Source organism: Neobacillus camarae (assembly GCF_054950115.1).
Window position 1 is genome coordinate 518,319 of sequence record NZ_JBUCKX010000003.1, and the last position, 57,671, is coordinate 575,989.

Here is a 57,671-nt window from a genome sequence, read left to right on the forward strand (position 1 = left end):
GGAATAGAATTATTAAAACCGCTGGGATTTAATAATACCTATGCCTTAGCCATCCGACAGGACACAGCTGACCAATATGGTCTGAATACGATATCTGATTTATCCAAAATAAGTAATGGAGTAATAATCGGTCCAACGATTGAATTCCCAAACCGCGAAGATGGATTAAAAGGTCTTACTAAGGCTTATCAAATGGAGTTTAAAGATGTAAAAGCGGTTGACGGTGGTCTGCGTTATACGGCACTAAATAATCATAAAAGCGATGTGATTGACGCCTTTTCCACAGACGGTTTAATCGAGGCGTTTAAGTTAAAAGTTTTGAAGGATGATAAGAACTTCTTCCCTCCGTATTATGCCGTGCCAATGATAAAGGAGGAAACCCTGAAGGAGCATCCAGAACTCAAAAAAGTAATCAACAGTCTTGCCGGCAAATTGTCAGATGAAAAAATGAGGAAATTGAACTATAAAGTGGACAGCCTAAAACAGGCACCTGCTAAAGTGGCAGACGAATTCCTGAAACAAGAAGGGTTAATCCAGTAGAACGAAAAAGAAACTGGCAGCCGAAATGCCAGTTTCTTTTTCATTACCTATTCTTGAAGAAAGTGAACCACTCTGTCATAAGTTTTTTCATCACCAATGACCAAAAATATATCCCCCTCGAGGATTAATACATAAGGACCCGGCGAAATGATCAATTCCCCGTTTCTTTTAATGCCAATGACTGTCCCCCCGGTATTTTGCCAGAATTTCACCTCAGAAACGGTTTTCCCAATATGGGCACAGCCGTGATGGATTTCCACCTCGATTGGTGCCAATGGATTGGTATGGCGCAGCTTTCCTGAATAATCCATGATTTTTCTGAGCGCGTCATATAGCTGATCATCCAGTCTATTTCTTTCATTCATGATGCCATGTATTTGTTTTTCAAGGTCTTTGATACTTGCTAAATTGGAGAAACGGGAAATATATTTAAATGCATTTTCCTTTGAGGCAATGATAATTCCGCTGCCTTTGGAGGACTGAACAATTTCTACATCTTCCAGGATTTTCACGGCCCGTCTGATTGTTTCAGGAGAAACTTTATACTCACTGGCCAATGTCGACCGTCCGTGAATTTTAGCTCCGACTCTAAATTCCCCATCATTAATCCGATTGGCAATATCAATTGCAATTCGTTCATATGTCGGTATTTGTGCCCTTTCCATATAGACCCCCGCCAAAAACATTTATATTCATATTAGCTGATTTTCATTTATGATTCCACTATACCTGTTAATGGCCATGTTTGCGAGTTCCCAGCTCTAGAATCATTAGTTTTTGATGTAAAAGGACATACTAATAAAATGAAGATGAAGGAAAAAGCCTTCTGTTTGGATGGACTGTTGAATGGGGTGAGATCGTGAGACGCAAGATCATCATTTTCTTTAGTGTTGCTTTTATCCTTTTTATGGCTGGATTATTTATTGTTTATTTGATGAGACATGACTCCTCGAGATGGCAGGTTGCCCTTGGGGGCATCTTTGCCAGTGCTTTGCCGCTGTTTTTATTAAAGGTGAAGAATAATCCCTTTAATATCCCAATCCTGATTAGCTACTATGTGTTTTTATGTTGCTCGTTGTATCTCGGCTCCATCTCAAGCTTTTATCTTCACTACAAATGGTGGGATTCCACATTGCACTTTTTTAAAGCATTCTACGTCGGCGTGATTGGGATTACCCTGTTTAAACTGCTTATTCCAGCCACGGCCCGTTCTGGCGTGGGTAAATCGGCTATATTTCTTTTTGTCCTGTCACTGGGCGTCCTGTCTAGTGCACTATGGGAAATCTACGAGTTTTTAGGAGATTTGACTTTTACCCATACCATGCAAAGAGGGGGGAATAAGGACACGATGTACGACCTCCTGTGCGGCTTGGGAGGAAGCCTTGTGATTGCTTTCTATACTTTGTATCGTAAACAACTAGTTTAAGGAAAGGTGACATACATGAAAAATAAGCTCGTGATCTTGTTAAGTGGAATATATGTCATTTTCATGGTCTTTTTGGCTTATTATTATTACAACCAACAACAAACCTTTAAAGCCTCTGTCGCCATTGGCGGAATCGTTTGCGGGGCAATTCCGTTACTTTTGGCTTTATTAACGAAACTCCAGTTTAATATGCCGATTGTGATTTCTTATTTAGTCTTCTTGGTAGGTTCACAGTATTTAGGATCAATCCGTGGATGGTATGGCCTGGGCTGGTGGGATACCTTCATGCACGCTATTAGTGGCATGATTTTGGCTTTTGCGGGAATTGCCTTATATGAGAGATTCATCCACCGAGATGCGGCAGAGGAAATATCCCCTTGGTTTGTCTTTTTATTCACCTTAGGATTCGCAGTTCTTGGAGGAGTACTTTGGGAGGTTTATGAGTTCAGCAGCGATCAATTATTTGGCATGACTTTGCAAGGCGGCGGCAATAAAGATACGATGATTGATTTGATTTCCGACACCTGCGGCGGTCTGGTGGTTGCATTATGGTCCGGGTTACGAACAAAAGTAAAACTCAATAAAAAAATGGTAATGGCTGACCCGACATAATAGCGATTACGGGTCAGCCATATTTAACTCTTCCTATACTGTCACCGGTGCAAAGAATTCATCATATAAAGCTTGCACCGCCCGTTTTTCATCCACTTCTTTGACACCGAACATCATACTTACTTCGGATGACCCCTGATTAATCATTTCAATATTCACATGAGCATTCGCTAATGCTTTTGATGCTCGGGACATGGTGCCGACATTACGGCGCATCCCTTCACCCACAACCATGATGAGCGCAAGGCTGTGTTCAAATTTTACTTCATCCGCATGAAGTTCAGCCATAATCCGATTCTTGATCTGCTCTTCAATCGTTTCATCTAGCTGACTTTCCCTTAAAATCACTGAAATATCATCAATTCCGGAAGGAGTATGCTCGTAGCTGAGTCCAAAGTCTTCCAATATGGCCAACAGCTTGCGTCCAAAGCCTACCTCCCGGTTCATTAAGTACTTGCTGACGTAAATGCTGCAAAAACCCTCATCGCTGGCAATTCCAATCACAGGGCCATTGGTATTGTCTCTATCCGAGACAATTCTTGTCCCAGGCGCGCTTGGGTTATTGGTATTTTTCACATGTACTGGTATTCCTGCACGGAAAGCCGGGACAAGTGCCTCATCATGAAGCACACTAAAGCCCGCATAAGAAAGCTCCCGCATTTCCCGGTAGGTCAGCTCCTTAATTTCCTTTGGCCTTTCAACAATAAATGGGTTAACGGAATATACGGCATCAACATCCGTAAAATTTTCGTACAAGTCCGCTTTTAATGCATTGGCTAAGATGGAACCAGTAATGTCAGAACCGCTCCTAGAAAAGGTGTAAATATCCCCTTCCTTACTATATCCAAAGAATCCCGGAAAGATGGAAATGCCAGGATAACTGCTAAGTTCCTGCAAACGTTCATAAGCTTCAGGCAACGCTTGGGCATTCCCGGGCTCATCACTAACGAGGAGACCTGCTTCCTTAGGATCAACGTAATGGGCCTCCACACCCTGCTTGCAAAAATAGGCCGCAACCAACTTGGCGTTATTATCTTCCCCACTTGCTTTTATTTTGTCTATGAATCGGTCCGGTTTACTTTTGTCACCTTCGAGCCGAGCCAATAAATCTTCGCGGATTTCCTTGATTATTTCTTCGGAAAGTGCCAACTCGTCAGCAAGACTAGAATATCGTTGGAGCACTTTATCCACCAGTGATTGATAGTCTCGGTTCATCAAACTTGCTTGACCGCATTCAATCAATAGATCCGTTACTTTTGTATCTTCAGGAAATCTTTTCCCTGGGGCGGATACAACAACCACTTTACGCTCCGGATCTGAAGTAACGATTTCAAAGACTTTATTTACCTGTCCGCCAGACGCTAAAGACGAACCACCAAACTTTACGACCTTCATCCCTACAACTCCCCATTAATTCAAAATATAACCCTAATTTTAGTACATTTCTAAAAATATTCAAGTGTTTTTTCCTGCCTGCATGCACAAATGTCCTTATCACAAGAACAATGAACATCTTAACAAAAATATAGAGTTGGTTGATATCTTACCGTCAAATTTCAATGAATTAACTCAATAAAATGGGCCAGTATTCTGGCTGTCAGGCCCCAAATGACCTTATCTTCATAACGGTAAAAATATTCCTCTATCCCTCTTGTTCTCCAATTGTAATTTTCACCCCCGATAATCAAATCAAAAGGAAAGTTTTTCTCCGGTTCCACTTTAAATTCTATATGATAAATTTCCGGTTCATGATGGATAAAAAAGGACAATGGGACTGTAAAGATTTCCCCTACCTCAGTGGGGTTCGGCTGGATGTTGCCCGGATTCGTAATGATACCTGCAAATGGATACACCATCATCCCAAATGGTGACACCATATAGTCCAAGGGGAATACTTCAGGTATATCATCGTTGCAGATATTCAGTTCTTCGGTTGTTTCACGGATTGCGGCTGATTTTTCATCACTATCAATAGAATCCATCCTGCCGCCTGGGAAACAAATTTCACCGGGCTGTCTCCTAAGATTAAGGGAACGTTTTTCAAATAATACGTGTATCTCATCGTTTTTTTGAATAAGTGGAATTAAGACCGCATATTTGGAATATTTGTTACTCCCTAATATCGAAGGTGTATGACTTTTTAACTTTGCCAAAATCATGTCAAGTTCCATTTCGCCACCCCGCATTAATTTTATTCATAGTAATAGAATAACACTATATCTACTATAGTCACATAAAATAAAAACAATCCAACCAGAGTTTAGTTGGATTGTCATTTAAAGATATCTTTACATTAAGCGAGAATTGCCCTGTCACTTGCCATTTGGACTCCGCGAATTCGCTTAAACTCCGCAAGAAGCCCTTCAATGGTAAGTTGTTTCTTTTGCTCCTCATTCACTTCTAAAATGATTTGGCCTTTATCCATCATAATCAGCCGGTTGCCCAAGTCTATCGCCTGCTGCATATTATGGGTTACCATCAGGGTGGTCAGATCATATTTTTGTACAATTTCCTTTGTTAAATTGGTTATCAATTCGGCTCTCGAAGGGTCAAGCGCTGCTGTATGCTCATCCAGCAACAAAATAGACGGTTCTGTAAAGGTTGCCATCAGAAGTGACAAAGCCTGTCGTTCTCCCCCTGATAAAAGGCCCACTTTTGCGCTAAGCCGATTCTCGAGTCCAAGATGAAGGGTTTCCAATACCTCACGAAAAAATTCACGCCGCTTCTTTGTAACACCCCTCCGGAGCGTTCGGGTTTTATTCCGTGAATAGGCCATGGCCAGATTCTCTTCAATGGTCATACTTGGAGCGGTTCCTGCCATGGGGTCCTGAAATACACGGCCAATCATTTTGGAACGATTGAATTCGGACATATTCGTCACATTTTTACCGGCAATCTGAACTTCCCCAACATCAGGCGTTAATACTCCCGATATGATATTCATTAAAGTTGATTTCCCGGCACCGTTACTTCCAATAACGGTAACAAAGTCCCCAGATTTAAGTGAGAGATTAACATGATTAATCGCGACTTTTTCATCAGCCGTTCCCTCATTAAAAATCTTATGAATCTGATTTAAGTGCAGCATGGTTTCCCTCCCCCGATTGGGCCGAAGCCTTGGTCATGTTGAGCCTTTTTTGGGCTTTGCGCTTTTTTTCTTTTGAACTATCAATAATCTTTGGTGTCGTGAGTGCAATAATAACGATAACCGCTGTGATTAATTTCATATCCCCTGGGTCCAAAAATTCAACCCGCAACGCTAAGGTGACAACAATCCGGTAAATTATCGATCCCCCAATTACCGCCAGTGTTGTCCGCGCAATCGTCTTGGTACCAAACAGGGCTTCCCCGATTATGACAGAAGCCAACCCGATGACAATCATGCCAATACCCATTCCGACATCAGCAAAACCGCCTTGCTGAGCAATTAAGGCACCAGAAAAGGCAACGAGTGCATTGGATAATCCAAGTCCGAGAACAACCAAGATATTCGTATTTGCCGACAAACTCCGGATCATTCGTTTATTATCCCCAGTCGCTCTAATGGCCAAACCAATTTCCGTCTTCATGAACCAGTCAGTAACAAATTTAATCAAGAGGGTAACTACAATCATGACAATTAAAATTCCCCATGTTTCAGGAAGGCTGTCCGAAAGGCCCACCATGGACAGGAGACTGTTAAGGGACGAATCAATTCCTGTCTGTTCAAATACACCTTTGATTTTTGTAAAGGCTGTATCCGTATTTAATAAAGGGATATTCGATCTTCCCATAATTCGTAAATTAATCGAATAAAGTGCGATCATCATCAGGATCCCTGACAGTAAATTATTTATTTTTCCAAATGTATGGAGAAGTCCTGTCAGGCATCCAGCAGCAAACCCGGCAAACAAAGCCATTATTGTGGCAAAGAAAGGATTAGCCCCGCCAGTGATTAATACAGCCGAAACCGCCGCTCCTGTTACAAAACTTCCATCCACCGTTAAATCTGGAAAATCCAGAATACGAAAGGAAAGATAAACGCCAAGTGCCATAATCGCATAAATGATACCTGCTTCAAATGAACCAAATATGGCTGTAAACATTGAGACCATCCTCTCTGTAAGGACTCCCTTCCAAAAGAAGTCCCGCATCACGTAAAAGAGTCAAGGAGTCAGCCTATTTGGATGGCTTCCTCCTTGGTAAGTTTTATTTATTCTTTTCCATCGTAAAATTCGCCAAGGCTTTTCCATTCGTCCTTCACTTTGAGACCTTGGGCTTCCGCAGCCTTTTTATTAATGACAAGTTTCAGGCTGTTTGGCAGTTCGACCGGAATTTCGGATGGTTTTTTATTGCCGCTTAAAATATCTGCCGCCATTAATCCAGACTGATAGCCCAAGTCATAGTAGCTAAATCCGCTTGCGGCGACCGCGCCTTTTTTCATGGAATCCAGCTCACCAACGAATAGCGGTATTTTCTTCGAGTTGGCAACGTCAATAACCGTATCAAGTGCAGTTACAACAGTATTGTCGGTCGGAACATAAATGGCATCCACTCTTCCCACTAAAGATTCTGCGGCCTGCTTCACTTCCGCGGTAGTAGATACGGATACTTCAACGATTTTTGCTCCATTTCCTTCCGCTATCTTTTTGACTTCCTTTACTTGTACCTCCGAGTTTTGTTCTCCAGAGTTATAAATCACACCAATGTTTTTGGCTTTTACTTCATCCGTAATAAAGCTGATTGTCTTTTTAGTGGCCTCCGGATGGTTATCGGTGGTACCCGTTATATTTTTGCCAGGTTTATCAAACGATTCGACTAATTCAGCACCTACCGGGTCGGTTACTGATGTAAAAATAATCGGAATATCCTTTGTGGCATTTAAAGCAGCTGTTGCACTAGGCGTAGCATTGGCAAAAATTAAATCCACCTTATCCCCGACAAAGTTTTTTGCAATAGTAGCCGTGTTGTTCATATCGGCTTGGGCATTTTGTTCGTCGTATTTCACCTTAATGCCTTTATCTGCTAACGCTTTTTTAAATCCTTCGGTTGCAGCATCCAAAGATGGGTGCGGGGCGAATTGGGATATTCCCACCGTAAATTCTTGTTTATCTGATCCCTTCTCTTCTGAGCCGCTTGTAGTCTCACTTTTTCCACACGCTGACAAAAGCAGCAATCCCGTTAATGCCAGCGAAAGTGCCGTTCTCCCCTTTTTCATTGTTTAAAGTCCCCCTTGTTTCTAAGTTTGATTTTTTAAAATATTTATTATATTAAAAATTATTCTAGTATTTTTCTAGGTTAAAAGCAATAGAAATACATAAATTTAATTTTTTGCTTTAAAGCGGCATAATCCCTCTGGTTTTCTTAAACCATAAAAAAAAGCCCTCCAGTTTGTAGAGGGCCGTACCAAGATATATTTTCACATTTGGAGGAACTAACTTCAAAACTTACCAGTCTTTTGTCGATTCTAATAATTTATCAATTTCAACCTGTTTAATTTTATAATTGCTTTTCTCAGACGGCAGATTTGATGTAGCCTCGAGTAATTTGTCGATATCAATGAAAACTGTTCCCATATATCTAACCTCCCGAGTAATAATTTGTTTTGTACCAAAATATTCGTTAGGTCGTTATGATTATATGGGGGTAGTTATTCCTAATTTTTAAAAATAAAGAAAAGCTAATCATCTTATCTGAAAAGGGTAGTTAAAGATGATATTTCAAAATAAAATTTGTGCTTATTCTTTAGGATAAGAAAAAGAGAAGAAATTAATCTTCTCTCCGTTAATTACTTTCTGTTGTTTTAGCTGTTGTTTTGTTTCCTTTAGGCCCTAAATATTCATAATCATCAGGATTAATCGGTGTAAACCCGGTTGGCTGATAGAACCGCAACAGGTCTTTATATACAATTTCATCTGACATTTGAAGTTCTGTAGTTACTTTGTCTTGTATATCTTTGCAGGCATCTGTGTTATCAACTAATTCCCCGGTTGCATTGGAATAGCATTTACCCTTAACTTGAATCACATCAGGTGACATAAAATCACCATTTCTAAATAGGGCCCAGTTACGATGCTGTGGAGATAACAAGTCAGAACCGAACTCCAAGTAATCCTTTGTATCTATTCCTAATAAATGGAGCACAGTCGGCCTAACATCGACTTCACCGCCGTATTCTTGTTGAATGCCTCCAGTTACTCCTGGAACATGGATAAATAACGGAACACGTTGCAGATTGGCGTTGGTAACTGGTGTAATTTCATCCACACCCAAAACTTTCGACATGGCATCATTATGGTTCTCTGAAATTCCGTAATGGTCACCATACATGACAACCATGGTATTGTCATATAAACCTGCGGCTTTTAGATCGTTAAAGAATTGCTCCAGCGCTTGGTCCATATAGTGGGCAGATTGGAAGTACTGGTTAACCACTTGGTCATCTGTATTACCGGCAGGAAAATCAGTATCCTCTGGATCCATCTCGAATGGGAAATGGTTGGATAATGTAATAAACTTCGTATAGAATGGCTGCTTTAAGCTAGTCAAAAGCGGCATAGACTCAGTAAAGAACGGTTTATCCTTCAGACCATAATTTTTTGTATCTTCTTCTGTCATGTTGTAATATTCTGCGTCAAAGAACTGGTCATAGCCAAATGCTTTATAAATGACATTCCGGTTCCAGAATGTTTTGTAGTTCCCGTGAAATACCGCTGAACTGTATCCTTGCCCTTTTAAAATGGCAGGCATGGCCTGATACGTATTTTGTGCTTTATTGACAAACACGGCACCCTGACTCATCGGATAGAGCGAATTCTCCATTAAAAACTCGGCATCCGATGTTTTCCCTTGCCCGGTTTGGTGGAAAAAATTAGGGAAATAAAAAGTGTTTTGGTCACGGGTTAACGAATTAAGAAAAGGAGTTGCTTCCTGGCCGTCAGGCATTTTATAATCAATCATAAACGACTGGAACGATTCCAAAGAAATATAAATTACGTTCATGCCTTTTGCTTTACCGAAGTAATCCGGATTTGGGGCAGAGTAATTCGCTTTGCGATAGTTCTCAACCTCTGTCACATCACTGGAATCAGCCAAGGCACGCTGACTTGATGAACGGATATTTTGGATGGCATCGTAAATCGTAAAATTATAAGCGCCTAAGTATTTGACCAAATAGTTGCGGTCAAAAGAACGTGTCAACAGTTGCGGGCGATCCTTTTCGGCAAGCCCTAAGTTAAATAAAAATGAGGTAATTGAAAACAATAGAACAATTTTATATGACTTTCTATTTGTTTCCATAGTATGTTTAAACACAGTTACAGCAAGAACAATCAAGATGATAAAGTCCGAAAAATACAATACGTCTAACGGCGACATCAATGATAGTGCGCTGTCCCCAAGCTGCCCGGCATTTGTTTTAGTTTGCATGATAACCGGAATCGTTATAAAATCACTAAAAAACCGATAATAGGCAATGTTGGCATATAATAAAAATGACAAAATAAAGTTTGTTACAATGATAACAAGTTTAGTCCGCTTTTTAAACAACAAGGCAATACCGAAGAAAAACAACGCGGAACTTAACGGATTAATCGCCAGTAAGAATTCCTGCAGATTGTTATCTATTCCCAAATTAAATTCAATTTGATAAGCAGCATAAGTTTTAATCCAGAATAACACTACTGCGATAGCAAAAAATGCAAGATTATTTTTAGTTATTTTTTTAGAAAGCTTTTATGTTCCATAATTTAATTCTCCTCTCACTTACCAGATTTGCATCGGTAAACGAACCTCAACTACTATAGCACATTTTAATAAAAAAGGAAAACCCAAAATGGTAATAGTTTAGCCATTATTCCCCAACGATAACGCAATCCATTGCCTAGTTTACCAAAACAGCTTGGACCTTTTTTCGGTGTTTTTCATCCGTTTATGTTTATGCAACTGTTTAGCCGGACATGACTACCAGCAATCTCAATAATATAAGACGATGATTTTGCTAATTAGTTTCAACTATTTTTTCTTTAAATATTTTCCTCTTAGAGACCGGTTTATTTTTACATTTCTTTATACGTTGGATTATTCTACATATCATATACGTGAACGGCGATTTGTGCAATACGATTTTAGTCTCAAATTTGCATTAATTACGACGGGGCGGTAAATCCTATTTCTGTATGAAGATTAGTGAAAAGAGGAGATGCAATTGCCAAGGGTCAGGCCAGAATTTACTAAAAGCCCCTATTTTGTAGATGAACCGGGAAATTGGCATTTACAACCTGGTGCTCCTAAAGAACTGCAGGAAGAGCTTCGAAGCTATCTGCAGGATTTACAAACAATTGATGAACCCGGAACCATAAATGGAATCCGAATTGACCCTTTGTAACGTTCACTTGTGCAATAAAACAAAAAACAAGGAGTGGGTATTGTGGATCAGAGACGTGTAAAGCAAATTTTATCATCTTCTGCGGATATTGAGGTAAAATACAACGGTACTTCGGTATGGATTGACCAATTAAACGAGGATGGCAGAACTGCCACCGTCCATTTGCGCGGGCCCCTTGAAGAACGGACTGTCGTGGAAATTAATGAACTTGTTGAAGATTAAAAATAAGGCAGGAACCGGGTTCCTGCCTTATTTCAAGTCTTTATTTCTTTCGTTATTTCCCCTGGCTGCGGCTCGGCATTACTCACTATTCCCGCTATTCTTTCCCGACGGAATTGACTCTTATCTCTCCCGGCTCCGGGTAGGGTATTAGCCATTGGAAGCTGTTCAAGTTCTTTCCCTCTTGGCATATCCTTCACTCCTTTTTCAGATAAGGTATCCATCGGGGCAGACTTTTACTCATGCTTGTCCATACTATTTTAAATAGTTTTTGATGCTGTGATTGGCCAGCAGTTGAATCGTCATATCATCCATCGGCGGATTGTGAAGCCCCGCTCTTACATCACGATAGTAGCGCTGCAACGGATTTTTCATGGAAAGGCTTTTGGCGCCTACCAATCTCATGGCTAAGTCAACAACAGACACAGCCAAATTAGTGACTGTTAATTTTGCGGCACCAAGGGCAGGTCCCATATTCTCTTTTTCTTGCTGATTTGCAATATCCCATTGTTTGGCCGCACCGTATAAAAAATACTCAGCTTGCATAATTTTTAACTCGATTTCGCCAATTTTTTGACGGACACCCGGCAAGTTAATAATCGTTCCCTGAATGCTGTTAGGTGCGTACTCATTGGCAAACGTGAGCGCGTACTTTCTGGCTGCTTTAGCAATCCCCAGATAACAGGCAGGAATATGAAGAAGCCATCCTTGTGCGGATTTTTTTCCTGGATTAATCTTTTCCACAAGATTTTCGCCGGGAATTCTCACATTCTCCAAGACCAGGTCATGACTCCCTGTACCCCTTAGGGCTATACTATCCCATGTTTCCTCAATTGTTACACCCGCAGACTCTCTTGGGATAAGGAAATTTGCTGTCTCACCCGTTTCCTCCATGCTAGCACTGACTATAAAGTAGTCCAAAACCGGGGACATGGTGGTGAAGGTCTTTCTTCCATTAATAATCCATTCCCCATTAGAATTTTGCGCAGTAGTTTCTGGCCTCCCTCCCCGAGTCGGGCTTCCTGTTCTTGGTTCTGTTGCGGCACTGTTAATCAATGCCCCCAATTTGACCCTTTCACACAAATTTTTAAAAATTGGCTCCTTCCAGCTTAGTTTTTCATGCTGGTTCATGATAATCCCCATATGCCAGCCAATCGCAAGCGAAGTTGACCCGTCGCCCATTGCAATCAGTTCCTGAAGGCGGACTAATTCATATAATGATATTTGTTTCCCGCCATATTCCCTGGATACGGTTAAAGAGGTGTAACCAGTATCCTTCAGTTCCTGGATATTTTCATAGGGGAATCGACCTTCCATATCCACTTTATGCGCTCTTGCTAGGAACCGATTGGATAGTTCCTCCATCATGACAAAACGTTCTTCCATTGAATTTGTTGATTGAAAATTCACTGTAAATCTCTCCCTTATGCTTTCATTTTTATTTCGAAATTCATCTGTGAAATTCACCACCATATTTTTCTGTTTTTGGTATAATTTTAACGTTATCAAATAAATTTCACAATTTATAAGTCCCCATAAAGAAAATATCATACATTGAACTTGGCTGTTGCTGATATGCCCAAATTTGGGAGGTTACATGGAAGTGGCTGATTTTATTAAGATTTGATCCTTCACTTTTTTATTATGATGTTCATCCCTCTCTCTTACATCTTACTGTCTAGACAAAAAAGGAAAGGAACTTTCTGTTTATCTTTGGGATTGTTATTTTCATTTCTTTATATTTGACCATGTTTTACTCCGTTTATATAGGAAACGGTACCGAATTTGATTTGAAATTCATCCCAGTATTTATTTCATTTCTTTCTATATGGCGGACCAATGGTAGGGCCATTCGCAATCCTCACTTTACTTATAATAGAAGAATTCATATCGGGCACTCATGGATTTCTAATGCTGATTAATTATACAGTCATTTGGACTCTGTTATGGATCTTAGGAAAATGGTACGCCCACACATCCATGTCGAAAAAATTGGCAGTTGCCTTTCTTTGTTATTTAGCCATTACCATTACCCGGTTTGTTTTCCATGATTTCCTCTCATTAGCTCCTCCCAATAAGAATGAATATCAACCCATTAATATATCGTTATTATTAAATGAGATCATCGAATTTATGAAACCGTATGGCACGATTTCCGGTGTTCAAATTTTGGACGAGATTCCTGATGAATTATATATTAACGGCTATCATCATGAATTTAAACAACTTGTGATTAATTTAATGAAGAATGGGATTGAAGCCATGCCAAACGGAGGTAAATTGATGGTAACGGCCAGCTCGGATCATCAAAACCAATTTGTTAAAATAAATGATGAGGGAGTCGGCCTTTCAGAAGCCCAATTAAGACAATTAGGCCAGCCATACTATTCCACAAAAACCCGTTGCACAGGACTGGGTCTATTAATTTCTTATGATATTATCAAAAGAATGCGATGAAAAATAAATGTTAACAGCAAGGTGAATGTCGGGACAGTCTTTACCGTCACTTTTCCAAAATCCAATTCCTATTCATAATGAATCGGGATGTTTTAAAAAAGCATGCATGCAATCTTTAAGTTTTTGGCTACCCTGAAAATAAGCGAGTTTAAAATAATGAATAAACATTATGGACAAGTTGGCTTATTTTCATCCCCCATAGTGCAAAAATTTTTTTTTTGCATGGGTGTCTCTGTTAAATCGGGCTGTTGATTTCTGCTCTAGAGGCTCAGCAAACCCGGAGGCATGCCGGGGAGTCTCCTCGCGCTGGAAGTGACTGCGGAGTGTCCCTGTCCCGTACTTAAACAGGAGTCGATCTTATCCGCTCCAATCAGCAGAGTTAAGAAATCAACATTATCGTTTTACAGAGACAAGTTTTTATAAGTAACCATGGTGTTATTGTGCCATTCCTCACTGATAGGCAAAACAAACTATATTATACTCGGGTTGGAGGGTAGTGATATTTTATTAGCCCTTCTTATTTGGTAATTATATTACAAATGGGATTAGGAGGAATCTTTTTGAACAAGGGATTTATACAACTTACCATTCAAACCGGGAGTCTGGTTGCGGGATTTATGGTTTGGGTGATGATTTCATCGTTAATGCCCTTTATTAATTCAGAAATCCCATTATCTTCCACACAAGTTTCGTGGGCTACCGCAGTCCCGATTATCCTTGGTTCATTGCTTAGATTACCAATTGGATATTGGACAAACCGTTTTGGTGCAAGAGTCTTGTTTACGATCAGTTTTCTCCTTTTATTATTGCCTATTTTCATCATCATTAACGCCCATTCATTTATGGTGTTAATAGTCGGGGGACTAATTCTTGGAATCGGAGGGGCTGTATTCTCTATTGGGGTGACGTCACTACCTAAATACTATCCAAAATCGAAGCATGGAATGATTAATGGAGTATACGGGGCAGGAAATATCGGCACTGCAGTGACTTGCATTTTGGCTCCGCTTCTTGCCGATGAGTTTGGATGGAGGACGACCTTTAAGGTTTATTTTATTATTGTTCTTATTTTCGCCTTGATTAACTTTTGCTTGGGGGACCGCAAAGAACCTAAAGTTATGCTCCCCATAAAGGAACAGTTCAATCAAGTATATAAAAAGCCCAAGTTGTGGATGCTAAGTTTGTTTTATTTTATAACCTTTGGGTCATTCATGGCTTTTACAATCTATCTGCCTTCCTTCCTGGTTAACCATTTCGAATTATCCAGTGTAGATGCAGGATTAAGAACTGCTGGATTTATTATGATTACTACTTTACTCAGACCTGTTGGGGGATTGCTGGCAGACAAGTTTAATCCTTTTTTAATTCTGATGGCAGTATTTTTTAGTTTGACTTTTGCGGGATTCTTGCTCTCTTTTACTCCATCCTTGCCCATATATTCGTTTGGGTGCTTATTAGTAGCTATATTTGCTGGGATAGGAAACGGAGCTGTTTTCAAACTAGTTCCTTTTTATTTCTCTAGGCAAGCTGGCATTGTAAATGGTACTGTCTCCGCTATCGGAGGAATTGGCGGGTTCTTTCCTCCGATTATTTTAACGATCCTGTTTAATTATACCGGACATTATGCAATCGGGTTTATGTCATTATCGGAATTTTCATTAGCCAGTTTGGTGATCGTAGTTTGGCTCTATTTTCAAGATAAATTGGCTATATCCGCTAAAATAGTCGATCATACTGTGGAGGGCATGTGTATCACGGATGTAGACGGGATTATTCAGCGGGTCAATCCAGCCTTTACAAGAATTACCGGCTATACCTTGGAAGAAGTAGTTGGTAAAACACCAAGTGTCCTTCAATCCGGGGAACATGACTTGAACTTTTATCAAAACATGTGGAATAGCCTGCTAACAAACGGTAACTGGTCAGGATATATCTGGAATAAGAAGAAAAATGATCAGATTTACAAGGAGTGGCTGACGATCACAGCCATAAAAGATGATTCCGGAGAAACAAAGAATTATGTAGGAATGTTTATCGAGGAAAATGACTTGCCCAGATTTTAATGAAAAAGAAAGCTGCAAACTAAACTGGCACCCTTGTCAAGGACACTATAAAAAAAGAGATTAAGCAGCTAAAAGATGATCCCTATATTGAATAGGGGTCATTTTTTCTAAATTCCATTGATAGCGATAATTGTTATAGTAAACCATGTAATGATTTATTTTTGACTTCAGTTCCTTTAATGTTCTTGCAGATTTATAATCCACATCATCCTTCAGGTGGCCGAAGAAGGATTCTTGAGGGGCATTATCCCAACAGTTGCCTCTTCGTGACATGGATTGGCCCAAGCCATATTCCTTTAATAGCTTCTGGTATCTTGGGCTTGTATAGTGACTTCCTTGATCCGAGTGGATAAAGGCCTCTTCATGGATTGTAATTTTCTTGTTATTCATCAATTTATGGATTGTCTGGGTGGCGATGTCCAGTGTGATGCGATCAGACACATGGTAAGCTAGGATTTCATTGGTGGAGGCGTCTTTTACGGTCGACAAATAAGCCATACAATTCCCGTTATATGGAAGATAAGTGATATCCGTAAGTAACACTTTTCCAGGGATTCCTTGTTTGAATTCCCTGCTTAATTTGTTTGGGACAACTTGATGTTCTTTTGTTGCTTTTGCGATTTTTTTATAAGGATTGGGTTTTCGGTGAGGACAAACAATTCCATATTTCTTCATAATCCTCCGTATCTTTTTACGGCTGAAGTTAATATCAAACTCATTCTCCAAAATCATTTTAATGGACCGTGAGCCTTTCTTATATCCCCGCCGATTAAAGGCCTTTAGGATGATTTCTTTCGCTTCGAGGTCCAATTTTTCCCTTGCTTCCCTGGCAGAGGAAGCCTTTAAGTAGCTGTAAAAACCGGAACGTGAGACCCCTAGGAGATCACAGAAATACCTGGTCATCCCCTTGAATTCATGTTGGTCAATAGTCTCTTGGATTAAGTGATATGCTTTATTCGGGTTTAGATTTTCGCTTGCGTTTAGCAGCCTCCTTTCTGTCGTTTCGTACTTTTTTAACAGCTCCACCTGTCCTTCCAGCAGCTCGATTCTGGCTTTTTGCCTTTCAATCACTTCGGAGGGTGTGAGCTCACGCTTTAAGGGCCTGCCGGAAGCCGTTTTCCTCGAATCTGTAAGCCCAATCAAACCATTCTTATCATAAGCCTTTTTCCACCTGTGGGCTGATTGTTCAATTCGTTTTATTCCAATCATATCAACGTTGAAGCCGTTCTCCGCAAAAATCTGACGAGGGAGTTTGCCGGCCAAATATTCATCTATAAATCTATTCTTAAAATCGTCTGTATAGGTAATAGACCGCTCACTGACACGGTGTACATTTGGATTCTTTTTAAGTGTATTTATCTCTGTAATTGAAAAAGTTATTTTACTCATGTTGTCCCCTAGTCCCTTAATTCTGAAATTCAAGTATATAAAAAATACCTGCAGGTGAACACTCTTTTTTTCAAGTGTCCTACCTGCAGGTACCATTGTAAACGCAGCTTTCTTTAATTTATAATTTGCAGTTTCACTTCTTTTCTTCCCCAATTAAGGGCGCCTTGTTCTGTCGGAATAAACACGTCAATGCGATGGCCTTTGATGGCGCCTCCAGTATCCGCGGCAATCGCTTCCCCATATCCTTCCACATACACTTTGGATCCAAGAGGGATAACTTCAGGGTCGACAGCAATTACCTTTTTTTCCGGATTCGATTTAATGTCCACACCTGTTTTCGTTATCCCGGAACATCCTTCACATGATGCAGTATATGCTGTGGCCGTTACCGTTAATTCTTTGGTGGCTGGTGTAGCATTTTCAGCCGGATTGGAAGATGTGCCTTCTTCTATTTTATTGTCAACAGGAACAGGTTTGTCCAATTTTGGCTCTTCTGTTTCCGCCGATACCGCTGCGTTTGAACTTGTATTATTTTCAACATTTTCAGGTTGTTCGGATGTTTGCTGATTTTCCTCAGACCCTTGTACAGTCGCGTTTTCTGAAACATTCTCAGGGACTTTTACCTGTCCTGTTTCTGGTTTTGCGGTTGCCATCTGGTTACTTGGCACAGTTGCAGGCTGAGGAATGCCACTTTGCCTCACATTGTTATCCGCTAAATCGTCGGTTGTGATAACCGGAGCGGCTGATTTAAGTTTACTTGTTTTAACCCAAAATGAATGACTGCCACTTATTGCGGTTGCGGTCTGATTAACCTGTCCAATTGCAGCAAGCAAATTGGCAGAGTCACTTCCTGATGATAATGCATTCCACTTTTCGAAATCCTTTACAGCAGATTGTTCTGACTCCTGTGAAAAAACGCCGGTTAGGCCGATTCCACCAGTTCCGACAGTTAAAACTGCTGCTTGAACATTAGCGCCAACGGATACTGAGAGTATTGATGCAGCGATAAATGTTTTGAATTTATAAAGCATTTTCATACCTCCCATGTTCTTTAAAGCTAACTGTTACGTTCATCATAACATGAAAAATAAAGATACAAAGAACAGGAGAATGATAATTGGTTTACAACCGATTCAATTATATTACAATAACATTTCGATGGCACCTAATCTTTCCTCTGTTAGCAAAAATTACAGTATTAAAGGGTTTGGTACACCAATTTTCTTAATTCCTTCAAAAAAAATAACGGGAATTCCTCCCGTCATCAGGCCGTCTTTGCCGGCAATAATATATTGAAAGTGGTCCCTTTATTTGGTTCACTTTCTACAAACACTTTTCCATTATGGCTTTCAATAATCTTAAAGCTCATCATTAATCCCAAGCCATTGCCATTTTTTTTTGTTGTAAAAAACGGTTCACCGAGTTTCTTCAATTTATCTGGAGGAATTCCGACTCCCGTATCTTGGATGGAAATATGCACATTCTGATCATGAATAGTCGTTTTGACATGGAGGTCGCCCCCGTTTGGCATTGCTTCAATCCCATTTTTAATAAAATTTAGGAATACTTGCTTTAACCGGTTTTCATCGCATTCTATTTGGATAATTTCCTGATTGCAATCAAGGTGCAACCGGACATTTTTCTTTCGGGCTTCAAACTCCAGCAATGACACAACATTTTTTATCACAGGTACGACATTCTTTTCTTCCAATTCTACTGCTTTTGGTTTTGCCAATACCATAAAGTCTTCAACGATATTATTGACCCTGTCGATCTCATCCAAAATGATATTTAAGAACTCCAGCCGCTCGGGGTCTTTTTCATCGAGCTGTAAAAATTCTGCATACCCCTTCATGGATGTCAATGGATTGCGGATTTCATGGGCCACCCCTGCTGCCAGCTGTCCGACTGCAGCTAGTTTGTCTTGCCGGTGCAGGACCTCTTCCTGACGTTTTCTTTCGGTAATATCATTACGAATCGCCAAGTATTGATACGGCTTATCTTGTTCGTTTAAAAAGGGAACAATGGTCGTATCCACCCAATAATAACTGCCATCCTTTGCTTTATTCCGAATTTCTCCTTTCCATACGTTACCTTGGCCAATCGTCCGCCACATGTTTTTGAAGAATTCTTTGGAGTGGTAACCGGAATTTAACATACTATGGTCTCTGCCAATAATCTCTTCACGGGTGTATTTTGAAATTTCGCAGAACTTATCATTGACACTGGTAATTTTCCCTTGAGCATCCGTAAAGGCAACTATTGCCGATTGGTCAAGAGCAAATTTTATATCGGTTACTTCTTTAATGGTTTCTTTCAGATTTTCCTCCGCTTGTTTTCTATCAGTTATATCCGTCCGGATTGCAACATACTGATAGGGCTTTCCATTGTCATTTAAAAACGGAACAATTGTGGTATCCACCCAATAAAGCGAACCATTCTTTGCACGGTTGCAAATTTCGCCATGCCAAACATTTCCTCTCCCAATTGTCCTCCATAAATCTCTAAAGAATTCCTTCGAATGATAACCCGAATTTAAAATACGGTGGTCATTTCCAATCAATTCATCACGGGTATATTGGGAGATCTCACAGAATTTATCGTTGACGACCATAATCGTTCCCTTTTCATCCGTAATCGCCACAATGGAGGACTGGTTTAGGGCAAATGTTATGTCCCTGACTTCTTTTGTTGATTCTAAAAGGCTTTGTTCAGCCTCTTTCCGTTTAGTAATATCAGAGCGTATCGCAATATATTGAAATGGTCTCCCTTTTTTATTAAGAAAAGGAACGATGGTAGTATCTACCCAATATAATGAACCATCTTTTGCTCTGTTCCGAATCTCTCCCCGCCAAACTTTTCCGGATTGAATGGTCATCCACATATCTTGGAAAAACTCTTTGGAATGGTATCCTGAATTAAGAACTCGGTGATTCTGGCCAACAATTTCCTCTTGCCTGTATTGCGAAATTTCTTCAAATTTATCATTTACATAAACGATTGTCCCGAATGCATCAGTAATCGCCACAATCGTGGAAGCATCGAGTGCCGCTTTAATATCCTTTAGGTTCGTATCACTCGCGGCTAACTGTTTACTGATGAGAGTGCTCGATACAATGAGTCCGCCCATGATTAATACAGAAACAAACAGCACCAGGTAAATGATAAAGATATTGGAAGAGCTGATTTTCGCAAAATCGCCAACCGCTGAAATGATGGAAGCCTTTTTTAAAAGAACGTGGCCCTCAGCAAAGGCTAGTGTCATAATGATGGCACTGACAGGCTTTAACCAAACAGCATGTTCCTTTGTAAAGCTTTTTGCTGAAAATAACATCCATAGTGATAAGAAAAGGGCACCAAAAATCAATAAACACGAAAAAACAAACAGGAATATATGATACTTAACATTCAACCCCATCGAATAGATATTTACAATGTGGATAGCCAGTACAGCCACCGTCAAGAACAAACTGCCTGAAATCAAGTGGATAATCCCTATCTGTTTTCCGTAAAAAGGGAAAAAGGCCATTGCGGTAAAGGCTATCCCAATCAATATGGATAACATTGTCAGAGGGATATTGTAATTGGCTAACAAATTATCCTCAGAAGTTAACAAGCCGAAAAAATTAGTAACCCAAATTCCTATTCCCATTGCAATCGTCCCGCCAAGGAACAACCAGCTTTTATTTTTATCTGCCGACCGAATAATCGTATACATATCCAATGCAGTATATGAAGCCATAAAGGTTAGGCCTATAGCTATAATAAAAAAGTAAGGATAAAAATCCCCGATAAGACCATTCATTAACCAGCATCTCCCCTATCTCTTTAAGTTTCTACTATGATTTTAATGTAAACCCTGCTGTTATGGAAGTATTAAATAAAGAAGAAAGTGCATTTTTGTTAGCCTACCCGATTTTCATAGCTTTCATATTTTCTTTGAAGACATATGCTTAAAAAAGGGACAAAAGTCTTAATTTTGAAAAAATTTATATTTTTTCAAAAAAGGACTACACATTTATTCTTTTATTGTTTATACTGTACTATAACAAGAAGTGTTTTATAAACCTGTATTAGTAAAGGAGAGGTATCAATGTTAAACAGTCCGGTTGAATTTTTCCGCCAGTTGCCTAAAAAGCAGTGCTGTGAATGTGGGCAAATTATGGAAGAACAAGCTGAATCTTATTTAATGGAATGTGACCATTGCTTATCTAAAAAGGCAGAATAAGTCATTATTTTTTTTACTTCTGTTGTACTAGATCAATCTGATTTTACATTTTCTGTATTATTAAAGGGAGGGTTTAATATGTTAATGAGTCCTGTTGAATTTTTTCGTAACATGCCAAAAAAAGAATGTTCTGAATGCGGTCAGGAAATGGAAGAACAAGCTGAGTCCTACATGATGGAATGCGAACGCTGTTTGGCAAAGAAAGCCGAGTAACCAAAAAACTCTCCATATGGAGGGTTTTTTATTTTTAAGCTCTTTTACATTTGGCTGTTGATTTCCACACCAGGCTCCAATCAACAAAGTTAAAAACAACATTATCGTTTACCAGAGCCTATTTTTAAAGAATTTACCTAAACCGAGAGAAATCGCCAGTCATAAACACCATTCCGTTTGTAAATGATGTTATATAAAGGGGATGGTATTGGGTGGCAAAAAAGAAGGATTATCTCACAACCGCACCAAAAGAGAATTTATTCACGATTAATAACGGTGCTGTTTTTCCAAATCTAAAAAATGTTCCTGGTGATTCAGTGGATGAGCATGAATTTTTAGAAGAGGCCAACACACTTCTTGCTGGGGATGAAATTGGCCAGCAAAATGAAAATTTATAAAGGAAGGTTCTAGATGGATTTTATTAATTTAAGTGATGCAAAACCAGGTGATGAAGTATATGTCATTTACCGCAATCCACATGTCCCTTCTGTGGCGAATGTGGAACCTGCTGAAATTGTGCAACACCCAAAAAACCCAAACGCCTTGGCACTATTTTTAAACGAAACATTTCATGTGATTGAAGATGATGATGCGTTGTTTCCAACGTTTGAGGCTGCTCAAAAGGCCTTTGATGATAATATCTTTGATTTTGAGACTGAATAAAAAGACTGTCCGATAAAGACAGTCTTTTGCTTCCTATTATTAAATTTTCGGTAACTCTCTTACTTCTAATAACATTTCTGTGCCGCACATTGGACAAAGCAAGTCGTCTGCTGCAAAATCCTTTCTCATCCAGCCAATGCAGTTTTCATCCATACAGGAATAAATTTCAGTATCTACCAAGACTGTTTCCATTTCTTCCTCTTTAGCCCGTTTACCAAAAAAAATTGGAACCGCCTCCTTTTATCCATAGTATGTCCAAAAACTTGTTATTTCATTGTGAATCATTTTATTAATTTATGTGGAGGTTTTACAACACATGTCTTCCAAGCAGAAAAGATTAACAATTGTCGGAACGGATATTGAAGAAGTCAGAAGACTTAATAGCCAATCGGGATTGAGCTACAATCAGGTAAAACAACAGATCGCTCAAAAATATTTACAGTCCCGAAATAAGGGATGACACCTATCATGTCATCCTTTGTTTACATTCGTTTAAGTTGGGTTAATCATACACATCAATGATAATGGTATCATCATGTCTTTTGCAAAGAATTTTACTTTTCTTTCGATATTCTTTTGATTGAAAGATGATGTCGAAATCATAATCTGCCGGGTACAGTTCGGCTGCAGCAATATACAATTTAAGCCTTTTATGATTGAACTTCACCTTTTCTCCTTTTACTTGAACAATATAATTCCCTTGACGGTCAGGCCCATTGTAAATGATGCCAAATTCATTATTGGGGGAAATGATCACATTATCTCCTTGGCAAAAGACAGGTACATTGTCCTGTTGTTTTTCTACTGGCGTTTGTTTTTTGTGCTTGTTGACAATAATTTGTTTGTCAAGCTCCCTTTGATTCCAAGGTTCAGTTTGGCCATTATATATTTTGGCCTCTTTATAGGTGATGAAATGAGCCCTTTCGATTATTTTCGGGTGAATTCCCAATTTTAAGGCAATCGCAAACGCCTGGCTGTCTCCACCCCTGCCAATATTCAACCGGTAAGTGGGACTAAGGGTGTTTAAATCAAACTCCATCGACCCGTTAATAAACCCTGGCTGATTCTCTGCAAATTCTTTAATTTCACTATAGTGGGTTGTGGCCAAAATGGTCGCGCCTTTGTCATGTAATGTTTCCAATATGGCGGTTGCAAGCCCCATCCCCTCCCCAGGGTCAGTTCCGGACCCGAGTTCATCCAGTAATGCCAGGGTCCGGTCGTTTGTTTCTTTTAATATTTCGATAATATTTACAATCCGTGAACTAAAGGTGCTTAAATTTTCGGTAATGCTTTGACCATCCCCGATATCCACCAGTATACGCTGGTAAATACTAATGTTACTTTCAGCGGCCGCAGGAATATGGAGCCCGCATTGGACCATTATAGTTAGTAATCCGACTGTTTTAATCGTCACAGTCTTTCCACCTGTATTGGGACCTGTAATAACGAGAGCGGATTGTTCCGCATTAAGTTTTAGCGTCAACGGTACCGCTTTTTCCCCCAACAGCGGATGCTTCGCTTCGATTAACTCCAGGATGCCATACTCATTAACGGCAGGCTTGTGGCCATTGATTGTTCGGGAATACTTGGCCTTTGCAAACAGGAAATCATAATGAATCATCGTTTCCACCGCAATCCGTAGTTCCTGCTCCTTCTCCTCCACAAGCCCTGTCAAAAACTGAAGCACCTTTTGGATTTCCGCTTCTTCTTCAAAGGAAAGCCAATCCAATTGATCTTGATAGACAGCAATTTCTTCAGGCTCGATGAAAAGGGTCGCGCCTGATGCCGAGGTATCCAATACGTTCCCTTTTACTTTGGTTCGGTATTCCTTTTTAATCGGCAACACATATCGGCCATTTCTTTGAGCGACAACACTCTCCTGCAAAAAGGATTTATACTTATTGGAACGAAGCATTTGATTAATTTTTTCCTTTAAACGCTCTTCCTGAATCGCAATTTGCTTTCTAATCTTTAATAATTCCTTGCTGGCATAATCGTCTACCCTTCCGTTGCGGATACAGCGGATAATTTCATTTGCAAGCTCCGGCAATTCTTCAATAGAGTCAATATAGAAGGAAACCCTGGGTGCGTCAAATTGTTTATCCTTCATATATCGTTTCATTTTTCCGCAGCAGTCTAGTAATTCATAAAGCTTGATGAATTGGTCTGGTCTTAAAGCCGTGCCTTTATTTAAATTTGACAGTAGCTGCTCCATGCCGTCTAGTCCATGGACAGGAACACTGGCACTTTTGTTTAAGATTCTCACGGCTTCAGATACTTCTTCAAGCCAAGCTTCAATTTGTTTCTTAACCATAGACGGAGCCAAGAGCTCAATTCTCTTCTTTGCTTCTACTGTTAACGCGTACTGTGCAACGCACTTCTTTATTTGGTTAAATTCCAATGTTTCAAAACTATGATCGTTCAATTTGGTTTCCTCCTGAAAAATAAAATAGCCGCAATGACATGGTCAATGCGGCAAATTACTAAAACTTTAAATTAGCATACTCTTACTTGAAAATGGCTCTTTTAAATCTGGCTGTAGATTTCCGCTCCAATCAACAGAGGTAAAAAATCAACATTATCGTTTAACAGAGCCAAAAAAGTAAAAACTGTCTACACGAGTGTACACAGCTACATGAATGGATGTATGCTTATGTTTTGCCCATTGTTCTTAACTACATTTCAATCCATAATGAAATAAGGCCCAATATCCCTTTTATTAAAAAGGGGGCCGGATTGAAATGAAATTATCCAATTGTTGGATTAGTTAAGAACGACACCTAACATAAAACATACTCCCTATATTTCATATTCAAGTAAGAGCTTACAGGTTTAGCATATTTCTTATGGAAGCATTTGTCAATCCTAATTATGATGCAAGTTTGATTTTGTTCACAATATATCCATACCTTTTTTATATAAACTTCTTTATCTTTAGGATAGGGGGGAATCTAATGAAAAAAATCTATCTGATCTGCAGTCTGGCAATATTTATAGGGATGACTGCTGGAATTTCATATTTTTTAATCCGTGATGCCCATGCTGCTATTCCAGGGGACGTAAGTTTAATTGACCAGAACGGCAACAAATATACTTTTGGTGAAGATAAAACCAAGTTAAAGCTGGTAGAATTCATCTACACCCATTGTCCTGATGTGTGTCCGATGACCACCCAAAAGATGGCCGAATTAAAACAAGAGTTAGAAAAGAACGGCGTTTTTGATAAGGATATCGAGTTTATTACTGTCACAATTGATCCCTATCGCGACAGGCCGGAGCAATTAACCAAGTATATGAACGGGTTTGAAATTAAAAATAATGGCAATTGGCTGTTTTTAACCGGCGAAAACATCGATATAGATACCGATCAGAAGACACTTCGGAAAATAACTGAACCCTTACAATTTCAATATAAAGATCCAGGGAACGGCCAGTTTATCCACACAACCTTTGCCTATTTGGTTGATGGAAACAACAAATTTGTCTCGAAATTTCCAATGGGAAAAGATTTTGATAAGCAGCAAGCTTTTGATAAAATTATGGACGTAATTAAATAGCTAACACGATAAAAAAACGGTTAATCCCAATGATTAACCGTTTTTGTTCCAATTATCCTATTTAATTAACGGATGAAGGAGTTTTAAGCTGCAGCAATGATAAATCGTAATGGGATTTAGGTTTAGTTAAACTTGCTTTTATGCCAGCCTTTTTTAATTTATTTACGAGTTCAGAAAGCTGTTTTTTTGCCATCTTTCTCACCTTCTTTTACTTCTTAAATCAATTCTACAACAAATTTATGAATAAAGTGTGAAATCTTGAAAATTTTTTTATAAAATTTTCCTCCACATTACATAAAGTACTGTCTTGCATATCTTTCCACTCCCGAAAGTTCGCTCTTTCCCCAAATAAATGGTATAATATGTAGCAATATGTTTTTTGGAGGATGCAACTTATTATGATAACTGTAAGTAATGTAAGTTTAAGATATGGAGATCGAAAACTCTTTGAAGATGTCAATATAAAATTCACACCCGGCAACTGCTATGGATTGATTGGCGCAAACGGTGCAGGAAAATCGACTTTCCTGAAAATCCTTTCCGGAGATATTGAGCCACAGACAGGTAACGTTCAGCTAGGTCCGAATGAACGCATGGCCGTGTTAAAGCAAAACCATTTTGAATACGAAGAACATCCTGTCCTGCAGACTGTGATCATGGGACACTCAAGGCTCTATGAAGTCATGATAGAAAAAGATGCCATTTATATGAAAGAGAATTTTTCTGATGAGGATGGCATGCGTGCTGCTGAACTTGAGGGGGAATTTGCAGAATTAAATGGTTGGGAAGCTGAGTCAGAGGCCGCCATTCTTTTAAAAGGACTGGGAATTGGTGAAGATTTGCATGACAAGAAAATGGCTGAGCTCTCCGGTTCTGAAAAGGTTAAGGTCTTGCTCGCACAAGCTTTATTCGGCAAACCTGACGTTTTACTATTGGATGAGCCGACCAACCACTTGGATATCAAAGCGATACAATGGCTGGAAGAATTCTTAATAAATTTTGAGAACACCGTTATTGTAGTTTCCCATGACCGGCACTTCTTAAATAAAGTGTGTACGCATATTGCCGATTTGGACTTTGGTAAGATCCAAGTTTATGTCGGCAACTATGACTTCTGGTATGAGTCCAGCCAGCTGGCCTTAAGAATGACTCAGGACGCCAATAAAAAGAAAGAAGAAAAAATCAAGGAATTGCAAAGCTTTATTGCCCGTTTTAGCGCCAACGCGTCAAAATCCAAACAGGCAACTTCCCGTAAAAAGCTGCTTGACAAAATTACACTTGATGATATCCGTCCGTCCTCAAGGCGTTATCCCTATGTTGGTTTCACACCGGATCGTGAAATTGGCAATGATTTATTACGCGTTGAAGGATTGACCAAAACGATTGACGGTGTCAAAATCTTAGACAATATTAGTTTCATTATGAATAAGGGAGATAAAATTGCCCTAGTAGGCACCAATGAGATAGCAAAAACAACTTTGTTTAAAATTCTCATGGGTGAAATCGAAGCTGACAGCGGTACTTTTAAATGGGGTATTACAACCACTCAAGCATACTTTCCTAAAGATAACTCCGAGTTCTTTGAAAACTCCGAGTTAAACTTAGTGGATTGGCTTCGCCAATTCTCGCCAAAAGATGATAGTGAGAGTTTTCTGCGTGGATTCCTGGGCAGGATGTTGTTCTCAGGCGAAGAGGTATTAAAGAAAGCGTCTGTCTTATCCGGTGGTGAAAAAGTCCGCTGCATGCTATCCAAAATGATGCTAGGTGGAGCAAATGTGTTGCTGCTGGACGAGCCAACGAACCATTTGGATTTGGAGTCGATTACCGCCCTTAACAACGGCCTAATCAATTTTAAAGGTTCGATGCTGTTCGCTTCCCATGACCATCAGTTTATTCAAACGATTGCCAACCGAATTTTCGAATTAACGCCAAATGGCTTAATCGACAAGCAAATGAGCTATGATGAATATCTTGAAAACAATGAGATTCAAAAGCTTGCAGCTGATATGTACAAATAATTTTTAGGGCACCAGTTGTTGGTGCCCTTTTCTATTTTTAAGGTCTTTTTTGTTTTTTTCTGGATGATGGTTCCATTCTCGAACCTGTTTCAGTTGTAGTGGTTCCTTGGCCTTCCACTTCTGGTGAACCAAGCACCATTTTTGATGGGTCCTTTTTCCGTTTGCCCAATATGCACACCTCCCTTCCATAGTTTTAGAATCATTATCCTTGATTATGCGGAATATTTTTGAAAACCCGTGGCATTCTAATCCATAGGAGGAGGTGTTTGATATGGCTAGAGTTGGAGTAGAACAATCTCTTACAAACATTACAGAAGCTCTTAGGAATAAAGGGTACGATGTAGTGGAATTAAAACAAGAGTCAGATGCTACTAACTGTGATTGTTGTGTGGTTACAGGTCTTGATTCTAACGTAATGGGCATCCAGGATACCGTAACCAAAGCTCCTGTCATTGAGGCAAACGGAATGTCAGCTGACGAGGTATGTCAAGCAGTACAAAGCAGACTTTCATAATTTTACTTTTTTAAGACTAAAGGTGCCACTTTAGTCTTTTTTATTTTTTTGCCTTCAAACCATAAAAAAAGCCATGAAAAAGTATTTTTCATGGCTCGACGTTTATAAGTTTCGGGTGACTTTCTTGCCTGCACCAAAAAGAACCCCAATAACTGCTATTAAAATTAGCCCGAATCCTCCTGCACTGTAGACGATTGGAATACCGGATTCCTGCTTGCTATGTTTTTTCTCCGTTTCTTTCCGTATGACTTTTGGCTCCTTGTAGGTTAACTGAACCTTTTGCAGGACCTGCCCATTGTTATTCTCTATAGAAAGCAGCCCATTATCATCAACTTTTTTAACACAACCATTTACATCCTCGGTTATCATCGTATCACGGTCAGGGTAATACTCTTTCTGGCCCACAGTAAAAATATCTCCCTGCTTAAGGGCAGAATGTTGATAATGAGCGGTCCCGTAATCAAACAGCATAGCCGTATCGTTGTATTTGTCGTTTGGTAAATCTGATTTTAATACCACGGCTGTCATTTTCAGTTTTCCGTTATCATCCGTGGTGGCCAAGGTTTGTTTTGACTCAGTCACATAACCTGTTTTTCCACCGGTTATTCCCGGGTAAGGCAATTCACCTTTTACCATCTTGTGGTGAGAGAATAGGTGAACCTGCCAAGATTGTCCTTGCCACATGAGATCTTTTGTCCCGAAAATTTCCGCAAAAACCGGATTTTTCATGGCGTAATTGGTGATTAAAGCTAAATCCATTGCGGTAGTATAATGATTTTCATCAAATAAACCATTAGGATTTGCAAAGTGTGTGTTTTTCACACCAATAACCGTTTGCAGATATGAATTGATATTTTCCGAGAACTTTTCTACACTCCCATCAATATGTTCGGCAATGGCGACGGCTGCGTCATTCCCGGAATTGATTAACATTCCTTGGATCAGTTTCTTTAGCGGTACCTGTTCGCCTTCATCTAAATAGACCCTCGTTCCATCCTGTCTTACAGCATTTGCACTGACTGTAACCATGCTGTTTAAATCACCCTTATCAATCGCATAAATAGCGGTAGCTATTTTGGTCAGGCTGGCCGGGTACATCCGCTGGTCGGCATTTTTGGAATAAAGGATTGCATTGGTTTGTGTATCCAACAGGACAGCCGTCTCACTTTTAAGCGGTAATTCTTGTTCTTGTGAAGTTTCCGCAAAAACACTGATCGGACTTGTAGATATTAAATATATAATAATCAAAAAAACAAGAAATTTTTTCAAATAAAACACCCTAACTCATTTTGATGTATCCTATATTACATGTTTAATTAGATATTATTTGATGATGGTCTATACCTATTTTATTATCCTACGGTCTGCCCCGCGATATCAATAGGGTAATTTGTGCCATAATAATCGGCAGCGAAGATTTTTTCCGGTATGCCAGATACTTTGGTTCCCATATATCGGTATATCTTTCCTTGAATTTTCTTAACCCCCGGAATTGGTAGATAAAATGTCCATGCAAAAATATTTGCGCGGCAATTTTTTCACTTAAAAAAGCAAACTTGGAAAGCCCAACATTTGCCAATGGGGCCATACCCATATTAAACCGGCGGTATCCCTTATTTTCGGCCCACTCCATCACAGCCAAAAAGGAATAATCGATGATTTCAGCCGGAAGTTCGGGCCTGAATCGTATTAAATCAACGGATAACGTATGATTCCTATCATATATGTAGGCCATGCTCATGAATCCCAGCATTTGCTTGTCTTGATCCCTTATAACGGCCACAGGAGCTTTACTTAAATACTCCTCATCAAAGTAGCCCATTGAAAATCCCTTCTCTTTCCTGCCTTGAAGCCATTCCGTCGATATGGTCCGCAATTCACTTAATAATGCATTAGAAAATGGCGGTTCCACCATTTCCAATGAATAGTGATTTTGGGTATAATGGTCCTTTAATTCACCAAAAATTTTCATGTTATCGTTTTCAAGTGAAAACAACTCTAAATCGACAAGTGCTTCTTCCCCCAACTTAAAAAAAGCAAAACCATGATTATGAAGAAAAGGCAGCATTCCCTCGCCCACTTCGTAAAACACAAGAGTAAAGCCATGTAAATCAGCTAATTCTTGAAATTCCTCGATTGCATTGGAAAGCTCGCTTTTTTCCCCAATAGGATCGCCTAAGATGATGAACTTGTCAGCATATCTTTGATAAGTGATTAACACATTTTTTTTCGCATTCCAAAAAATATATTTATCATGAAGAAAAATCAAGTGTGTTAACCCCGTCCCGCAATACTTTTGAATATGGGCATAGATGTCTTTTTCTTGACCCGCCGACCTGATGTAATTCCATTTTTCAGGTTTACTGATTAGGTATCCCATTAACAAAATGGCAGACGCAATGATCAGCCCAATTACCGCACTGGCAAATAAATCACGGGAATCCACAAGTATATAGGGTGCAAGCGGTCTTGGAATCTCCATTTTTGCAGTCGGTAAATTTAAATAGCCAATGAACAAATACATCAAGGTAATAATTAGAATAACCGTAATGTCAAAAATGGTTTTCCCCCATGTCAAACAATAGCTTTCCCTATAAAAATGCCCTTTGGACACCCTAAGCAGCAAAGCAACAGTGATTAAAAAGATAGCCTCTTCATAATCTATCCCTTTAAAAATAGAGAACAACGCTGCAAGGATTAATGCAATTATGGTAATTTCATAGTTCCGCTTCACCCTGTATTCAATCCCGCGTGATAGCCCTAGAAGTAAAAAGCCGGCTGCTACCGTTAGCTGATGGGACACATTAATAACCGGAAAAGCCACAAGCTCTCCTGCGATTTTAAGCCTTGAGATAATGCCGGGAAGACTTGCGGAAAGAAGTAGAATCAGCCCTGATAAAAAAACCAATACAGTTAATAGGATATGACTTGTTCCTTGAACAATCGCTTTAGGAAGGTCATTCCAAGATTGATTCCATTTTTGCCAATATAGTTTTACAAAGAATACCAAGCTGATGAAAAATGGTATAAAATAATATCCAATCCGATACAACAATAACAACACCAAAACTTGCTCCTGGGGAATGTGCAGTTCCTGCATCCCCCAGATAAAAACTAAATCAAAAGAGCCCAGCCCTCCTGGTATCATGCTAATGATTCCTGCGCAAGCTGCAGCAACATAAATGGGGAACAACTGGGCCATTGAAATATCCATTTCTAAAATTCCGGACAATAAGTAGATAGCCCCGAATACGGCAGCCCACTCGATAATGGAAACAATGATAAGGCCCGTCCTCATTTTCACCGTAATTAGCGGTTGAGGTTCCTTTTGGGTCTTATAGGAATGAATTGCCAAAAATACGGGTAAATAAAGACACACAACAATAACGGTAAAATAAAGCCACTTACTGTCTCTATACAAAGGGAAATGAGGAAATCCGATCGCTGCTACCCATGCGAAAACAGAGATTCCCGTTAAATAAAAAAGCGATACTGCCGCGATTACGGCTAGAAGCCTGCGTTTATCTTGTTCAAGCTTATTCAAAAAGTAAGCTCTCAACATCGCTCCCGCTAATCCCCCGAAACCGATTAGGTTCGAAAAGGAATTAGCTATAAATGACTTTTCCAAAAGTTCGATTCTCGGCACTTTCTTCCCAAGAATTCTGACTAGAAGAACATCATAAAACACCATAGGCAAAACAGCTGCAAATGTAATCATTAGTATGATAATCAACATCCAAAAGTGAAGCTGATTCACTTCATTTTTAAGCATCTCGATATTCAAATGGCTAATGAATTTTTTAATTTCAGTCATTGCCAGTATTAACAAACACAACGGAAACACGACTTTGATTAAGTTTACAATCTTTTCTTTATTCAGCCGCAACAACATGACCACCTATTTCATATTCCTGAATTTACTATAAACTTTTCCGCAGAAAAATGGTATGGATTCTTTTTAATAATTTCATTCTTGACACTTTTCTACGTTCGGCAATCGTGATTACCGTTTTCTTTTTCCTCAGAAAAATAAAAAAAAGAGACAAGTTTTCCATCCCCTCCCGCATAAATATAAGATAGGACAAATTATCCGAGGGGGGTTTTCAGTGAAGTTTTTAGTACTAAAAAAAGAGACACTCTTATTCTTTTTAACAGCAGCAATCTTGTTGGCAGCCATCTCTGCATGGTTTATGCTAAAGGCTGGTGATACGGCCGTATTTAATCAGGCAGCAACAGAAGGAAACATCCGTGAAATCCATATGGTGACTGTGGAATTCAAATCGAAATTGAAAGACGGGAAGGAAATCGAGGCATACCGATGGGATCCGGGCAATATTTCTTTAAAGACAGGAGAAAAGGTAGAACTGTACATCAGCGGGATCAACGGTGATGAACATCCCTTTTATATTGAAGGAACCTCAATTAAGGGCACCGTAAAAAAAGGGAAAGAAACCATGGTCCCATTACAGTTTGATAAACCAGGAACCTATCGGTTAATCTGCGAAACCCACTCCAACAGGGAAACCAATGGTCCAATGATTGCCGATATTGTAGTGAACTAATGACAGGGGTCTTTCCCCTGTTTTTTTATGCTGTTTCAACTGTTTACACTATGGAAATGTTGATATGTTAGGGTTTTCTTTATATAACAGATGGATTATGCTTTCTATTTTTTATAGTACAGATACTATATCTTCTTGATACAGAATAAAAAAACGTCACAAATTATTCATAAAGACCTTTTTAAAATGCTAGTTTCACAATTTATTAACATTTGCATGTTGTTTCGCAAAATGACACTGTTATACTTTAGGTGTGGAAGAAAAACAATCCTGTTATAAAAAATTGTTTTTATTAAACCAAGAGGTGAATAATGATGGAACAATGGCAAGGATTTAAAACTGGTGTTTGGACAACAGAAGTGAATGTACGCGACTTCATTCTTAAAAACGTTACTCCTTACACAGGAGATGATAGCTTCTTAGAAGGAGCTACAGAGGCAACCAAAAAACTTTGGGAACAAGTAATGGAACTCTCCAATAAGGAACGTGAAGCTGGCGGCGTATTGGATGCCGATACGAAAGTGGTATCTAGCATTACTTCACACGGTCCTGGATACTTAGATAAGGAACTTGAACAAATCGTTGGTGTTCAAACTGACGCACCATTCAAACGTTCACTCATGCCATTTGGCGGAATTCGTATGGCAAAAACAGCATTGGAATCATACGGATATGAATTAGATTCAGAAGTTGAACACATCTTTACAGATTACCGCAAAACACACAACCAAGGTGTATTTGATGCCTACACACCAGAGATGAGAGCTGCACGTCATGCAGGTGTTATTACTGGACTTCCTGATGCATATGGCCGCGGCCGCATCATTGGCGACTACCGCCGTGTTGCATTATATGGTGTAGATTTCTTAATGAAAGAAAAACTAAGTGAGTATAACTATATTGGCAGCCGCACAATGTCCGATGATGTTATTCGCGACCGTGAAGAGTACAGCGAACAATATCGTGCCTTAAAAGAATTAAAGCAAATGGCAGCTTCCTATGGTTATGATATCTCACAACCAGCCAAAAATGCAAAAGAAGCGATCCAATGGCTATACTTCGGCTATTTAGCTGCCATTAAAGAGCAAAATGGTGCGGCAATGAGCCTTGGCCGTACATCTACTTTCCTGGATATCTATGTTGAAAGAGATTTACAGAATGGTACATTAACTGAAGAAGAAGCACAAGAAATGGTCGACCATTTTGTTATGAAACTTCGTTTGGTTAAGTTTGCCAGAACTCCTGAATATAACGAATTATATAGCGGCGACCCAACTTGGGTAACTGAATCCATCGGCGGCGTGGCTCTTGACGGACGTCCATTAGTGACTAAGAACTCTTTCCGTTTCTTACACACTTTAGACAACTTAGGACCAGCTCCAGAACCAAACTTAACAATCCTTTGGTCTACTAAATTACCTGAAGGGTTCAAGCAATACGCTGCAAAAATGTCCATCAAATCAAGCGCTATTCAATATGAAAACGACGACATGATGAGAGAAATTTACGGCGATGATTATGGCATTGCTTGCTGTGTATCCGCTATGAGAATTGGTAAACAAATGCAATTCTTCGGCGCTCGTGTGAACATTGCCAAAGCATTATTATACGCAGTTAACGGTGGGGTCGATGAAAGATATAAAATTCAAGTTGGACCTACTTACCAACCAATTACTTCCGAGTATCTAAATTTTGATGAAGTGATGAAAAAATATGATGCCATGCTTGACTGGTTATGTGAGTTATATGTTAACACACTAAATGTCATTCACTATATGCATGATAAATACAGCTACGAAAGAATCGAAATGGCATTACATGACCGCGAAATCCTTCGTACCATGGCTTGCGGTATCGCTGGACTTTCTGTTGCAGCTGACTCACTTAGTGCCATTAAATATGCAAAAGTAAAAACAGTACGCGATGAAAACGGCTTGGTTGTTGACTACAAAATTGAAGGCGATTATCCTAAATACGGAAACAACGATGAACGTGTCGACGAAATCGCTGTTGGTCTTGTAAAAGAAATCATGAACAAAATCAGAAAGCACAAAACTTACCGTGGTGCAGTAGCAACACAGTCAGTATTGACCATTACTTCCAACGTAGTATACGGCAAGAAAACAGGTGCAACTCCTGACGGACGTGAAGCAGGCGTACCATTCGCACCAGGTGCGAACCCAATGCATGGCCGTGATTCTAAAGGTGCCCTTGCTTCCTTAACTTCTGTAGCAAAATTGCCTTATGAATCTTCATTAGACGGTATCTCTAACACATTTACTATCACACCAAAAGCACTTGGCCGTGAAGATGACACTCAAGTGAAAAACGTGGTAGCTATGCTTGATGGCTATATGACAAAACGTGGACACCACCTCAATGTTAACGTATTAAACCGTGACACATTGTTAGACGCTATGGATCACCCAGAATTGTATCCACAATTAACCATCCGTGTTTCTGGATATGCTGTGAACTTTATTAAACTTACTCGCGAACAACAAATCGATGTTATTAATCGTACGTTCCATGAAAGCTTGAGTGCAGCAAAGGAACCTGTAACCATTAGTTAATTAATAGGCATGGGGAAGGAAATCATCCCTTCCCCCCTATTTTTCTCGTTAATTGAGAATGAATTACAATATCAAAATACAAACAGCTTAAAAGCCTCACTATTTGGGGGCGCTTGATAATTTGAAGGGGGATCAGTTTTATGAACGGAAATATTCATTCCATTGAGTCATTTGGTACGGTTGATGGACCAGGCATTCGCTATGTAATCTTTACACAAGGATGTTTGCTTCGCTGCCAGTTTTGCCATAACGCTGATACATGGGAAATTGGTACAGGAAAACAAATGTCAGTGGAAGAAATAATTCAGGATATAACTTCCTACCTTCCTTTTATTGAAGCATCAGGTGGAGGTGTCACGGTTACCGGCGGCGAGCCTCTATTGCAATTGCCGTTCCTTTTGGAGTTATTTAAGGAATGCAAAAAACTTGGAATTCATACCACCATCGATTCTTCAGGCGGCTGTTATTCACATGCCCCCCTGTTTCAAGAGCAATTAAATGAAGTTTTACAATATACGGACTTAATCTTATTGGATTTAAAACATATTAACCGCAAAAAGCATATCGCTTTAACCGGGATGGGCAACGATCATATATTGGAATTCGCCAGACTTTTATCCGATCGAAAACTGCCGATGTGGGTCCGGCATGTATTGGTCCCAACCGTAACGGACGACCAAGAGGATTTGCAGAAACTGGGTGAATTCATTGGCACATTAGAAAACGTAGAGAAAATCGAAATACTCCCTTATCACCAGCTTGGTGTCTATAAGTGGGAGGCGCTTGGTTATGACTACCCCTTAAAAGACGTGGAGCCTCCAAGCCAATCACAAGTGGAATATGCTTATCAAATGTTGTCTGCCCATTGGAATAAATCTAAAAACACTAATTCCATCTAGGAACTAGTGTTTTTTTACGCTGAGACCGCTGGCAAGACATCTGAAAGAATGATCCTAAATCCGGCAATTCAAAGAGTTTCATTGATTATTTGGCCAATCTCTTATATACTCATACTATTGGTTCTGGTTAGTGAGGTGAAAATTTTGTTTCAGTTAATGATTGATCATCTGGATATGACAACCCTCTACGCCCTATCTATTAGTATTTACTTTGGCATGATCTTAAAATTCGTTTGGTCATTGGGAGTAAAATACTCATATCTGGGAGATACAAATCCTGAAAAAACTAAGATTATTCATCCTTCGTTTTTCTATCAGAAAAAAAATCATCTGACCGGAAGCTATATTCGCATTCGCATTGTAAAATATATCCGCAGAAAAGAATGCTCAAAGGATGATTCCGAGGATCCCTTTTCCTCCCTGTTGGTTACCTAAGATTAACATTACATTTAGGAGGAAATATGAAAAAGAAACATTCTTCATTAATACTGATTTCTTTACTTTCTTTTATGGTCCTGGTATTATCAGCGTGCTCCGGACAAACAACTCAAGCAGCGCAAACTACCAATAATAATGGATTTTTCCATACGTATTTTGTAGAGCCATTTACGTACATTATTGGCTTTATTGCTGATTTCTTTAATGGAAACTATGGACTAGCCATTATTATCGTTACCCTTATTGTTCGTCTCGCATTAATGCCATTAATGCTGCGGCAATATAAGAATTCCATGAATATGAAAGAAAAAATGGATAAATTGAAGCCGGAAATGGATGAAATCCAAAAAAGATTAAAAGCAGAAAAGGACCCACAGAAACAGAAGGCCATCCAAGCCGAAATGATGGCACTTTACCAGAAACATGGTGTGAATCCGCTGAATATGGGCTGCTTGCCCCTTCTTATCCAAATGCCGATTCTAACTGGGTTTTATTATGCCATCAGGGGTTCAAAGGAAATTGCCCAGCACCAGTTTTTATGGTTTAGTCTTGGACAGCCAGATATTGCCATCACCATCCTGGCTGGAGTGATTTATTTTCTGCAATTTAAGGTCCAGCAGTCGACCATGCCTGAGGCGCAACGGCAGCAAATGAAAATCATGGGACTGATGTCGCCGCTGATGATTATGATGTTTTCTTTCAGCGCACCTGCCGCACTGCCGCTATATTGGGTTGTAGGTGGAACATTTTTAACCCTTCAAACCATGATTAGTCAAAGACTTTACAAGACAAATAAAGCAACTGAAATTGCAGCTAAGCAAAAATAACCAAAAACAGCATCGGAGCTGAATCCGATGCTGTTTTTATGTTTAAATTTGGCTGTTGATTTCCGCTCCAGGCGCTCACTTTTTGCATGCGTGTCGGAGAGACCCCGTACACCCTCAGAAGTCGAGCTTTTATCCGGTCCAATCAACAGAGTTAAGAAATCTACATTATCGTTTTACAAAGCCATTAAATAAGCCCCTTTTAGGCTTCTTGGAAATACTCCTTATAAAATCCGCCTACTTTACCGGAATTATCAATAATGTAGTAAAATTCTTCAGTTTCATTTTTCACATCATAAACTTGTCCCACTGTTAAAACATTATTTACAATATACTTTTTTGCATTGACATGAACGCACTTTACTTTTTTTATTGTCTCACGATCCCGCCATGACAAATGAATCATTATGACCACCGTTCCTTCTTTTATAGTCCATTTTCTAGTATAAACAATCAAAGCCAGAGGAGCAACCGTTTCACACATTCATTTGTCCAAACCAAGGACAGAAGTACCATTTTGACTAATTAATGAAAATCTGGCAAAAAAGGTTCTCAAATCAAGGTAAAACCATTACAATATTAAAAACTGAATATTCATTCCACTTTCCAAGGGGGCATTCTCAAGTTGAAAATTATGAGTAACGAACAGTTGGTTGTTTCGTATCGGGATGCATTAAAATCTGGAAAAGAAAAAGAATGGATCAAAATACTAAAGCAAGAAATTGAACGGCGTGGATTAAAACCATTTAAAAATGGCAGATAATTGAGCTAACGTAAAGAAAACTCGCCAATTGGCGAGTTTTTTACTTAATCAATGCTCTCCCTAGGACTGAATTTCCTCCGCCATAGGTTTATAGCCTAATTCTGTTAATTTTATTACAATTTTTTCTGCAGCATCCTCCGGATTTTCGGCAAACACATCGAAGAACTCCCCTTCATAATCTTGTCTTGCATAATCATACCTTGGGTCATAATAGTGCTCGAGCAAGAGTGGGATTAGTTCCTGATAATTGTGGCTGCTAACTGATTCTTCCATCCTATTCCTTATTTCCAAGTCTTTGACTCTTTTTAATACCCGCTCCATGCTAACAGAAATTTTTTCATGGTACCAAGCTTCGTTCTGGTAGGGAAGTACATATTCCTCTACAAGCAATTTCACCCTTTGTTCCATTGGGGTGTGAATATAAATGTTCACTCCCTTAAACTTAATATCCATTAATTTTTCTGGTTGAACTGCTTTACCGATTCTCTTGCTCTCGGCCTCAACCAAGAAATAGTCAGCCCCTGCAATCTCTTGAAGTCCTTTGTAAAGGAGAGAATCAAAGGCCTTTTGATTATGGCCTTCCCCTAAACCGATGGTACCGAAAATCGAGCCCCGGTGTCCGGCCATTTCTTCCAGGTCGATAATTGGATAACCTTTTCGCTTCAGTAATTTCAATATTTCTGTTTTACCTACACCTGTCATGCCATGCAGGACGACAGCCTTATTGGGAAGTTGGCCTTCCATTTTCTCTAGGATATAATGGCGATAAGCTTTGTACCCGCCGATTAATTTCCAAGCGTAAATTCCGGCAAATTCCAAAAAGGTGACCACTGCTTTGCTGCGCATCCCTCCGCGCCAGCAATGGACGACAAGGTCCCCCTTTTCCTGATAGAATTTTATGGTCTCAAGCATTTGTGGTATTTTGGGAGAGACAATTTCCATCGCCCTCCATTTTGCTTCATTTTGTCCTCTTTGTTTATAGATAGTCCCAATTTCCTGCCGTTCCGCGTCGGTGAACAATGGTACATTGACCGCACCCGGTATTGCACCATCTTTATACTCAATAGGTGATCGTATATCAATGATAATCGGATTTTCTATTTCAAAGAGTTTTTCAACTTCTAATTCTTTCATAATTAATTTCTCTCCTAAATGTTGTCCAATGAGACCAAAATTGATTAAAACAAACAAAACTTCCTCATAAGGGAAGTTTTTAAAATAAAACCTGTTTGGTCAATAAATGTACAATTAGTATATACTTATTATAAAGGAGTTAATCCAACGTTTCAACAAGTTGAAGCTATCTGCCATGAATTCACAACGCTATCGTCCAAATGGCAGGCCCACCAATTTTTCTATCGACCTGCAAAATCGCGCCCAATTATTAGGAAAACATTCCACTCCATCCCATTTATATATTTTTTCCTTTGTTTGCAGTTCTACAATCCAATATCTCCCCTCCAAAATAACACCATTTTCTTTTTGATAAATCGGCTCCCAATCCCAAATATTAAAAGAATTTAATTCTGTCTTAAATTCTTCGATACAGCCTAGCTGAACAAATGGGAGATTCATCATGGGCTCTGAATGGTTCGGGGGGGCATTCCATTCAACATAAACAAACCGTTTTTTTATAAAATTAATCCGGACTTGTTGTGCTAGCCCGTCAAAACGTTCAACGGTAACAGTTAACCGTTGCGGAAGTTTAGCTTGTTGGACGGAAAATTCCCGGCCGTTCATGTCAAATAATTCCTTCATTATTCTCCCCTCCTAACATTAACGTTCTCTTGTTTCAGACTATATTATAGTGAACATTGCCCTTCATGGCTGTAACAAATGGCACGTTTTTACGGGGGAAAATTGAAAAGTAAAGTCTACCCTTTCCAGGGTAGACCCAACACGTTTAAACTTCCGCTGATGATTTTCTAAAAACAGACATAAAAGCTTTCAAATCAGACAGCTCATTATTAGCAAATAATTGAACAATCCTACTGCCAACTACAACACCGTCACAATATTGTGTAAGTTCAGCAATTTGCTCCTCATTGGAAATACCAAAACCGGCTATAACAGGGATCGGGCTGACCTGCTTAACTGAGGTTAAGAAAGCGTTCAACCCTTGGTCAAATTCCCCTCTCGATCCGGTTATCCCTTTTACGGTTACCGTATATAAAAAACCATTACCTTTACTGGCGATTTTCTCCACTCTTTCCATAGGTGTGGTAGGCGTAACGAGCCGGACAAGCTCTATCCCCGATTGCGCGAGCGGGGAGGCAATTATTTCTTCTTCTTCCATCGGCAAATCCGGAATAATGCATCCATCTATTCCAGCTGTTTGGGCCTCTTGGACAAAACGGTTAATGCCATAGGAGTAAATCGGGTTCAAATACGTCATTAAAATGATTGGGATTTGAATCTGTTCCCGTGCCTTCATTAACTCGTTTAGGATTCCTTTAAGGTTGGTTCCGTTTTTTAGTGCCCTGATTCCAGCTTGCTGGATGGTCGGTCCATCTGCTACAGGGTCCGAAAACGGCACCCCCACCTCAATGGCAGTTGCACCAAACTCCTCCAATAATAAAAGCCGTTCGGTTAAACAGGATAACCCGCCGTCCCCAGCCATGATATAGGGAATAAACGCCTTTCCGTTCGTTGCTGCTAACTGTTTAAAAGCGTGTTCGATTCTATTCATTTGATTCTCCTCCATGCAATTTGGATTTTACTGAATCCACATCCTTATCTCCCCTGCCAGACAAACAAACTACGATATTTTGCCCTGGTTCCATTTCCGCCGCCAGCTTAACGGCAAAAGCAACAGCATGGGCACTTTCCAATGCTGGTATAATTCCCTCCAGCTTCGATAACAGCTGGAACGCATCCAGTGCTTCCTGGTCCGTAATGGAATGATATTGGGAACGGCCGCTGTCCTTCAAATAACTGTGCTCGGGACCAACACCAGGATAATCCAATCCTGCGGAAATTGAATGGGCTTCTTGGATTTGGCCATCATCATCCTGCAGCAAATACATTAACGCTCCGTGCAGTATCCCTGGTTTTCCTTTTGTTAAAGAAGCGGCATGAAATGGGGTTTGAATCCCTTGTCCGGCAGCTTCCACTCCATATAGTCTGACCTGGGCGTCTTTGATGAATGGATAAAACATTCCCATTGCATTACTGCCTCCGCCGATGCAGGCTACCACAGCTTCAGGAAGCTTTCCGTTCCGGTTTATAAATTGCTCCCTTGTTTCCTTGCCAATCACACTTTGAAAGTCCCGGACGATCATTGGGAAAGGATGCGGACCCATGACCGAACCTAATAAATAGTGTGTATCGTCCACGTTGGCCACCCAGTATCGGAGTGCCTCATTTACCGCATCCTTTAATGTTGAACTTCCGGAAGTGACACTTACCACTTTTGCCCCCAAGAGTTCCATGCGAAACACATTCAGCGCTTGGCGTTTAATGTCTTCTTCTCCCATAAAAATAACGCATTCCAGGTTGAGTAAAGCACATACAGTGGCAGTTGCCACACCATGTTGTCCCGCCCCTGTTTCAGCGACGATTTTTCGTTTTCCCATCCGGACAGCCAGCAGCGCCTGGCCAATCGCATTGTTAATTTTATGAGCTCCTGTATGATTTAAATCTTCTCGCTTCAGATATATATTGGCACCGCCAGCATATTTCGTTAAATTTCCTGCAAAATACAAGGGGGTTTCCCTTCCAACATATTCCTTTAACAAATGTCGGTATTGAGATTGGAATTCCGGATCCTCTTTTGCCTCATTATAGGCTTCTTCCAACTCCATTACGGCTTTCATCAAAGTTTCCGGAACAAACCTTCCGCCAAAAATCCCATAGTGCCCTGTTTCGTCTGGTAATGTGTATGTGCTCATTTTGCTGCCTCCTGTTTCATTTTTTTGGCCCGTTCAATAAATGCTCTGATTTTTTTCAAGTCTTTCCTTCCTTCGGTTTCAACCCCGGAACTAACATCTACCATATAGGGATTAATGATTCTGATGGCTGCTTCAACATTTTCGGCATGGAGTCCTCCGGCCAGAATGAGCTTTTTTCCGTAGATAACATTTGTATCTACTTGATTCCAGTCAAATGATGTCCCATTGCCACCCCTGTATTTTCCTTTAGGGCCGTCCAACAATAAAAAAGTACTTGGATAGGAATTCATTTCCTCCAGTTTTTCATTGCTTTGAAAACTAATAGCTTTAATTACGGGTAAGGCAAATGATTCACAAAAATCAGCTGGCTCTTCTCCGTGCAGTTGAATGTGGGTAAGACCAACAAATGAGGCAATTCTTTGAATTTCATCTCTTGTTTGATTTACAAATACACCGACTTTCCATACATCCTGAGGCAGCTTGACGGCAATTTCCCTTGCTCTTTCCACCGTTACTTTCCGCTTACTCTCCGCAAATACAAAACCGATTGCATCCGCTCCGTATTCAGCTGCTTTTACCCCAGTTCCTACATCCGTGATCCCGCAAATTTTGACTTTCATCGGTTTGCCCCTTCCTTTAAAGGCAGGCGAAAATCCCTAAAGTCTTGCTTTACATCGTCACTCTTCATGAATGCTTCGCCAACCAAAATACCATTTGCCCCTGCCTTAAGGACTCTTTTCACGTCTGCCTGCTTGTGGATGCCGCTTTCGCTAATTAAATAGGCTCCAGATTGTTTTACTTGGGCTGCCAGTTTTTCCGTCACCTCAAGCGAAACGTTAAAGGTTTTTAAATCGCGGTTATTCACACCGATTATTTTTGCTCCTGTTTTCAGGGCAATATCCAACTCCTGCTGATTGTGAACCTCCATCAGCACCTCTAAATCTAATTTCTTCGCATATTGGTATAGTTCATTTAATGGCGATTCTTGGAGGGCTGCGACAATTAACAAAATAATGTCAGCACCATGCGCGGCAGCCTCATCAATTTGTAGTGGGTCGATAATAAAATCTTTGCAAAGAATCGGCAAGTTAACCGATTCCCGTACAACAGCCAAATCGGCGAATGACCCTTTAAAAAAGGCGGCATCGGTTAAGACGGAAATCGCTGCGGCACCGGAAGCTTGATACCTTGCCGCCTGCTCTGCCGGATCGATGGTATTGTTAATAATCCCTTTTGATGGTGAAGCCCGTTTAAATTCAGCAATAATGGACATCTCTTCTGCTTTTTGCAATGTCTCAATAAACGAGCGCTTGACACGGTGTCTTCTTGTTTCCTCTAGGACTTTCCCGCGAAGCAGGTTGACCTCTTGTTTTTTTTGTTCAATGATTAGATCCAATATTGTATCCATCTATATAGCCTCTCTTTGTAACGCTTGGGATTTTTTAATGAGTTCCTCCAGCTTTTCATAAGCTGCACCCGTGTCGATCACCTCTGCAGCCGCTTGGATCCCCTCCGGGATCGACAGGGCTTTGCCGGCTGTATAAATGCCGAGCCCGGCATTCAGCAATACCGTATCCCGGTAAGCACCTTGCTCCCCTTTTAAAACACTTAACAGAATTCCGGCATTTTCCTTGGCATCCCCGCCTTTAATAAAATTGTTATCATACACAGGCAACCCGACTTCCTCAGGATGGAAGGTGCTGTTTGAAATTACGCCATCTTCTAAAATGGTTATATGGGTTTCTCCTTGCAGGGAAGCCTCATCCATATAGCCAGCCCCATTTAAAACAATAGCCCGCTTTCGCCCCAGCTGTTTTAATACCTCGGCAAACACGTTCAATAAATCCCTTCGGTAGACACCGAGTAATTGGTAATCCAACTGGATGGGGTTGGTTAACGGACCAATAAAATTAAAGACTGTCGGTATTTTTAATTGTCGTCTGACCATTGATATCTTTTTTAACTTTGGATGTACATTCGGGGCAAACAGAAAAGCAATTCCAATATCCTCAAGAATTTCCTCGATGCTTTCTGCCGGTAAATTCAAATTAACGCCCAAATTCTCTAGCACATCGGCACTCCCTGTTTTACTTGATATGCTTCTATTGCCGTGTTTTGCTACCGGTATACCCGCACCAGCGATGACAAAGGCTGAAGTTGTGCTTACATTAAAACTTGAGGATCCATCCCCACCGGTACCGCAATTGTCAATGGCTTGTGGAAACTTTTTTGAAAAGGTTAGGGTATTTCCCATCATCGCCTTTACAATCCCGACGATTTCATCCACTGTTTCGCCTTTCGATTTAAGTCCCATTAAAAAGGCGGCAATTTCCGATTCTGATACTTCCTCACCTAAAATAAAATCCATCGCTGCTTTCATCTCATTTTCAGAAAACGATTTTTGTTCAGCTAATTGGAGTAAGTAATTTTTCATATTTCCTCTCTCCTTCGATTTCATATAGAAAGTTTTTAATGATTTGCTTACCGGCTGGCGTCCCAATGGACTCCGGGTGGAACTGCAGCCCGAACACAGGATATTGGGCATGTTTTACAGCCATAATTTCTTGATCGTCCAGTGAACAGGAGATTGTCTCCAAATCTTTCGGAAGGGTACTATTTTCGATAATCAAAGAATGATAGCGCATCACCTCAAGGGGCGACGTTAAGTTACGAAAAATTCCTTTTTCCCGATGTTCAATCAAGGAAGTTTTTCCATGCTTGATTTGGGCAGCCCGCTTGATTACCCCTCCAAAAGCGGCCCCGATTGCTTGATGGCCCAAGCATATCCCCAAAATTGGGACTTCCTTATAGAAGGTTTGAATTAGCTCCATGCAAATTCCGGCATCCTCCGGCCTTCCAGGGCCAGGGGATAAAATAATGGCTGACGGATTTAATTTTTTTATTTCTTCGACTGTAAGCTGATTGTTACGATAAACGGCAGCTGTCTCTCCCAACTCTCCCAAATACTGGTAGAGATTGAATGTAAAGGAATCAAAATTATCTATCAGTAGAATCACTTAGGCACCTCCAAAAACGTTCTCAGTTTATTCAGTGTTTCCTCGTACTCAGATTCAGGGACAGAGTCATAAACGATTCCTGCGCCTGCCTGAATATAGGCTGTGTCATCTTTTAAAATCATGGTCCGGATCGCCAATGCAAAGTCCATGTTCCCGTTGGCAGAGAGGTACCCAATCGCCCCTGAATAAAGGCCGCGTTTGGACTTTTCAAGAGAATTGATAATCTCCATTGCCCTTACTTTAGGAGCACCGGAGACAGTTCCTGCAGGTAAACACGCTGCAAGGGCATCAAGGGACGTTTTACCGGATTTAAGCCTGCCGCTTACTTCCGAAACAATGTGCATCACATAACGGTATTTCTCGATGGCCATATATTTTTCAACCTGTACGGAACCAAACTCACTGACTTTTCCAATATCATTTCTGCCAAGGTCCACGAGCATCTTATGCTCAGCCAGTTCTTTTTCGTCTTGGAGTAGTTCCAGCTCAATCGCCTCATCCTCTTCACTCGTCAGTCCTCTTCGTTTTGTACCCGCAATCGGGTTGGCAATAACGGTGTTTCCCCTTGTTTTGATCAAGCTTTCAGGAGAAGAACCGATTACATGATAAGCACCAAAATCGATATAAAACATATAGGGTGTCGGATTATTAGAGCGGTGCTTTCGGTACAAAGCCAAAGGGGAACCAATAAAACTGGCCTTCATTCTCTGCGATAATACCACCTGAAAAATATCTCCCGCCAAAATATGCTCCTTGGCAATCTTGACATTCCTGATATACGCATCCTTGGCTATGTCAGGTTCAAAACCAGAGAACTTATATTCCAAGTCCTCTTGGTCCTCGAATGGCTCCTTCAATTCAGCCAAAAGCCGGTTTAACCTTTCTTCAATCAAGGTCTCGCCGTGATCCTGTAAAAGCGGGATGCCCAACAGGAACACTTTTTCCTCTAAATGGTCAAATACGATCACCTCTTCATAAAACATCAGATGCACATCAGGCATTGATAAATCATTGGGGAATTCCTCGCCAATCCGTTCATATTGCCGAATAATGTCGTAGCCTACATATCCAATCGCTCCGCCGGTAAACGGAAAAGGAATTTCATCGGTCTTTACAGCAGGTATTAAGCGGTTGACAATATCCAGCGGGTCGCCATTCAAATTTTGTCTTTCCCCATTTCGAAAAATAAGCTCATTTTTGTCTCCATGGGCAATTAATTCAAAAGCAGGGTCTGCGCCAATAAATGAATAACGGCCCGAGTCATTGTATTTGTGGGAACTTTCCAATAAGAACTTCTTCTTGCCGCTGATTTTCTGCAAAATGGAAATCGGCGTTAAAACATCGCCGCTTATCTCTTTTAAAAAATAACTTGTCTGTGTCTTCATACAGCCACCCCTTTTGAAGAATAAAAAAAATCGTCCTCTATATGTCTGGATATTCCCAGGCATATAGAGGACGATTTTTAACCGTGGTGCCACCTCCGTTTGAAGCAGTAATTCCTCTGCTTCCTCTTTCAGATACTGACGTATAAACGAACAATATCCTATCCTTTTAACGGTGGAACTCCGTTGATCCCTACTTAGGTTCAAGATCCCTCTCACAAGCCCATTCCACCATTCCGTCCATGCCGGGCTCCCACCTGTCCCCGACTCTCTGTGAAAAACTAAAAATGTGTACTCCTCTTGTTCAACGAGTTTGCTTATTAAATTGTTGGACTGTAAATAAAAAGGGTCCCCTATCCTATAAAAAGGACGGGAGACCCGTGGTGCCACCTTCATTAGCTAAATCAATAGCTCACTTTCACCGATATCGAGCAAATGCTTAATATCTGTCTCATGTAACGATGAGAAATTCGCCAAAGCCTACTGATCCCAATTGGACGGTTCGGTTTGGAAGCTCAGAAGTCCATTCGCTATTTCTTCAACGCTGATTTGCACCGGCCATCAGCTCTCTAGGGAATCCGAAATAGGTACTACTCTTCCTCATTGCCATTACTTTAATACGTTTTATTGATTTCAATCATATTAAAGATTCCTTCCCATGTCAAGCGGTTTTGTTCAAATTTTCTAAATTGGCTTATTTTTTCAATGCCATTAAAAGGATTGTTTCGTTTCGTTTTTTTTCTAAAAAAAAGACCATATTAACATTACAATCAAAAATGAAAGCGGGATAGATAGAAAAATGGAGCATATCGAACGATTATCGAATAACCCACCAACCGCTAAGAGTAAAAGTAAAAGTAAAAGTTCCGAGAAAGAACAAAAAAAGTCGAGCGAAATCTCCAAGCAGAAGTGGGCAATTCTTTCAATATCATCTATTCCATTAGTGATGACCTTAGGAAACTCAATGTTAATTCCTGTCCTCCCTGCCTTGGAGGAAGAATTAGGGGTAACATCCTTTCAATCAAGTTTAGTGATTACTGTTTATTCCATAATTGCAATCCTGCTCATTCCTGTGGCAGGTTATTTATCTGACCATATTGGCAGAAAAAAAGTGATCATTCCCAGCCTCATTATTGCCGCTTCAGGCGGCCTAATTTCCGGATGGGCGGCTTGGAAGTTTGAGCAGGCCTACTGGATTATACTAGTTGGCCGGGCGTTGCAAGGGGTCGGTGCTGCAGGTGCTTTTCCGATTGTTCTCCCACTGGTGGGAGATATGTTTAAAAAAGAAGATGATGTCAGTACCTGTTTAGGGTTAATAGAAACATCGAATACGTTTGGAAAAGTTTTAAGTCCGATATTTGGTGCTTTTTTAGCGGGATTTATTTGGTTTTTGCCGTTTTTGGCTTTCCCAGTGTTTTGCGCTATATCCATTATTTTACTTTTATTTCTTGTCAAGTCCCCTAAAAAACATGAAAAGCCTATTCCATTCAAGGATTTCATTATTAATGTGAAGAAAACCTTTACGGAAAACGGCCGGTGGCTGTATGCGATATTTTTTATTGGCGGTATTATGATGTTGGTCCTATTTGGTATTCTTTTTTACCTTTCGGAAATCTTTGAAAAAGAATATGGTATCAAGGATCTAAAAAAAGGCTTCTTTTTGGCTTTGCCCCTTGGGGCACTTTGTTTGTCCTCATTTATCAGCGGCAAGTTAATTAAAAAAAATAAAGTTCTGATGAAATGGCTTACGTTTGGCGGAATCCTGGCGGCGGCCTTGTCGATTGCCGCACTGTGGTTTTCGATTAAATTGTGGTATATGCTGTTAATGTTTTTAATCGCAGGTATAGGAATTGGAATCAGCCTTCCTAGTTTGGATGCTCTTATTACAGATGGCGTTGAAAAGAAGGAGCGCGGAACCATCACCTCCATCTATAGTTCCATGCGATTTATCGGCGTTGCAGCAGGTCCGCCAATTATAGCGTTGTTATTAAAGTATTCCACCCACTGGATATTTATTTTGTTAAGCGGCTTGGCGATTCTGGCCTCTATCGTTACATTGATGGCCATCAAACCGCCGCCAGAAGAGAATCCATCTTAAAGAGCTGACGTTCCAGCTCTTATTTTTTTGCTTCCGTAAATTTTTTCTTTTACAAATGGACTTATTATGCTATAATAATAATCGTCCTTGATAGTCATGCGGGTGTGGTTTAATGGTAGAATTTCAGCTTCCCAAGCTGACGGCGGGGGTTCGATTCCCCTCACCCGCTCCATTTTATATTTGTCTTTGGAGGAGTACCCAAGTGGTTATAAGGGGGCGCACTCGAAATGCGTTAGGGCGGGTAACCGTCGCGTGAGTTCGAATCTCACCTTCTCCGCCATACATAAAAGTTAAAGCACCAGTTCTGCTGGTGCTTTTTTATTTATCCTAGTGGACTTAACCACTCCGGGTCCCGTGCTTTACAAACATGGCATTCTTGTTGGTTATCATGGGATGAAGTGAAATTTGTGCCGCAATTCTGGCAAGTATGATAAGCCACCGGCGATTGACTAATCGCCTTTTTCTTTATATCTAAATTAATCTGAATGGCAGATTCCGGACAGATATCGGTACAATCTTTGCAATTAACACAATTCCCGTGATTAATCCGCAGTGTAGAATTCTCAAGCAGGAATACATTTTGTGTGCAAAGATGGAAACAGGCTTGACACAGGTTGCATTTTTCTTTATCTATTTGCACGGTATAAAATTGATCATCTGGAAAATAATTCGTCAAAATCCACTCCCCCGGTGCAATTCTCCAAGCAGCTGGTGACAACTCTTTTCCTAGATGCCTGCCTTGCTCTATTAAGGACGAAAACAGCTCTCTTCTCGATAACTTTTCTCCGTCTGGACGGGTTAAAACTGTAATTGGACCTTTTTCCAACAAAGCCAATATCTGATTTGCTCCCTCTATAGCCGTGTTCCATTGCTCACTTAATGGGAAATCACTGGAAGTAACCGAATGGATACCTTTTTCATTATAGATGAGGAGCTCTTTCTCCGAGATGGCATATTGATTATTGTACTGAAGACTCCCGTTTTCAAAGGTTCTAACTCGTGAAATTCCTTCTATAGCAGACAGCGGACAGGAAACCATACAATCGCCGCAGTTATTGCATTTATCGATTTGAATGCGAATTTCCTGCTGTTCAATAGAAATGGCACCCGTCTTACACGCATCAAAGCAAAACCGGCAGCTGGACCTGAGGTTTCTAAACCGCGAACATTTTGGTGTAAATTCCATGTCAACGTGCATGCTTTCCAGCCATTTTGTTAATAGAGACACGTTTTCACCTCTTTTAAAAAGGGCTGCAGGTTCCATTTTCGTCCTGCAGCCCCCTTCAATCTCCTTATTCTCATGAACTTGACAGTTTCGCGTCCTTATGAGGGGTAATCACCAAATTGGGATTTGTGATGGTGTCGCTTGGCATCCCTTTAATTTGACTGACATTTCCATACTTTTTTCGCAACTCATCGATTGGGCCGAATTCAATCGCCCGCATTGGACAGGTTGCCACGCATACCGGTTCCTCGCCTTTTTCTTGAAGATCGATGCAAAGGTTGCATTTATTGGATTTAAATACTTTTTTATTATATTGGGGAGCACCGTACGGGCAGGCTTTGACACATAACTGGGTCCCTTGGCATATCTTCTGGTCAATTGTCACGACGCCATTGTCTTTATCCTTAAAAATCGCGCCAACCGGACAGCTTGGAAGGCATTTTGGATTCGTGCAATGGTTACAAGAAATACTATAATAATACGCTTTTATGTTGTGGACAATACCGCCGCCAGGCTGCTCTATAAAAGTTCCATCTTCAAAGGTATAAACCCGTCTAAAATTTATCCCCACATCGAGTTTATTTTTATCCTTACAGGAAACGCTGCACGCTTTACAGCCAGTGCAAAGGCTCTGATTAATATAAAATCCTAGTTGGGCCAACTCTCCTCACTCCCTATGCCTTTTTCACTTCTACAAGATTGGTTAGCTGTGGATTTGCTTTTGCAAGCGGTGTTGGCCTCTGAGAGGTTAATACGTTAACCGCTCCCCGCTGGTCAATGCCTGTTTTATCTGGGGTATACCAACCGCCTTGCGGAATCGCGCACACCCCTGGAGTGATTCTCGGCGTTACTTTTACATCAATGACCAAGGTACCGCGGTCATTAAACACTTGAGCCCTGTCGCCATCTTTGATTCCACGTGTTTCGGCATCCTTAGGATTCATCCACATTTCTTGTTTTGCCGCTTCCTCCAGCCATTCTTGGTTGTCATAGGTGGAGTGGCATCTCCGTTTGTAATGCCAGCTGGTTAATTGTAATGGGTATTGACTAATCAGCGGATCCTCTGGTCCTTCCCAGGAAGAAATATATTTGGCAATCGCGGGAATCTCATCATGCTGTTCCATATCCCATAACGCTTTTGAAAACAATTCAATCTTACCGGAGGGTGTTTCGAATCGATGCGTATCAATATCCTCAATCTGTTCTTTAAAGGCCACTAGCGGCTCATCAAATTTGAAATGGAATACACCCATCTTTTTGAATTCTTCATAATTAGGAAATTTAGGATCTATTTCCTTTCTTGTCCGCGCGATACTTTCCTTTACAATATCAAGTGTTGTTTTCCCTTCTGTAAATTGCTCTTTCAACCCAAGTTTTTCCGCCACTGCGGCAAATACATCATATTCATCGCGGCATTCATATAACGGTTCGATAACTTTATTTCCTAAAATAACATAGTCGCCTCCGCCCCAAGGAAAGCCAATGTCATGCCGTTCAAAAAAGGTGGTCCCTGGCAATAAGATATCGGCATACTTAGCACTTGGAGTCATAAAAATGTCGCTGGCCAAGATGAATTCCACTTTGGATTCATCCTCGAGAAGCTTGGTTGTTTTATTGATATCAGCATGCTGGTTAATCAGGGCGTTCCCTGCCAAATTCACGATAAGCTTAATATCGGAGTTTAATCGGTCCACACCCTGCAGCCCGTCAGCTGCTGTCATTTCCGTCCCTTTTTCAACAGCCTTTGTCCAAAGGAAGCATGGAATCGAAGCTTTCACAGGGTTTTCATATGTCAACGGTTGAATCATTTTGGTGCGGCTCCAGCTGCCTGTTCCTGCTGCCCAGGTGCCGAGTTTGCCGACATTTCCAGTCAAACAGGCAAGCTGTGCACCGCCGCGCGTATATTGCTCACCATAAGCCTGGCGCTGTGCCGCCCAGCCTTGAATCAAAGCACCTGGCTTGGTGGTGGCATATTCCCTGGCAAGCTGTCTGATTTTATTTGCTGGCACCCTGCAGATTTTTTCAGCCCATTCCGGTGTTTTCGGTATGCCATCTTGTTCCCCTAACAAATAACTTTTCACACACTCGGTTTCCGGAACCCCTTCCGGCATATGGTCCTTATCAAAGCCAATGCAGTATTTGTCAAGGAATGCTTGGTCATGCAAATGTTCTGTGACGATTACGTAGGCCATCGCATCCATAAGCGCTGTATCGGTAGTTGGAAGGATGGGAATCCATTCATCGGCAAAAGCGATTGCTGTGTCAGAGTAGCGTGGATCAATGACGACTATTTTTGCTCCATTTTTCTTTGCCTGCATTAAATACTCCCGATATGGAGTAGAAAATATCATCTCTGATGGGTTTTGACCCCACAAAATAATGTATTTGGAATGCAGCAGCGAATCAAAGCTGCTTCCTGTCATGTTGGTGCCATATGTATATGGTGTGGCAGCTTCAGCGGCACCTGCGCTGTAGTCAAGCCGGTAATTGAGAAATCCTCCTGTGAGCGATAATAACTTTCTGGCTGAATTTCGCCCCCCATGGAGACCGCTGCTTTGGCCTGTTGCATAGTTTACATACCTGGATTCAGGGCCATAGGTATCGCCGATTCGCTTCATTTCCTTTGCGATTGTTTCAATGGCTTCATCCCAGGAGATTCGCTCAAATTTCCCTTCTCCTCGCTTGCCGACCCGCTTCATTGGGTATTTTAATCGGTCATGATCATAGAGCATCTTTCGGTAGTTTCTGCCTCTGACGCATGCTCTTAGGGGTGGAGCAGCCCTGTCACCGGCTTTTTGGGTGTCCGTGCTTATCCTAACGACCTTCCCATCCTTTACATGAGCCTTAATGATACATCTGCCGCCGCAATTTGTGATGCTGCACGTTGACACAATTTCTTCTGTTCCTTTTGCCCTTACAGGTTTTGTGTCTTGTCTCCGGTCAACAAGCATTTTGGTGCCCACTCCACCGGCAATGACCGGAATACCGATGGCGCCTGACCATTTTAAAAACGTCCTGCGCTGCATTTTATTGGTTAAAAATTTTTGGAACGGATTCTTGTCAGACATGTCTTAATGCCTCCATGGTTTCAGTAAGTGTTTCCAGATCAAACCGGCAAAAATCTTCCAGGAGCATGGCTGCTCCTAAATATAATTGGCTGGTTGTGTTTTTGATAATTCTTTCACAAAATAAAGGTATCCAAATCAATAGATGGTCATTAAGAAAATCAATCTGTGTTGCCACGAATGGTTCTAGTGCTTCCAGGTTGGTTTGTTGCAAACATTGTTCTGATAGAAAAATCATAAATTCCAGTTCCAGCAATAGAGAATCATCTGGTTCCCGGTTTTCGCTTACATTTTGGAGACCATATTGGTGATAAAACTCCCTAATTTGATACATGCACTCCTCAAAAAGTAAATGATCCTTGTTGCGGTAATAGGATTCCCATGGGGGTGCGGCCATTAGGCCAGGTCCTAAGAACAATCGGTGATATTCTTCATTCTCTTGATGTATTTGATCTTCTGATAAACAATAAAAAAATTGCCCTAACAATCCTCCCCCTGCTTCATGAATTTCCTCCAGTTCATGAAATGGAATGTCTTTACCTAAATCACAGAAAAATAGATTTGCCTTTGGTTCCATAAATAAAAGATAAAGCAGCTGGTAAAAGTTTCTTCTTGATTGCAAAAAGGGCTGCAATTCAGATTCCAATACCTCTCCAATAACAGTCATATGTATCCCTCTAATACTCTCGTCTTTAGTTCAACATAATCTTATCGTATCGCATCAATCCGGTGTAATAACATGTTCAACATTTCACATATTATTCAAATCTCTTGTGACAAAATTGCAATAATTTGAAGAGTAGTCTGCAATTTTTTATTTACAGCAGAAAGATGTGTATAATAAGTACGATAAAAATAGCAAAGGATGATTTACTTGAACATTATCGGGCATACAGTTGAAAAACTGGTAGATCCATTTGGGCTGCTTTCAGGGGACCGCTATGAATTCTTCTTGGAACTTGAGGTTGATGAAGAAGACGAACTTTTTTCCGAAAAAGGAGTTGGCTTAAGAGTTCTTTTTGTCGTTGATGGGGAAGAGATGAAAATTTCCAATTATCACTTCTACGAACACGCGACAGAAGAGGTACTTGATTTTGAACTCGAGGAAGACGAGGAACAACTTGTTTTTGATTATTGCAAGAACCATTTGGAAGAATAGAAAGCAGGGGGGTCCCCCCTGCTCTTCTTACTCTTATGCTTCTTTTTTGACAATTGCCGGTGCTTTTTTCCTTGGAGCGGCTTTTGCCGGTTTTGCAGCGACTTTGGGACGTTCCACACCCGCAACTGCCTTGGGCCGTTCCTTACCTCCCGTTGCGTTACCCGGTTTTGTCCGGTCAATCGATGCCTGGAGAGCTGCCATTAAATCGGTCACATTCGATGGCGTATCTTTTGCAGCAGTTGTAACAAACTCTTGTCCTTGGCGTTTGGTCTCAATTAGTTCCAATAAGGCTGTCCGATATTCATCGGTATACTTTTCAGGTTCAAATTCTGATGTCAATTGGTCAATCAACAGGATGGCCGTATCCAGTTCCTTTTCGGTCACTTTATCGTCGGCAGGTACATTTGGCACATCGCTTGCTTTTCTCACTTCATCAGGATAATGAATCGTCTCCATCACTAACGTGTTTTCATACACCCGAATGACCGCAAGCTGTTCTTTGGACCTGATTATTATTTTGGCCAGCCCGACTTTTTGGGAATCCTGAAGTGCTTTGCGCAGTAACGAATAGGCCTTGCTCCCTCCCTCATTTGGGGACATATAATAGCTTCGGTCAAAATAAATGGGATCAATTTCCTCTATTTTAACGAAATCAATGATTTCAACCGCTTTGTCCTCGTTTTCCTTACGAAGTTTTTCTAAATCTTCCTCGTCCAACACTACAAATTTGCCTTTTGTATACTCATATGCCTTTACAATGTCCTCTGGCTTGACTTCTTCTTCACAAACGGTACAAACCTTTTCATATTTTATTGGGGCATGGCATTTATTGTGCAACGTTCGAAGCTTGATATCTTTATCTTCTGTGGCAGTATGGAGCTTAATTGGAATATTAACCAGACCAAAGCTGATACTGCCCTTCCACATTGTATGCATGATTCATATCTCCCATCTTTTTGTTTTATTTTGTGCCCGGCGCATCGAGGCATTCCTATAAACAGCTGGAAAATGGATGATTGTTAAGTAATGAGCCAAAATAAGACTAAAACAGAAAGGGAACATTCCGATGAAACCTATGCTGCCAACCCTTACGTTTGACCCCCCAATCAAACCCGGATGGATTTATGAGGTTAAATATGATGGATTTCGGGCGTTATTGGGATGGGATGAAAATCGAATGGAATTAATGAGCCGAAATGAAAGATCGCTGCTGGGACAATTTCCCGAAATAAGCGATTATTTATTGAAGTTGGAAGATAAACTCAAACCGTTTTTACCATTGCAGTTCGATAGCGAACTGGTACTGCTCGAAAACCCTTATAAAGCAAACTTTTCGAGCCTGCAAATTCGCGGCCGCTTAAAATCGAATATAAGAATCCAAGAACTGGCAAGGCAAACCCCTTGCCGGTTAATGGTTTTTGATGTCCTAATGCTAAAAGGAAAACCGCTGCACTTTCTTCCTTTTCACAAGCGTAAAAAAATGCTTATGGATTTTTTCCAATCCATGGGTCTTGAAGAAACTGCTGACCCGATCAGCAGTCAGCTGTTGCAGCCTGTTATTGCGTATGACAACTTTGACGATCTTTGGGAAAAAGTGGTTCTCTATGACGGAGAAGGAATTGTGGCCAAAAATAATAGCAGTACATGGGAGGAAGGAAAACGTTCAACTAGTTGGTTGAAGTATAAAAATTGGAAGTATGTCAATTGCTTTGTCACGATGTTCGATAAAACTAACGGTTATTTTTATGTCGGGGTCTATCAAGACCAAAAACCAGTCAATATCGGGCAGGTTCTTTTTGGGTTCAAACCTGATGAAAAGCAGGCACTTGGCCAAATCGTCAAGCATAATAAAATAAATGAAGATCAACAATTTATTTATGTCGAACCGGCCATTTGTCTGGAAGTGAAGTATCTTGAACTGTTCGAAAACCAGCTTCGCGAACCACACTTCCATCGTTTCCGTTTTGACCTGCAGCCTCTAGACTGCACGTATGATCATTTTATGTTTCAGCAGAAGAATTTGCCTGATGAATTGGAAATTACCCATCCAGATAAACCTCTTTGGGAAAATCACGCCATCCGAAAAGCGGATTATATTTTATATTTGAGGGAAGTATCGCCATATATGCTGCCTTTTTTAAAAGATCGGCCATTGACGGTCATCCGCTTTCCTCATGGCATGTTCGGGGAACCTTTCTATCAAAAAAACTGTCCCGACTATGCCCCGGAATTTGTCCAGACATATCAGACGGAAGATATCAACTATATACTATGCAATAATCTCAAGACACTGGTTTGGCTGGGAAATCAATTGGCCATTGAGTTTCATGTTCCGTTTCATACCATTTACAGCCAAGGTGCGAGCGAAATTGTTTTTGATTTGGATCCCCCGTCGATTGATGCCTTTCCATTGGCTGTTAAGGCCGCACTGCTGATTAAAGAAGTGCTCGATCAGCTGAATTTAATCGGCTTTATCAAGACTTCCGGAAATAAAGGATTGCAAATCTACCTCCCGCTTCCGGAAGGGCAATTTACTTATGATGATACAAGGCTATTTACCAGTTTTATCGCTGAATATCTAATTTCTAAGGATCCTGATTCTTTTACGATTGAAAGAATGAAAAGAAACCGGGGTAACCGGCTGTACGTCGATTATGTACAGCATGGTGAAGGAAAGACGATTGTAGCCCCATACTCGATGCGCGGAAATGAACATGCAGGAGTTGCCACCCCGTTATATTGGGAGGAAGTGGACGCAAAGCTGGTACCAAAGAACTTTTCATTAAATACAGCCTTGAAGAGAATCAAGCAGCAGGGCGACCCATTTAAAGATTATTTTAATACCAAGGAGATTCAGCCTTTTGCCCCTGTCTTGGAAATTTTAAAAAATCAAGCGAAGAAAAAAGGATAAGGTACCGTTCCTTATCCTTTTAAATTCTCTTTTAAATATTGCTGCACTTCTGTTTGCAGTTTTTCATAGGATATTTGCTCAGCAAAATTAGTTTTTGATGCAATCGTAAAGGTGCCTTTTTCAAAATCCACATCCACACTGGCATCGTATAAGTATGTGGCATTGCCGATTAAATCAATGTGGTACACATCGTCCTGTGAGTGAACGATACAATTGACTTTGCCGCCATTGTTATAGACTTCAATCGCCGACTCAAACTGATTCAGCCCCTGAAGGCAAGTAACAAGGGAAGAAGCCGACATCGCGGTTCCGCAGGCATTCGTGAAGCCAACGCCCCGTTCAAATGTCCTGACATATATTTCACCAGACTGAAGCACCTTCACAAAGCTTACATTCACCCCGTCCGGAAATAAATGATTAGGCCCGTTCACTTTTTCGCTCAGGCGTCTTTGTGTGTCACTTTTTAGAGTATCCGCATCCACTAGTGCAATCAGGTGCGGATTGGGTACAGCCACCGCAGTAAATCTCAATTCCTGTGACAGTTCATGGACCGGTTCATTCATCAAAACAGGTTGTGGCAAATTTAAAGGTAAAGCTTCTA

At 40.5% G+C, this 57,671-nt stretch carries 59 protein-coding genes, 2 tRNA genes and 2 other annotated features (2 of these 63 cut by a window edge); of the genes, 26 read left to right on the forward strand and 35 right to left on the reverse strand.

The window, feature by feature from the left end:
• Positions 1-540 carry the end of an ABC transporter permease/substrate-binding protein gene (locus ACY8D0_RS17755; RefSeq protein ID WP_462411838.1) on the forward strand. Its footprint begins 1,017 nt before the window's first position, so only the last 540 of its 1,557 coding nucleotides appear in the window; its start codon lies off the left edge, out of view; the stop codon is at positions 538-540.
• A gap of 47 nt (positions 541-587) precedes the next feature.
• Here the strand turns inward: ACY8D0_RS17755 and ACY8D0_RS17760 are convergent, their stop codons facing one another.
• A complete protein-coding gene (locus tag ACY8D0_RS17760) occupies positions 588-1,205 on the reverse strand; it encodes a GntR family transcriptional regulator (RefSeq protein WP_462411839.1) in 618 nt (205 codons plus the stop codon).
• A gap of 194 nt (positions 1,206-1,399) precedes the next feature.
• On the opposite strand from ACY8D0_RS17760, the gene ACY8D0_RS17765 reads away from it, so the two are divergent.
• Together ACY8D0_RS17765 and ACY8D0_RS17770 are read left to right on the forward strand one after the other, a co-directional pair.
• Complete coding sequence (locus tag ACY8D0_RS17765) at positions 1,400-1,966, forward strand: DUF2238 domain-containing protein (RefSeq protein ID WP_462411840.1); 567 nt, start codon at positions 1,400-1,402, stop codon at positions 1,964-1,966.
• Between the two features lie 15 nt (positions 1,967-1,981).
• Positions 1,982-2,578, forward strand: coding sequence for a DUF2238 domain-containing protein (locus tag ACY8D0_RS17770; protein ID WP_462411841.1), 597 nt, complete (start codon positions 1,982-1,984; stop codon positions 2,576-2,578).
• 33 nt (positions 2,579-2,611) lie between these two features.
• On the opposite strand, the gene ACY8D0_RS17775 is transcribed toward ACY8D0_RS17770, so the two are convergent.
• From ACY8D0_RS17775 to ACY8D0_RS17805, 7 genes are all read right to left on the reverse strand, one after another.
• A complete protein-coding gene (locus tag ACY8D0_RS17775) occupies positions 2,612-3,973 on the reverse strand; it encodes an aspartate kinase (protein WP_462411842.1) in 1,362 nt (453 codons plus the stop codon).
• 161 nt (positions 3,974-4,134) lie between these two features.
• Positions 4,135-4,749, reverse strand: coding sequence for an NUDIX hydrolase (locus ACY8D0_RS17780; protein WP_462411843.1), 615 nt, complete (start codon positions 4,747-4,749; stop codon positions 4,135-4,137).
• A gap of 122 nt (positions 4,750-4,871) precedes the next feature.
• The gene (locus tag ACY8D0_RS17785) at positions 4,872-5,666 is read right to left on the reverse strand and encodes an ABC transporter ATP-binding protein (protein ID WP_462411844.1); all 795 of its coding nucleotides are present in this window, start codon (positions 5,664-5,666) and stop codon (positions 4,872-4,874) included.
• Positions 5,641-6,663: an ABC transporter permease gene (locus ACY8D0_RS17790; protein ID WP_462411845.1), complete on the reverse strand. Its 1,023-nt coding sequence runs from the start codon at positions 6,661-6,663 to the stop codon at positions 5,641-5,643. Before ACY8D0_RS17790 ends, ACY8D0_RS17785 begins: the two co-directional genes overlap by 26 nt.
• Positions 6,664-6,770: 107 nt before the next feature.
• Entirely contained in the window at positions 6,771-7,775 is a 1,005-nt protein-coding gene (locus ACY8D0_RS17795) for an ABC transporter substrate-binding protein (RefSeq protein ID WP_462411846.1), read from the reverse strand.
• Between the two features lie 229 nt (positions 7,776-8,004).
• Positions 8,005-8,133, reverse strand: coding sequence for a hypothetical protein (locus ACY8D0_RS17800; RefSeq protein ID WP_462411847.1), 129 nt, complete (start codon positions 8,131-8,133; stop codon positions 8,005-8,007).
• Between the two features lie 208 nt (positions 8,134-8,341).
• Positions 8,342-10,276 carry a lipoteichoic acid synthase gene (locus tag ACY8D0_RS17805; RefSeq protein WP_462412491.1) on the reverse strand — a complete coding sequence of 645 codons (1,935 nt, stop codon included), beginning with the start codon at positions 10,274-10,276 and terminating at the stop codon, positions 8,342-8,344.
• A 487-nt stretch (positions 10,277-10,763) separates the two neighbouring features.
• Here ACY8D0_RS17805 and ACY8D0_RS17810 point away from each other — a divergent pair, with 487 nt between their 5' ends.
• Both ACY8D0_RS17810 and ACY8D0_RS17815 read left to right on the forward strand, forming a co-directional pair.
• Entirely contained in the window at positions 10,764-10,943 is a 180-nt protein-coding gene (locus ACY8D0_RS17810) for a hypothetical protein (RefSeq protein WP_462411848.1), read from the forward strand.
• 42 nt (positions 10,944-10,985) lie between these two features.
• A complete protein-coding gene (locus ACY8D0_RS17815) occupies positions 10,986-11,165 on the forward strand; it encodes a small, acid-soluble spore protein, H family (protein WP_462411849.1) in 180 nt (59 codons plus the stop codon).
• Positions 11,166-11,197: 32 nt separating this feature from the next.
• Here ACY8D0_RS17815 and ACY8D0_RS17820 read toward each other — a convergent pair whose 3' ends face one another.
• The gene (locus tag ACY8D0_RS17820) at positions 11,198-11,353 is read right to left on the reverse strand and encodes a hypothetical protein (protein ID WP_462411850.1); all 156 of its coding nucleotides are present in this window, start codon (positions 11,351-11,353) and stop codon (positions 11,198-11,200) included.
• Positions 11,354-11,417: 64 nt separating this feature from the next.
• Positions 11,418-12,572: an acyl-CoA dehydrogenase family protein gene (locus ACY8D0_RS17825; RefSeq protein WP_462411851.1), complete on the reverse strand. Its 1,155-nt coding sequence runs from the start codon at positions 12,570-12,572 to the stop codon at positions 11,418-11,420.
• A gap of 501 nt (positions 12,573-13,073) precedes the next feature.
• Between ACY8D0_RS17825 and ACY8D0_RS17830 the strand changes: the two genes are divergently transcribed.
• On the forward strand, positions 13,074-13,619 hold the full coding sequence (locus tag ACY8D0_RS17830; RefSeq protein WP_462411852.1) for an ATP-binding protein: 546 nt from the start codon (positions 13,074-13,076) through the stop codon (positions 13,617-13,619).
• 617 nt (positions 13,620-14,236) lie between these two features.
• Entirely contained in the window at positions 14,237-15,682 is a 1,446-nt protein-coding gene (locus ACY8D0_RS17835) for an MFS transporter (RefSeq protein WP_462412492.1), read from the forward strand.
• 60 nt (positions 15,683-15,742) lie between these two features.
• Here ACY8D0_RS17835 and ACY8D0_RS17840 read toward each other — a convergent pair whose 3' ends face one another.
• The 3 genes from ACY8D0_RS17840 to ACY8D0_RS17850 form a co-directional block, all read right to left on the reverse strand.
• Positions 15,743-17,071 carry an IS3 family transposase gene (locus ACY8D0_RS17840; protein WP_462410066.1) on the reverse strand — a complete coding sequence of 443 codons (1,329 nt, stop codon included), beginning with the start codon at positions 17,069-17,071 and terminating at the stop codon, positions 15,743-15,745.
• 113 nt (positions 17,072-17,184) lie between these two features.
• Positions 17,185-18,102 (reverse strand): 3D domain-containing protein, encoded by a 918-nt coding sequence (locus tag ACY8D0_RS17845; RefSeq protein WP_462411853.1) that lies wholly within the window; start codon positions 18,100-18,102, stop codon positions 17,185-17,187.
• 233 nt (positions 18,103-18,335) lie between these two features.
• Positions 18,336-20,876, reverse strand: coding sequence for a PAS domain S-box protein (locus ACY8D0_RS17850; RefSeq protein ID WP_462411854.1), 2,541 nt, complete (start codon positions 20,874-20,876; stop codon positions 18,336-18,338).
• 288 nt (positions 20,877-21,164) lie between these two features.
• Here ACY8D0_RS17850 and yhfH (ACY8D0_RS17855) point away from each other — a divergent pair, with 288 nt between their 5' ends.
• From yhfH (ACY8D0_RS17855) to ACY8D0_RS17870, 4 genes are all read left to right on the forward strand, one after another.
• Positions 21,165-21,299, forward strand: a complete 135-nt coding sequence (yhfH, locus tag ACY8D0_RS17855; protein WP_462411855.1) for a protein YhfH — start codon at positions 21,165-21,167, stop codon at positions 21,297-21,299.
• A gap of 78 nt (positions 21,300-21,377) precedes the next feature.
• Complete coding sequence (gene yhfH, locus ACY8D0_RS17860) at positions 21,378-21,512, forward strand: protein YhfH (RefSeq protein WP_462411856.1); 135 nt, start codon at positions 21,378-21,380, stop codon at positions 21,510-21,512.
• Positions 21,513-21,724: 212 nt separating this feature from the next.
• Positions 21,725-21,910, forward strand: coding sequence for a hypothetical protein (locus tag ACY8D0_RS17865; protein WP_462411857.1), 186 nt, complete (start codon positions 21,725-21,727; stop codon positions 21,908-21,910).
• A gap of 13 nt (positions 21,911-21,923) precedes the next feature.
• Positions 21,924-22,175 (forward strand): transcriptional regulator SplA domain-containing protein, encoded by a 252-nt coding sequence (locus tag ACY8D0_RS17870; protein ID WP_462411858.1) that lies wholly within the window; start codon positions 21,924-21,926, stop codon positions 22,173-22,175.
• Between the two features lie 39 nt (positions 22,176-22,214).
• Here ACY8D0_RS17870 and ACY8D0_RS17875 read toward each other — a convergent pair whose 3' ends face one another.
• A complete protein-coding gene (locus ACY8D0_RS17875) occupies positions 22,215-22,400 on the reverse strand; it encodes a cold-inducible protein YdjO-related protein (protein ID WP_462412493.1) in 186 nt (61 codons plus the stop codon).
• A gap of 91 nt (positions 22,401-22,491) precedes the next feature.
• Here ACY8D0_RS17875 and ACY8D0_RS17880 point away from each other — a divergent pair, with 91 nt between their 5' ends.
• Positions 22,492-22,635: a hypothetical protein gene (locus ACY8D0_RS17880; protein WP_462411859.1), complete on the forward strand. Its 144-nt coding sequence runs from the start codon at positions 22,492-22,494 to the stop codon at positions 22,633-22,635.
• Between the two features lie 42 nt (positions 22,636-22,677).
• Here the strand turns inward: ACY8D0_RS17880 and ACY8D0_RS17885 are convergent, their stop codons facing one another.
• A complete protein-coding gene (locus ACY8D0_RS17885; RefSeq protein ID WP_462411860.1) occupies positions 22,678-24,600 on the reverse strand; it encodes an endonuclease MutS2 in 1,923 nt (640 codons plus the stop codon).
• Positions 24,601-25,129: 529 nt separating this feature from the next.
• Between ACY8D0_RS17885 and ACY8D0_RS17890 the strand changes: the two genes are divergently transcribed.
• The gene (locus tag ACY8D0_RS17890) at positions 25,130-25,732 is read left to right on the forward strand and encodes an SCO family protein (RefSeq protein ID WP_462411861.1); all 603 of its coding nucleotides are present in this window, start codon (positions 25,130-25,132) and stop codon (positions 25,730-25,732) included.
• 61 nt (positions 25,733-25,793) lie between these two features.
• Here ACY8D0_RS17890 and ACY8D0_RS17895 read toward each other — a convergent pair whose 3' ends face one another.
• Entirely contained in the window at positions 25,794-25,925 is a 132-nt protein-coding gene (locus tag ACY8D0_RS17895; protein ID WP_462411862.1) for a hypothetical protein, read from the reverse strand.
• 205 nt (positions 25,926-26,130) lie between these two features.
• Between ACY8D0_RS17895 and ACY8D0_RS17900 the strand changes: the two genes are divergently transcribed.
• Positions 26,131-27,750, forward strand: coding sequence for an ABC-F family ATP-binding cassette domain-containing protein (locus tag ACY8D0_RS17900; protein WP_462411863.1), 1,620 nt, complete (start codon positions 26,131-26,133; stop codon positions 27,748-27,750).
• A 37-nt stretch (positions 27,751-27,787) separates the two neighbouring features.
• Here the strand turns inward: ACY8D0_RS17900 and ACY8D0_RS17905 are convergent, their stop codons facing one another.
• Positions 27,788-27,919 carry a YuzL family protein gene (locus ACY8D0_RS17905; protein ID WP_462411864.1) on the reverse strand — a complete coding sequence of 44 codons (132 nt, stop codon included), beginning with the start codon at positions 27,917-27,919 and terminating at the stop codon, positions 27,788-27,790.
• A gap of 102 nt (positions 27,920-28,021) precedes the next feature.
• Here ACY8D0_RS17905 and ACY8D0_RS17910 point away from each other — a divergent pair, with 102 nt between their 5' ends.
• Positions 28,022-28,264 carry a YkuS family protein gene (locus tag ACY8D0_RS17910; RefSeq protein WP_462411865.1) on the forward strand — a complete coding sequence of 81 codons (243 nt, stop codon included), beginning with the start codon at positions 28,022-28,024 and terminating at the stop codon, positions 28,262-28,264.
• Between the two features lie 102 nt (positions 28,265-28,366).
• On the opposite strand, the gene ACY8D0_RS17915 is transcribed toward ACY8D0_RS17910, so the two are convergent.
• Both ACY8D0_RS17915 and mprF read right to left on the reverse strand, forming a co-directional pair.
• Positions 28,367-29,542: a D-alanyl-D-alanine carboxypeptidase family protein gene (locus ACY8D0_RS17915; RefSeq protein WP_462411866.1), complete on the reverse strand. Its 1,176-nt coding sequence runs from the start codon at positions 29,540-29,542 to the stop codon at positions 28,367-28,369.
• A gap of 79 nt (positions 29,543-29,621) precedes the next feature.
• Positions 29,622-32,156, reverse strand: a complete 2,535-nt coding sequence (gene mprF, locus ACY8D0_RS17920) for a bifunctional lysylphosphatidylglycerol flippase/synthetase MprF (RefSeq protein ID WP_462411867.1) — start codon at positions 32,154-32,156, stop codon at positions 29,622-29,624.
• A 214-nt stretch (positions 32,157-32,370) separates the two neighbouring features.
• Here mprF and ACY8D0_RS17925 point away from each other — a divergent pair, with 214 nt between their 5' ends.
• The 5 genes from ACY8D0_RS17925 to yidC all read left to right on the forward strand — a co-directional run bounded on the left by ACY8D0_RS17925 (position 32,371) and on the right by yidC (position 37,563).
• On the forward strand, positions 32,371-32,826 hold the full coding sequence (locus ACY8D0_RS17925; RefSeq protein ID WP_462411868.1) for a cupredoxin domain-containing protein: 456 nt from the start codon (positions 32,371-32,373) through the stop codon (positions 32,824-32,826).
• Between the two features lie 314 nt (positions 32,827-33,140).
• On the forward strand, positions 33,141-35,399 hold the full coding sequence (gene pflB, locus ACY8D0_RS17930; protein ID WP_462412494.1) for a formate C-acetyltransferase: 2,259 nt from the start codon (positions 33,141-33,143) through the stop codon (positions 35,397-35,399).
• Between the two features lie 140 nt (positions 35,400-35,539).
• Positions 35,540-36,298, forward strand: a complete 759-nt coding sequence (gene pflA / locus ACY8D0_RS17935; protein ID WP_462411869.1) for a pyruvate formate-lyase-activating protein — start codon at positions 35,540-35,542, stop codon at positions 36,296-36,298.
• A gap of 144 nt (positions 36,299-36,442) precedes the next feature.
• The gene (locus ACY8D0_RS17940; RefSeq protein WP_462411870.1) at positions 36,443-36,733 is read left to right on the forward strand and encodes a hypothetical protein; all 291 of its coding nucleotides are present in this window, start codon (positions 36,443-36,445) and stop codon (positions 36,731-36,733) included.
• Between the two features lie 26 nt (positions 36,734-36,759).
• Positions 36,760-37,563, forward strand: coding sequence for a membrane protein insertase YidC (gene yidC, locus ACY8D0_RS17945; protein ID WP_462411871.1), 804 nt, complete (start codon positions 36,760-36,762; stop codon positions 37,561-37,563).
• Between the two features lie 199 nt (positions 37,564-37,762).
• Here the strand turns inward: yidC and ACY8D0_RS17950 are convergent, their stop codons facing one another.
• Positions 37,763-37,966 carry a DUF6501 family protein gene (locus tag ACY8D0_RS17950; RefSeq protein WP_462412495.1) on the reverse strand — a complete coding sequence of 68 codons (204 nt, stop codon included), beginning with the start codon at positions 37,964-37,966 and terminating at the stop codon, positions 37,763-37,765.
• Between the two features lie 228 nt (positions 37,967-38,194).
• Here ACY8D0_RS17950 and sda point away from each other — a divergent pair, with 228 nt between their 5' ends.
• Positions 38,195-38,323 carry a sporulation histidine kinase inhibitor Sda gene (gene sda / locus ACY8D0_RS17955; RefSeq protein ID WP_462412496.1) on the forward strand — a complete coding sequence of 43 codons (129 nt, stop codon included), beginning with the start codon at positions 38,195-38,197 and terminating at the stop codon, positions 38,321-38,323.
• A gap of 60 nt (positions 38,324-38,383) precedes the next feature.
• Here sda and mnmH read toward each other — a convergent pair whose 3' ends face one another.
• From mnmH to trpE, 9 genes are all read right to left on the reverse strand, one after another.
• Positions 38,384-39,457: a tRNA 2-selenouridine(34) synthase MnmH gene (gene mnmH / locus ACY8D0_RS17960; RefSeq protein ID WP_462411872.1), complete on the reverse strand. Its 1,074-nt coding sequence runs from the start codon at positions 39,455-39,457 to the stop codon at positions 38,384-38,386.
• Between the two features lie 189 nt (positions 39,458-39,646).
• A complete protein-coding gene (locus ACY8D0_RS17965) occupies positions 39,647-40,081 on the reverse strand; it encodes a hypothetical protein (protein WP_462411873.1) in 435 nt (144 codons plus the stop codon).
• A gap of 145 nt (positions 40,082-40,226) precedes the next feature.
• Positions 40,227-41,012: a tryptophan synthase subunit alpha gene (trpA, locus tag ACY8D0_RS17970; RefSeq protein WP_462411874.1), complete on the reverse strand. Its 786-nt coding sequence runs from the start codon at positions 41,010-41,012 to the stop codon at positions 40,227-40,229.
• Positions 41,005-42,213, reverse strand: coding sequence for a tryptophan synthase subunit beta (trpB, locus tag ACY8D0_RS17975; protein ID WP_462411875.1), 1,209 nt, complete (start codon positions 42,211-42,213; stop codon positions 41,005-41,007). Before trpB ends, trpA begins: the two co-directional genes overlap by 8 nt.
• Positions 42,210-42,833, reverse strand: a complete 624-nt coding sequence (locus ACY8D0_RS17980; protein WP_462411876.1) for a phosphoribosylanthranilate isomerase — start codon at positions 42,831-42,833, stop codon at positions 42,210-42,212. The genes trpB and ACY8D0_RS17980 overlap by 4 nt, the downstream gene beginning before the upstream one ends.
• Positions 42,830-43,621, reverse strand: coding sequence for an indole-3-glycerol phosphate synthase TrpC (trpC, locus tag ACY8D0_RS17985; RefSeq protein ID WP_462411877.1), 792 nt, complete (start codon positions 43,619-43,621; stop codon positions 42,830-42,832). The genes ACY8D0_RS17980 and trpC overlap by 4 nt, the downstream gene beginning before the upstream one ends.
• Positions 43,622-44,647, reverse strand: a complete 1,026-nt coding sequence (gene trpD, locus ACY8D0_RS17990) for an anthranilate phosphoribosyltransferase (protein WP_462411878.1) — start codon at positions 44,645-44,647, stop codon at positions 43,622-43,624.
• Entirely contained in the window at positions 44,619-45,230 is a 612-nt protein-coding gene (locus ACY8D0_RS17995; protein WP_462411879.1) for an anthranilate synthase component II, read from the reverse strand. The genes trpD and ACY8D0_RS17995 overlap by 29 nt, the downstream gene beginning before the upstream one ends.
• Positions 45,227-46,615, reverse strand: a complete 1,389-nt coding sequence (gene trpE / locus ACY8D0_RS18000; RefSeq protein ID WP_462411880.1) for an anthranilate synthase component I — start codon at positions 46,613-46,615, stop codon at positions 45,227-45,229. Before trpE ends, ACY8D0_RS17995 begins: the two co-directional genes overlap by 4 nt.
• 63 nt (positions 46,616-46,678) lie before the next feature.
• Positions 46,679-46,929 (reverse strand) — a binding site (T-box leader).
• Positions 46,930-46,974: 45 nt separating this feature from the next.
• Positions 46,975-47,225, reverse strand: a binding site (T-box leader).
• 186 nt (positions 47,226-47,411) lie between these two features.
• Between trpE and ACY8D0_RS18005 the strand changes: the two genes are divergently transcribed.
• From ACY8D0_RS18005 to ACY8D0_RS18015, 3 genes are all read left to right on the forward strand, one after another.
• Positions 47,412-48,710, forward strand: a complete 1,299-nt coding sequence (locus ACY8D0_RS18005) for a bacillibactin exporter BcbE (protein ID WP_462411881.1) — start codon at positions 47,412-47,414, stop codon at positions 48,708-48,710.
• A gap of 98 nt (positions 48,711-48,808) precedes the next feature.
• A tRNA-Gly gene (locus ACY8D0_RS18010) sits at positions 48,809-48,882 on the forward strand.
• Between the two features lie 16 nt (positions 48,883-48,898).
• Positions 48,899-48,990 (forward strand) — tRNA-Ser (locus ACY8D0_RS18015).
• 42 nt (positions 48,991-49,032) lie between these two features.
• On the opposite strand, the gene ACY8D0_RS18020 is transcribed toward ACY8D0_RS18015, so the two are convergent.
• The 4 genes from ACY8D0_RS18020 to ACY8D0_RS18035 all read right to left on the reverse strand — a co-directional run bounded on the left by ACY8D0_RS18020 (position 49,033) and on the right by ACY8D0_RS18035 (position 53,667).
• Positions 49,033-49,938, reverse strand: coding sequence for a 4Fe-4S dicluster domain-containing protein (locus ACY8D0_RS18020; protein WP_462411882.1), 906 nt, complete (start codon positions 49,936-49,938; stop codon positions 49,033-49,035).
• 70 nt (positions 49,939-50,008) lie between these two features.
• On the reverse strand, positions 50,009-50,596 hold the full coding sequence (locus tag ACY8D0_RS18025) for a DMSO/selenate family reductase complex B subunit (protein ID WP_462411883.1): 588 nt from the start codon (positions 50,594-50,596) through the stop codon (positions 50,009-50,011).
• Between the two features lie 13 nt (positions 50,597-50,609).
• Entirely contained in the window at positions 50,610-53,003 is a 2,394-nt protein-coding gene (locus ACY8D0_RS18030) for a DMSO/selenate family reductase complex A subunit (RefSeq protein ID WP_462411884.1), read from the reverse strand.
• Positions 52,996-53,667 (reverse strand): TorD/DmsD family molecular chaperone, encoded by a 672-nt coding sequence (locus ACY8D0_RS18035; RefSeq protein ID WP_462411885.1) that lies wholly within the window; start codon positions 53,665-53,667, stop codon positions 52,996-52,998. The genes ACY8D0_RS18030 and ACY8D0_RS18035 overlap by 8 nt, the downstream gene beginning before the upstream one ends.
• Before the next feature lie 198 nt (positions 53,668-53,865).
• Between ACY8D0_RS18035 and ACY8D0_RS18040 the strand changes: the two genes are divergently transcribed.
• Positions 53,866-54,159, forward strand: a complete 294-nt coding sequence (locus tag ACY8D0_RS18040; protein WP_462411886.1) for a DUF6509 family protein — start codon at positions 53,866-53,868, stop codon at positions 54,157-54,159.
• A gap of 33 nt (positions 54,160-54,192) precedes the next feature.
• Here ACY8D0_RS18040 and ku read toward each other — a convergent pair whose 3' ends face one another.
• Complete coding sequence (gene ku / locus ACY8D0_RS18045; protein WP_462411887.1) at positions 54,193-55,095, reverse strand: non-homologous end joining protein Ku; 903 nt, start codon at positions 55,093-55,095, stop codon at positions 54,193-54,195.
• A gap of 130 nt (positions 55,096-55,225) precedes the next feature.
• Between ku and ACY8D0_RS18050 the strand changes: the two genes are divergently transcribed.
• On the forward strand, positions 55,226-57,070 hold the full coding sequence (locus ACY8D0_RS18050; RefSeq protein ID WP_462411888.1) for a DNA ligase D: 1,845 nt from the start codon (positions 55,226-55,228) through the stop codon (positions 57,068-57,070).
• 11 nt (positions 57,071-57,081) lie between these two features.
• Here ACY8D0_RS18050 and dapF read toward each other — a convergent pair whose 3' ends face one another.
• Positions 57,082-57,671, reverse strand: the 3' portion of a protein-coding gene (gene dapF, locus ACY8D0_RS18055) for a diaminopimelate epimerase (protein ID WP_462411889.1). 394 nt of this gene lie beyond the right edge of the window; 590 of the gene's 984 nt are visible here — the last part of the coding sequence; its start codon lies beyond the right edge, outside the window; it ends in the stop codon at positions 57,082-57,084.

Excerpts from the sequence above, each read along its gene's own strand:
- ACY8D0_RS17835 (WP_462412492.1), top strand. The coding sequence starts at position 14,237 with ATGGTTTGGGTGATGATTTCATCGTTAATGCCCTTTATTAATTCAGAA.
- ACY8D0_RS17900 (WP_462411863.1), top strand. The coding sequence starts at position 26,131 with ATGATAACTGTAAGTAATGTAAGTTTAAGATATGGAGATCGAAAACTC.
- pflA (WP_462411869.1), top strand. The coding sequence starts at position 35,540 with ATGAACGGAAATATTCATTCCATTGAGTCATTTGGTACGGTTGATGGA.
- sda (WP_462412496.1), top strand. The coding sequence starts at position 38,195 with ATGAGTAACGAACAGTTGGTTGTTTCGTATCGGGATGCATTAAAATCT.
- ACY8D0_RS17785 (WP_462411844.1), bottom strand. The coding sequence starts at position 5,666 with ATGCTGCACTTAAATCAGATTCATAAGATTTTTAATGAGGGAACGGCT.
- ACY8D0_RS17850 (WP_462411854.1), bottom strand. The coding sequence starts at position 20,876 with ATGAATGGTCTTATCGGGGATTTTTATCCTTACTTTTTTATTATAGCT.
- mprF (WP_462411867.1), bottom strand. The coding sequence starts at position 32,156 with ATGTTGTTGCGGCTGAATAAAGAAAAGATTGTAAACTTAATCAAAGTC.
- ACY8D0_RS17880 (WP_462411859.1), top strand. The coding sequence starts at position 22,492 with ATGTCTTCCAAGCAGAAAAGATTAACAATTGTCGGAACGGATATTGAA.
- ACY8D0_RS17895 (WP_462411862.1), bottom strand. The coding sequence starts at position 25,925 with ATGGCAAAAAAACAGCTTTCTGAACTCGTAAATAAATTAAAAAAGGCT.
- ACY8D0_RS17980 (WP_462411876.1), bottom strand. The coding sequence starts at position 42,833 with ATGAAAGTCAAAATTTGCGGGATCACGGATGTAGGAACTGGGGTAAAA.
- trpA (WP_462411874.1), bottom strand. The coding sequence starts at position 41,012 with ATGAATAGAATCGAACACGCTTTTAAACAGTTAGCAGCAACGAACGGA.
- yhfH (WP_462411856.1), top strand. The coding sequence starts at position 21,378 with ATGTTAATGAGTCCTGTTGAATTTTTTCGTAACATGCCAAAAAAAGAA.
- ACY8D0_RS18050 (WP_462411888.1), top strand. The coding sequence starts at position 55,226 with ATGAAACCTATGCTGCCAACCCTTACGTTTGACCCCCCAATCAAACCC.
- ACY8D0_RS17760 (WP_462411839.1), bottom strand. The coding sequence starts at position 1,205 with ATGGAAAGGGCACAAATACCGACATATGAACGAATTGCAATTGATATT.
- mnmH (WP_462411872.1), bottom strand. The coding sequence starts at position 39,457 with ATGAAAGAATTAGAAGTTGAAAAACTCTTTGAAATAGAAAATCCGATT.
- trpC (WP_462411877.1), bottom strand. The coding sequence starts at position 43,621 with ATGGATACAATATTGGATCTAATCATTGAACAAAAAAAACAAGAGGTC.
- pflB (WP_462412494.1), top strand. The coding sequence starts at position 33,141 with ATGGAACAATGGCAAGGATTTAAAACTGGTGTTTGGACAACAGAAGTG.
- yhfH (WP_462411855.1), top strand. The coding sequence starts at position 21,165 with ATGTTAAACAGTCCGGTTGAATTTTTCCGCCAGTTGCCTAAAAAGCAG.
- trpB (WP_462411875.1), bottom strand. The coding sequence starts at position 42,213 with ATGAGCACATACACATTACCAGACGAAACAGGGCACTATGGGATTTTT.
- ACY8D0_RS17795 (WP_462411846.1), bottom strand. The coding sequence starts at position 7,775 with ATGAAAAAGGGGAGAACGGCACTTTCGCTGGCATTAACGGGATTGCTG.
- ACY8D0_RS17890 (WP_462411861.1), top strand. The coding sequence starts at position 25,130 with ATGAAAAAAATCTATCTGATCTGCAGTCTGGCAATATTTATAGGGATG.
- yidC (WP_462411871.1), top strand. The coding sequence starts at position 36,760 with ATGAAAAAGAAACATTCTTCATTAATACTGATTTCTTTACTTTCTTTT.
- ACY8D0_RS17830 (WP_462411852.1), top strand. The coding sequence starts at position 13,074 with ATGCTGATTAATTATACAGTCATTTGGACTCTGTTATGGATCTTAGGA.
- ACY8D0_RS18035 (WP_462411885.1), bottom strand. The coding sequence starts at position 53,667 with ATGACTGTTATTGGAGAGGTATTGGAATCTGAATTGCAGCCCTTTTTG.
- ACY8D0_RS17780 (WP_462411843.1), bottom strand. The coding sequence starts at position 4,749 with ATGGAACTTGACATGATTTTGGCAAAGTTAAAAAGTCATACACCTTCG.
- ACY8D0_RS17790 (WP_462411845.1), bottom strand. The coding sequence starts at position 6,663 with ATGTTTACAGCCATATTTGGTTCATTTGAAGCAGGTATCATTTATGCG.
- ACY8D0_RS18030 (WP_462411884.1), bottom strand. The coding sequence starts at position 53,003 with ATGTCTGACAAGAATCCGTTCCAAAAATTTTTAACCAATAAAATGCAG.
- ACY8D0_RS17965 (WP_462411873.1), bottom strand. The coding sequence starts at position 40,081 with ATGAAGGAATTATTTGACATGAACGGCCGGGAATTTTCCGTCCAACAA.
- ku (WP_462411887.1), bottom strand. The coding sequence starts at position 55,095 with ATGCATACAATGTGGAAGGGCAGTATCAGCTTTGGTCTGGTTAATATT.
- ACY8D0_RS17950 (WP_462412495.1), bottom strand. The coding sequence starts at position 37,966 with ATGATTCATTTGTCATGGCGGGATCGTGAGACAATAAAAAAAGTAAAG.
- trpE (WP_462411880.1), bottom strand. The coding sequence starts at position 46,615 with ATGAAGACACAGACAAGTTATTTTTTAAAAGAGATAAGCGGCGATGTT.
- ACY8D0_RS17770 (WP_462411841.1), top strand. The coding sequence starts at position 1,982 with ATGAAAAATAAGCTCGTGATCTTGTTAAGTGGAATATATGTCATTTTC.
- ACY8D0_RS17870 (WP_462411858.1), top strand. The coding sequence starts at position 21,924 with ATGGATTTTATTAATTTAAGTGATGCAAAACCAGGTGATGAAGTATAT.
- ACY8D0_RS17845 (WP_462411853.1), bottom strand. The coding sequence starts at position 18,102 with ATGCTTTATAAATTCAAAACATTTATCGCTGCATCAATACTCTCAGTA.
- ACY8D0_RS17775 (WP_462411842.1), bottom strand. The coding sequence starts at position 3,973 with ATGAAGGTCGTAAAGTTTGGTGGTTCGTCTTTAGCGTCTGGCGGACAG.
- ACY8D0_RS18040 (WP_462411886.1), top strand. The coding sequence starts at position 53,866 with ATGATTTACTTGAACATTATCGGGCATACAGTTGAAAAACTGGTAGAT.
- ACY8D0_RS18005 (WP_462411881.1), top strand. The coding sequence starts at position 47,412 with ATGGAGCATATCGAACGATTATCGAATAACCCACCAACCGCTAAGAGT.
- ACY8D0_RS17840 (WP_462410066.1), bottom strand. The coding sequence starts at position 17,071 with ATGAGTAAAATAACTTTTTCAATTACAGAGATAAATACACTTAAAAAG.
- ACY8D0_RS17800 (WP_462411847.1), bottom strand. The coding sequence starts at position 8,133 with ATGGGAACAGTTTTCATTGATATCGACAAATTACTCGAGGCTACATCA.
- ACY8D0_RS17910 (WP_462411865.1), top strand. The coding sequence starts at position 28,022 with ATGGCTAGAGTTGGAGTAGAACAATCTCTTACAAACATTACAGAAGCT.
- trpD (WP_462411878.1), bottom strand. The coding sequence starts at position 44,647 with ATGAAAAATTACTTACTCCAATTAGCTGAACAAAAATCGTTTTCTGAA.
- ACY8D0_RS17820 (WP_462411850.1), bottom strand. The coding sequence starts at position 11,353 with ATGCCAAGAGGGAAAGAACTTGAACAGCTTCCAATGGCTAATACCCTA.